54 protein-coding genes and 1 tRNA gene (1 of these 55 cut by a window edge) are annotated in these 56,245 nt (G+C 64.7%); 28 read left to right on the plus strand and 27 right to left on the minus strand.

Annotation, left to right across the window (positions count from 1 at the left end):
- Nucleotides 1–506 precede the first annotated feature (506 nt).
- The 3 genes from phaR to AOA14_RS14740 are packed head-to-tail and all read left to right on the plus strand — an operon-like array spanning nt 507 to nt 4,926.
- Nucleotides 507–1,046 (plus strand): polyhydroxyalkanoate synthesis repressor PhaR, encoded by a 540-nt coding sequence (gene phaR, locus AOA14_RS14730; RefSeq protein WP_062902340.1) that lies wholly within the window; start codon nt 507–509, stop codon nt 1,044–1,046.
- A 43-nt stretch (nt 1,047–1,089) separates the two neighbouring features.
- Nucleotides 1,090–2,616 carry an aminoacyl--tRNA ligase-related protein gene (locus AOA14_RS14735; protein WP_062902341.1) on the plus strand — a complete coding sequence of 509 codons (1,527 nt, stop codon included), beginning with the start codon at nt 1,090–1,092 and terminating at the stop codon, nt 2,614–2,616.
- On the plus strand, nt 2,617–4,926 hold the full coding sequence (locus AOA14_RS14740) for a ribonuclease R family protein (RefSeq protein WP_062902342.1): 2,310 nt from the start codon (nt 2,617–2,619) through the stop codon (nt 4,924–4,926).
- A gap of 116 nt (nt 4,927–5,042) precedes the next feature.
- Here the strand turns inward: AOA14_RS14740 and AOA14_RS14745 are convergent, their stop codons facing one another.
- A complete protein-coding gene (locus tag AOA14_RS14745; RefSeq protein ID WP_062902343.1) occupies nt 5,043–5,828 on the minus strand; it encodes a helix-turn-helix domain-containing protein in 786 nt (261 codons plus the stop codon).
- Nucleotides 5,829–5,947: 119 nt separating this feature from the next.
- Between AOA14_RS14745 and AOA14_RS14750 the strand changes: the two genes are divergently transcribed.
- Nucleotides 5,948–6,340, plus strand: coding sequence for a hypothetical protein (locus tag AOA14_RS14750; RefSeq protein ID WP_202988276.1), 393 nt, complete (start codon nt 5,948–5,950; stop codon nt 6,338–6,340).
- Here the strand turns inward: AOA14_RS14750 and AOA14_RS14755 are convergent.
- On the minus strand, nt 6,337–6,792 hold the full coding sequence (locus tag AOA14_RS14755; RefSeq protein ID WP_003051267.1) for a universal stress protein: 456 nt from the start codon (nt 6,790–6,792) through the stop codon (nt 6,337–6,339). The genes AOA14_RS14750 and AOA14_RS14755 overlap by 4 nt on opposite strands.
- A gap of 160 nt (nt 6,793–6,952) precedes the next feature.
- Here AOA14_RS14755 and AOA14_RS14760 point away from each other — a divergent pair, with 160 nt between their 5' ends.
- The 7 genes from AOA14_RS14760 (at nt 6,953) to AOA14_RS14790 (ending at nt 13,940) form a co-directional block, all read left to right on the plus strand.
- On the plus strand, nt 6,953–8,233 hold the full coding sequence (locus AOA14_RS14760; RefSeq protein WP_062902345.1) for a pyruvate dehydrogenase complex dihydrolipoamide acetyltransferase: 1,281 nt from the start codon (nt 6,953–6,955) through the stop codon (nt 8,231–8,233).
- 1 nt (nt 8,234) lies between these two features.
- Complete coding sequence (gene lpdA, locus AOA14_RS14765; RefSeq protein WP_062902346.1) at nt 8,235–9,647, plus strand: dihydrolipoyl dehydrogenase; 1,413 nt, start codon at nt 8,235–8,237, stop codon at nt 9,645–9,647.
- Nucleotides 9,648–9,877: 230 nt separating this feature from the next.
- A complete protein-coding gene (locus AOA14_RS14770) occupies nt 9,878–10,219 on the plus strand; it encodes a hypothetical protein (protein WP_062902347.1) in 342 nt (113 codons plus the stop codon).
- Nucleotides 10,180–10,857 carry a phosphatase PAP2 family protein gene (locus tag AOA14_RS14775; RefSeq protein ID WP_082819947.1) on the plus strand — a complete coding sequence of 226 codons (678 nt, stop codon included), beginning with the start codon at nt 10,180–10,182 and terminating at the stop codon, nt 10,855–10,857. Before AOA14_RS14770 ends, AOA14_RS14775 begins: the two co-directional genes overlap by 40 nt.
- Nucleotides 10,858–10,892: 35 nt before the next feature.
- Complete coding sequence (locus AOA14_RS14780) at nt 10,893–11,816, plus strand: aminotransferase class IV (RefSeq protein ID WP_202988277.1); 924 nt, start codon at nt 10,893–10,895, stop codon at nt 11,814–11,816.
- Nucleotides 11,813–12,547, plus strand: coding sequence for a sulfotransferase-like domain-containing protein (locus AOA14_RS14785; RefSeq protein ID WP_082819948.1), 735 nt, complete (start codon nt 11,813–11,815; stop codon nt 12,545–12,547). The genes AOA14_RS14780 and AOA14_RS14785 overlap by 4 nt, the downstream gene beginning before the upstream one ends.
- 73 nt (nt 12,548–12,620) lie before the next feature.
- Nucleotides 12,621–13,940, plus strand: coding sequence for a Xaa-Pro dipeptidase (locus tag AOA14_RS14790; RefSeq protein WP_082819949.1), 1,320 nt, complete (start codon nt 12,621–12,623; stop codon nt 13,938–13,940).
- 20 nt (nt 13,941–13,960) lie between these two features.
- Here the strand turns inward: AOA14_RS14790 and AOA14_RS14795 are convergent, their stop codons facing one another.
- The 8 genes from AOA14_RS14795 to AOA14_RS14830 all read right to left on the minus strand — a co-directional run bounded on the left by AOA14_RS14795 (nt 13,961) and on the right by AOA14_RS14830 (nt 22,618).
- Nucleotides 13,961–14,740 carry a tyrosine-protein phosphatase gene (locus AOA14_RS14795; RefSeq protein ID WP_062902350.1) on the minus strand — a complete coding sequence of 260 codons (780 nt, stop codon included), beginning with the start codon at nt 14,738–14,740 and terminating at the stop codon, nt 13,961–13,963.
- A 2-nt stretch (nt 14,741–14,742) separates the two neighbouring features.
- The gene (locus tag AOA14_RS14800; RefSeq protein WP_062903196.1) at nt 14,743–15,546 is read right to left on the minus strand and encodes a crotonase/enoyl-CoA hydratase family protein; all 804 of its coding nucleotides are present in this window, start codon (nt 15,544–15,546) and stop codon (nt 14,743–14,745) included.
- Between the two features lie 104 nt (nt 15,547–15,650).
- Nucleotides 15,651–16,781 (minus strand): CaiB/BaiF CoA transferase family protein, encoded by a 1,131-nt coding sequence (locus tag AOA14_RS14805; protein WP_062902351.1) that lies wholly within the window; start codon nt 16,779–16,781, stop codon nt 15,651–15,653.
- A 137-nt stretch (nt 16,782–16,918) separates the two neighbouring features.
- The gene (locus AOA14_RS14810; protein WP_062902352.1) at nt 16,919–18,169 is read right to left on the minus strand and encodes an acetyl-CoA C-acetyltransferase; all 1,251 of its coding nucleotides are present in this window, start codon (nt 18,167–18,169) and stop codon (nt 16,919–16,921) included.
- 55 nt (nt 18,170–18,224) lie between these two features.
- Nucleotides 18,225–19,007 carry an SDR family NAD(P)-dependent oxidoreductase gene (locus tag AOA14_RS14815; RefSeq protein ID WP_062902353.1) on the minus strand — a complete coding sequence of 261 codons (783 nt, stop codon included), beginning with the start codon at nt 19,005–19,007 and terminating at the stop codon, nt 18,225–18,227.
- An 11-nt stretch (nt 19,008–19,018) separates the two neighbouring features.
- A complete protein-coding gene (locus AOA14_RS14820) occupies nt 19,019–20,224 on the minus strand; it encodes an acyl-CoA dehydrogenase family protein (protein ID WP_003051302.1) in 1,206 nt (401 codons plus the stop codon).
- A complete protein-coding gene (locus tag AOA14_RS14825; protein WP_062902354.1) occupies nt 20,221–21,315 on the minus strand; it encodes an acyl-CoA dehydrogenase family protein in 1,095 nt (364 codons plus the stop codon). Before AOA14_RS14825 ends, AOA14_RS14820 begins: the two co-directional genes overlap by 4 nt.
- Before the next feature lie 118 nt (nt 21,316–21,433).
- The gene (locus AOA14_RS14830) at nt 21,434–22,618 is read right to left on the minus strand and encodes an acyl-CoA dehydrogenase family protein (protein ID WP_062902355.1); all 1,185 of its coding nucleotides are present in this window, start codon (nt 22,616–22,618) and stop codon (nt 21,434–21,436) included.
- A gap of 121 nt (nt 22,619–22,739) precedes the next feature.
- Here AOA14_RS14830 and AOA14_RS14835 point away from each other — a divergent pair, with 121 nt between their 5' ends.
- Both AOA14_RS14835 and AOA14_RS14840 read left to right on the plus strand, forming a co-directional pair.
- Nucleotides 22,740–23,720 carry an NAD(P)H-dependent flavin oxidoreductase gene (locus AOA14_RS14835; protein ID WP_062902356.1) on the plus strand — a complete coding sequence of 327 codons (981 nt, stop codon included), beginning with the start codon at nt 22,740–22,742 and terminating at the stop codon, nt 23,718–23,720.
- A gap of 232 nt (nt 23,721–23,952) precedes the next feature.
- On the plus strand, nt 23,953–25,179 hold the full coding sequence (locus AOA14_RS14840; protein ID WP_062902357.1) for an alpha/beta fold hydrolase: 1,227 nt from the start codon (nt 23,953–23,955) through the stop codon (nt 25,177–25,179).
- A 25-nt stretch (nt 25,180–25,204) separates the two neighbouring features.
- On the opposite strand, the gene AOA14_RS14845 is transcribed toward AOA14_RS14840, so the two are convergent.
- Together AOA14_RS14845 and folK are read right to left on the minus strand one after the other, a co-directional pair.
- A tRNA-Lys gene (locus AOA14_RS14845) sits at nt 25,205–25,280 on the minus strand.
- Nucleotides 25,281–25,324: 44 nt separating this feature from the next.
- Nucleotides 25,325–25,852, minus strand: a complete 528-nt coding sequence (folK, locus tag AOA14_RS14850) for a 2-amino-4-hydroxy-6-hydroxymethyldihydropteridine diphosphokinase (protein ID WP_409372270.1) — start codon at nt 25,850–25,852, stop codon at nt 25,325–25,327.
- A gap of 17 nt (nt 25,853–25,869) precedes the next feature.
- Between folK and AOA14_RS14855 the strand changes: the two genes are divergently transcribed.
- Nucleotides 25,870–26,559, plus strand: a complete 690-nt coding sequence (locus tag AOA14_RS14855; RefSeq protein ID WP_062902358.1) for a uracil-DNA glycosylase — start codon at nt 25,870–25,872, stop codon at nt 26,557–26,559.
- Here the strand turns inward: AOA14_RS14855 and AOA14_RS14860 are convergent.
- Together AOA14_RS14860 and AOA14_RS14865 are read right to left on the minus strand one after the other, a co-directional pair.
- Complete coding sequence (locus AOA14_RS14860; RefSeq protein WP_062902359.1) at nt 26,520–26,996, minus strand: RNA pyrophosphohydrolase; 477 nt, start codon at nt 26,994–26,996, stop codon at nt 26,520–26,522. The two genes, AOA14_RS14855 and AOA14_RS14860, sit on opposite strands and share 40 nt — an antisense overlap.
- Complete coding sequence (locus AOA14_RS14865; protein ID WP_062902360.1) at nt 26,993–27,934, minus strand: alpha/beta hydrolase; 942 nt, start codon at nt 27,932–27,934, stop codon at nt 26,993–26,995. Before AOA14_RS14865 ends, AOA14_RS14860 begins: the two co-directional genes overlap by 4 nt.
- Before the next feature lie 197 nt (nt 27,935–28,131).
- Here AOA14_RS14865 and AOA14_RS14870 point away from each other — a divergent pair, with 197 nt between their 5' ends.
- From AOA14_RS14870 to AOA14_RS14895, 6 genes are read left to right on the plus strand one after another with little or no spacing between them, the layout of a single operon-like run.
- Complete coding sequence (locus AOA14_RS14870; protein WP_003051329.1) at nt 28,132–29,994, plus strand: 2-oxoacid:acceptor oxidoreductase subunit alpha; 1,863 nt, start codon at nt 28,132–28,134, stop codon at nt 29,992–29,994.
- The gene (locus tag AOA14_RS14875; protein ID WP_003051331.1) at nt 29,991–31,028 is read left to right on the plus strand and encodes a 2-oxoacid:ferredoxin oxidoreductase subunit beta; all 1,038 of its coding nucleotides are present in this window, start codon (nt 29,991–29,993) and stop codon (nt 31,026–31,028) included. The genes AOA14_RS14870 and AOA14_RS14875 overlap by 4 nt, the downstream gene beginning before the upstream one ends.
- A gap of 40 nt (nt 31,029–31,068) precedes the next feature.
- Nucleotides 31,069–32,016 carry a metal-dependent hydrolase gene (locus AOA14_RS14880; RefSeq protein WP_062902361.1) on the plus strand — a complete coding sequence of 316 codons (948 nt, stop codon included), beginning with the start codon at nt 31,069–31,071 and terminating at the stop codon, nt 32,014–32,016.
- A complete protein-coding gene (locus AOA14_RS14885) occupies nt 32,016–33,404 on the plus strand; it encodes a cryptochrome/photolyase family protein (RefSeq protein WP_062902362.1) in 1,389 nt (462 codons plus the stop codon). The genes AOA14_RS14880 and AOA14_RS14885 overlap by 1 nt, the downstream gene beginning before the upstream one ends.
- A 35-nt stretch (nt 33,405–33,439) precedes the next feature.
- Nucleotides 33,440–34,723, plus strand: a complete 1,284-nt coding sequence (locus tag AOA14_RS14890; protein WP_062902363.1) for an SAM-dependent methyltransferase — start codon at nt 33,440–33,442, stop codon at nt 34,721–34,723.
- A gap of 30 nt (nt 34,724–34,753) precedes the next feature.
- Nucleotides 34,754–35,929, plus strand: a complete 1,176-nt coding sequence (locus AOA14_RS14895; RefSeq protein WP_062902364.1) for a serine hydrolase domain-containing protein — start codon at nt 34,754–34,756, stop codon at nt 35,927–35,929.
- A gap of 31 nt (nt 35,930–35,960) precedes the next feature.
- Here the strand turns inward: AOA14_RS14895 and AOA14_RS14900 are convergent, their stop codons facing one another.
- Genes AOA14_RS14900 through purF form a run of 3 tightly spaced genes read right to left on the minus strand, consistent with a single transcriptional unit; the run spans nt 35,961 to nt 38,608 of the window.
- Nucleotides 35,961–36,353: a hypothetical protein gene (locus AOA14_RS14900; RefSeq protein ID WP_062764789.1), complete on the minus strand. Its 393-nt coding sequence runs from the start codon at nt 36,351–36,353 to the stop codon at nt 35,961–35,963.
- A 58-nt stretch (nt 36,354–36,411) separates the two neighbouring features.
- The gene (locus AOA14_RS14905) at nt 36,412–37,140 is read right to left on the minus strand and encodes an SDR family NAD(P)-dependent oxidoreductase (protein WP_062765134.1); all 729 of its coding nucleotides are present in this window, start codon (nt 37,138–37,140) and stop codon (nt 36,412–36,414) included.
- Between the two features lie 10 nt (nt 37,141–37,150).
- On the minus strand, nt 37,151–38,608 hold the full coding sequence (gene purF / locus AOA14_RS14910) for an amidophosphoribosyltransferase (protein WP_062764792.1): 1,458 nt from the start codon (nt 38,606–38,608) through the stop codon (nt 37,151–37,153).
- A gap of 144 nt (nt 38,609–38,752) precedes the next feature.
- On the opposite strand from purF, the gene hisI reads away from it, so the two are divergent.
- The 5 genes from hisI to AOA14_RS14935 all read left to right on the plus strand — a co-directional run bounded on the left by hisI (nt 38,753) and on the right by AOA14_RS14935 (nt 43,574).
- Nucleotides 38,753–39,127, plus strand: a complete 375-nt coding sequence (hisI, locus tag AOA14_RS14915; protein WP_062902365.1) for a phosphoribosyl-AMP cyclohydrolase — start codon at nt 38,753–38,755, stop codon at nt 39,125–39,127.
- Nucleotides 39,120–39,668 carry a hypothetical protein gene (locus tag AOA14_RS14920; protein ID WP_062902366.1) on the plus strand — a complete coding sequence of 183 codons (549 nt, stop codon included), beginning with the start codon at nt 39,120–39,122 and terminating at the stop codon, nt 39,666–39,668. Before hisI ends, AOA14_RS14920 begins: the two co-directional genes overlap by 8 nt.
- A gap of 63 nt (nt 39,669–39,731) precedes the next feature.
- A complete protein-coding gene (locus AOA14_RS14925; protein WP_003051357.1) occupies nt 39,732–40,163 on the plus strand; it encodes a MerR family transcriptional regulator in 432 nt (143 codons plus the stop codon).
- A gap of 68 nt (nt 40,164–40,231) precedes the next feature.
- Nucleotides 40,232–42,034 carry an acyl-CoA dehydrogenase C-terminal domain-containing protein gene (locus tag AOA14_RS14930; RefSeq protein WP_062902367.1) on the plus strand — a complete coding sequence of 601 codons (1,803 nt, stop codon included), beginning with the start codon at nt 40,232–40,234 and terminating at the stop codon, nt 42,032–42,034.
- A gap of 46 nt (nt 42,035–42,080) precedes the next feature.
- Entirely contained in the window at nt 42,081–43,574 is a 1,494-nt protein-coding gene (locus AOA14_RS14935) for a phospholipase D-like domain-containing protein (protein ID WP_062902368.1), read from the plus strand.
- 10 nt (nt 43,575–43,584) lie between these two features.
- Here AOA14_RS14935 and AOA14_RS14940 read toward each other — a convergent pair whose 3' ends face one another.
- The 6 genes from AOA14_RS14940 to AOA14_RS14965 all read right to left on the minus strand — a co-directional run bounded on the left by AOA14_RS14940 (nt 43,585) and on the right by AOA14_RS14965 (nt 49,305).
- Nucleotides 43,585–44,436, minus strand: a complete 852-nt coding sequence (locus AOA14_RS14940; protein WP_062902369.1) for an HpcH/HpaI aldolase/citrate lyase family protein — start codon at nt 44,434–44,436, stop codon at nt 43,585–43,587.
- Nucleotides 44,436–44,888 (minus strand): MaoC family dehydratase, encoded by a 453-nt coding sequence (locus AOA14_RS14945; RefSeq protein WP_062902370.1) that lies wholly within the window; start codon nt 44,886–44,888, stop codon nt 44,436–44,438. Before AOA14_RS14945 ends, AOA14_RS14940 begins: the two co-directional genes overlap by 1 nt.
- Before the next feature lie 2 nt (nt 44,889–44,890).
- Entirely contained in the window at nt 44,891–45,349 is a 459-nt protein-coding gene (locus AOA14_RS14950) for a GNAT family N-acetyltransferase (protein WP_202988278.1), read from the minus strand.
- A complete protein-coding gene (locus AOA14_RS14955; protein WP_062902371.1) occupies nt 45,346–47,184 on the minus strand; it encodes an acetyl/propionyl/methylcrotonyl-CoA carboxylase subunit alpha in 1,839 nt (612 codons plus the stop codon). Before AOA14_RS14955 ends, AOA14_RS14950 begins: the two co-directional genes overlap by 4 nt.
- Nucleotides 47,181–47,627, minus strand: a complete 447-nt coding sequence (locus tag AOA14_RS14960) for an endonuclease domain-containing protein (protein ID WP_062902372.1) — start codon at nt 47,625–47,627, stop codon at nt 47,181–47,183. The genes AOA14_RS14955 and AOA14_RS14960 overlap by 4 nt, the downstream gene beginning before the upstream one ends.
- A 79-nt stretch (nt 47,628–47,706) precedes the next feature.
- Nucleotides 47,707–49,305, minus strand: coding sequence for a carboxyl transferase domain-containing protein (locus AOA14_RS14965; RefSeq protein ID WP_062902373.1), 1,599 nt, complete (start codon nt 49,303–49,305; stop codon nt 47,707–47,709).
- Nucleotides 49,306–49,450: 145 nt separating this feature from the next.
- On the opposite strand from AOA14_RS14965, the gene AOA14_RS14970 reads away from it, so the two are divergent.
- On the plus strand, nt 49,451–51,535 hold the full coding sequence (locus AOA14_RS14970; protein ID WP_062902374.1) for a M13 family metallopeptidase: 2,085 nt from the start codon (nt 49,451–49,453) through the stop codon (nt 51,533–51,535).
- A gap of 108 nt (nt 51,536–51,643) precedes the next feature.
- On the opposite strand, the gene AOA14_RS14975 is transcribed toward AOA14_RS14970, so the two are convergent.
- Genes AOA14_RS14975 through AOA14_RS14990 form a run of 4 tightly spaced genes read right to left on the minus strand, consistent with a single transcriptional unit; the run spans nt 51,644 to nt 53,851 of the window.
- Entirely contained in the window at nt 51,644–51,925 is a 282-nt protein-coding gene (locus tag AOA14_RS14975; RefSeq protein WP_062902375.1) for a hypothetical protein, read from the minus strand.
- Nucleotides 51,922–52,341, minus strand: coding sequence for a VOC family protein (locus AOA14_RS14980; RefSeq protein WP_062902376.1), 420 nt, complete (start codon nt 52,339–52,341; stop codon nt 51,922–51,924). Before AOA14_RS14980 ends, AOA14_RS14975 begins: the two co-directional genes overlap by 4 nt.
- The gene (locus AOA14_RS14985) at nt 52,338–52,685 is read right to left on the minus strand and encodes a hypothetical protein (RefSeq protein WP_062902377.1); all 348 of its coding nucleotides are present in this window, start codon (nt 52,683–52,685) and stop codon (nt 52,338–52,340) included. The genes AOA14_RS14980 and AOA14_RS14985 overlap by 4 nt, the downstream gene beginning before the upstream one ends.
- Nucleotides 52,682–53,851, minus strand: coding sequence for an isovaleryl-CoA dehydrogenase (locus AOA14_RS14990; protein ID WP_062902378.1), 1,170 nt, complete (start codon nt 53,849–53,851; stop codon nt 52,682–52,684). Before AOA14_RS14990 ends, AOA14_RS14985 begins: the two co-directional genes overlap by 4 nt.
- A 136-nt stretch (nt 53,852–53,987) precedes the next feature.
- Between AOA14_RS14990 and cysD the strand changes: the two genes are divergently transcribed.
- Nucleotides 53,988–54,893: a sulfate adenylyltransferase subunit CysD gene (gene cysD, locus AOA14_RS14995; RefSeq protein WP_062902379.1), complete on the plus strand. Its 906-nt coding sequence runs from the start codon at nt 53,988–53,990 to the stop codon at nt 54,891–54,893.
- A 117-nt stretch (nt 54,894–55,010) separates the two neighbouring features.
- Nucleotides 55,011–56,245: the 5' portion of a sulfate adenylyltransferase subunit CysN gene (gene cysN, locus AOA14_RS15000; RefSeq protein WP_062902380.1), read on the plus strand. The gene runs 667 nt beyond the window's last position; the window shows 1,235 of its 1,902 coding nt (coding positions 1–1,235); it begins with the start codon at nt 55,011–55,013; the stop codon falls past the right edge of the window.

The raw sequence follows: 56,245 nt of genomic DNA on the forward strand, positions 1-56,245 counted from the left end.
TAACTCCCCGGTTGCCCGTTCACAAAATTTCGATGAACGGCTTGCGATCAAGAAAGACGGAAAGAGCAGCATGCACAAGCCCTTGAAGGCAATTTTCTTACACCCTCGGCGGGGAACATCATTAGTTGTGTCTTTTCAGCAACAGGCGCGCACGCATACACGATCCCGTTGACACTAATTTGCTTATCCGCGAACGAAATTTATCCCGCGCTTGCGGGAGCAAATTGGCGAATGATGACGAAAAATACGTAACTTTTGAAACTAAGTTGCCAATGGCAATCACGCGATGGATATAGGCGTAGTCGCACAATGCTGCGTTCTGTATCGATTTTTCAGCTATTAGAAACGGTGATGCGGCACCCTGACCTCGCCGCGTGTGACCGAATCATCCCCACCGACTGCACTTATGTTGCGGCGCGTCATGGATTGATGCTAATGCCGGACTTTGTCACATCGGTGCCGCGGCAAGCGATCGCGCGCCGCGCCGGAAGAGGAGCCGCCGCAGCATGGCCAAGTCCAAAACGACCGCCGAGGGCGACGTCGTTACGATCAAGAAATATGCGAACCGGCGGCTCTATGACACCGAACGCAGCTGTTACATCACGCTCGACGATCTGGGCGCCATGGTGCGCGAGGGGCGCGAATTTCGGGTCGTCGATGCCAAAAGCGGCGACGATATCACGCATAATGTGCTCACCCAGATCATCATGGACACCGAAACGCGCGGCGAAACGCTGCTGCCGGTCAATTTCCTGCGCCACCTGATCGGCATGTACGGCGACAGGATGCAGTCGATGGTGCCCCAATATCTGGAAGCGTCGATGACCGCGTTCCGCAAGAACCAGCAGGATGTGCGTGCCGCGTTCGAGGGCGCGCTGGGATCGAGCCCGCTCGCCGAGCTGACGCGCCGCAACATGGAAATGTTCCAGCAGGCGGCGGGCGCCTTCATCCCGGGTGTCGGCGGCGGCAAGGCTAGGGATACCGAAATTGCCGCGCTCAAGGCCGAAATCGCCGACCTCAAGGCCGAGCTCGCCAAAAAGAAGTGACACATCGGGGCCTCTCCCGCCCCCAGCATAGAAAACAGGACAGATGATCAAGCATGCGCTCAGCGTAACCCGTCAGGCCGACTTCGCGGCCTGGTATCAGGATGTCATTGCCGAAGCCGACCTTGCCGAGGAATCGGGCGTACGCGGCTGCATGGTCATCAGGCCGTGGGGCTATGGCATCTGGGAACGGATCCAGACGGTAATGGACGCCGCGATCAAGTATGCGGGGGTTCAGAACTGCTATTTCCCGCTTTTCATTCCCTTGAGCTTCTTTGAGAAGGAAGCCGACCATGTCGATGGTTTCGCGAAGGAAATGGCGGTCGTCACGCATCACCGCCTGATCGGTGACGGCAAGGGCAAACTAGTCCCCGACCCCGAGGCGAAACTCGAGGAGCCGCTGATCGTTCGCCCGACCTCGGAAACCGTGATCGGCGCCGCGATGAGTCGCTGGGTGCAGAGCTGGCGCGATCTGCCGCTCAAGGTCAATCAGTGGGCAAATGTCGTGCGCTGGGAAATGCGCACGCGCATGTTCCTGCGCACCAGCGAATTTCTGTGGCAGGAAGGCCATACCGCGCACGCCGACGAAGGCGATGCGATAGCCGAGACGCTGCGCGCGCTCGAAATGTACCGCAGTTTTGCTGAGGACGTCCTCGCCATGCCGGTGATCGCCGGTGAAAAGCCCGAAAACGAGCGTTTTCCGGGCGCCGTCGCGACCTATTCGATCGAGGCGATGATGCAGGACGGCAAGGCGCTGCAGGCCGGCACCTCGCACTATCTCGGCACCGGCTTCGCCGAGGCGGCAAATATCCGCTACCAGGACACGGACGGCGGTCACAGCCTTTGCCACACGACGAGCTGGGGCGTGTCGACGCGCATGATCGGCGGCGTCGTCATGACGCATGGCGACGATGATGGCCTCCGCTGTCCGCCGCGCATCGCGCCGCACCAGATCGTCATCGTGCCGATGCTGCGCGACAATGAAGAGGATGCCGCGATCCTTGATTATTGCCGCGACCTCGAGATGAGGCTGAAGGCGCTCGACGCGTTCCGCGAACCGGTGCGCGTGCTGCTCGACACCGGCGCGTACAAGGCGCAGACCAAGCGCTGGGGATGGGTCAAGAAGGGCGCGCCGATCATCGTCGAGGTCGGCCCGCGCGACGTCGCGGGCGGCAATGTCGCGGTCATCCGCCGCGACCGATTGTATCAGGAGAGCGGCAAGCTCGACACCGCTTTCGTCGCGAAAGAAGCCTTTGTCGCCGAAGCCGCGGCCATGCTTCAGGCGATCCAGCAGGGGCTTTATGCCGACGCGAAGGCGCGCCTCGACGCCAATATCCGCCGGGATGTCACCGACCTTGCGACGCATTTCGGCGGCGACGACAAATTCGTCGGCTGGGCCGAAGTGCAATGGTCGCGCCCGACCGGTGCCGCGCTCGAAGGGATCGTTGAGCAGTTGAAAGCGTTGAAGCTGACGATGCGTAACACCCCCCTCGACGCCGCGCCCGCCGACGGCGCCTGCTTCTTCACCGGCGAGCCCGCGGTCGAACGCGTGCTCATCGGGCGGACCTATTAATTGGCAAAGGCGCCGAAGCGGCCGCAGCCGGCGGGTCTGCCCTCGCGCGAGCAGATATTGCGTTTCATCGAGGACAGCCCCGGTGCGGTGGGCAAGCGCGAGATTGCTAAGCATTTCGCGCTGCGCGGTGCCGACAAGATCGCACTGAAGGCGCTGCTCAAGGACATGACCGACGAAGGCGTCGTCGACATGGCGCCGGGGCGGGCATTCCACAAGCATGGCGGCCTCCCCAAAGTCACCGTGCTCCGCGTCGCCGCGGTCGAGGGCGATACGGTCTGGGCGGTGCCCGATCGCTGGGAAGGCGGCGGCCCGGCGCCGCGCCTTCGCGTGATGGAAAAGGGCCGCAAGAGTGCGCTCGGGGTGGGCGACCGTATCCTTGCCCGCACCGAGGAACGCGGCAGCGGCCATGTCGCGCAGCCCATGAAAAAGCTCCAGTCCGGCGGTGAAAGCGTGATCGGTGTGCTCGTTGCCGACACCGGCCCCGGCGGCAAGCCGATGACCTGGCTGCGCCCCGCCGACAAGCGCGCGCGCTTCGACTTCGCAGTGGCGGACATGGGAGATGCGGCAATCGGCGACCTGGTCCGGGCAGAACTGTCGGGACGCGGTCCCGGGACCAAGGCCCGCGTGATCGACCGCATCGGCGACCCTTTCGCCCCGCGCTCGCTCAGCATGATCGCGATTGCGAAGCACGATATCCCGCATGTGTTCGGCGACGAGACGCTCGCCGAGGCCGAGCGCGCCGCGACGCTGCCACTGACGCCCGAAGGGCGCGAGGATCTGCGCGATCTGCCGATCGTCGCGATCGACCCCGCCGATGCGCGCGACCATGACGACGCGGTGTGGGCGATCCCAGACGAAGATCCCGGCAACAAGGGCGGGTGGAAGGCGATCGTCGCGATCGCCGACGTCAGCTATTATGTCCGCCCCGACGGTGCTCTCGACCGCGAGGCGCGGCGCCGCGGCAACAGCGTCTATTTCCCCGATCGCGTCGTTCCGATGCTGCCCGAAACACTGTCGGCGGGCGTCTGCTCGCTGAAAGCGGGGCAGGACCGCGCGGCGATGGCGTGCCACCTGACCGTCGACAAGCATGGCAAGGTGACGTCATGGCGTTTCACCCGCGCGCTGGTGCGGCTGCGCGCCAACATCGCCTATGAACGCGCGCAGGCGGCCTATGATGCCGACGCGCCCGACGAAGGCTGGGACGCCGACGTGCTGCCGGCGCTCCGCCACCTCTGGGGCTGCTGGACCTTGCTCGCCAAGGCGCGCGCGGCGCGCTCGCCGCTCGACCTCGATCTGCCCGAACGGCAGGTGATTCTCGACGCGCAGGGCAATATCGCCGAAATCCGCGTGCGCGAACGGCTCGACGCCCACCGGTTGATCGAGGATTACATGATCGCGGCCAATGTCGCGGCGGCGAAGGCGCTCGAGGCGAAGAAGTCTCCGGTGATGTATCGCATCCACGAACCGCCGAGCCGCGAAAAGCTCGTCAGCCTGAAGGAATATCTCGAAAGCTTCGAACAAAGCTTCGCGCTGGGACAGGTCATCACGCCGGCGGTGTTCAACCGCCTGATCGACGGCTTTTCGGGCGACGACCGATTGCCCGAGATCATGGAGGCGATCCTGCGCAGCCAGACGCAGGCCTATTATGGCCCCGCCAATGCGGGCCATTTCGGCCTCGCGCTTGGCAGCTACGCGCATTTCACCTCACCGATCCGCCGTTATGCCGATCTGCTCGTCCACCGGGCGCTGGTCGACAGCTATCGTCTCGAAGTGCCCGGCAAGCTCAAGGGCCTGCCCGAGCGCAGCGGGCTCGGCGAGGCCGACCAAAAGGGCTTTTCGCGCATCGGCGAGGCGATCAGCGGGCTCGAACGCCGCGCGATGGAGGCCGAGCGCGAGACCGTCGACCGCTATGTCGCCGCTTATCTCGCCGGCAAGGTCGGCGAAATCGTCCCGGCGCGGATCACGGGGGTGCAGCCGTTCGGCTTCTTCGCGACCGTCGATGGCCTCGGCGGCGACGGGCTGGTGCCGGTCTCCATGCTCGGCAGCGAGCGGTTTTTCTACGACGAAGCCGCGCGGACGCTCGACAGCGAGCATGGCCGGGTCAGCTACAGCGTCGGCCAGCGGCTCGAGCTCAGGCTGATGGAGGCGAACCCGGTCAGCGGCGCGCTGCGTTTCGAGTTGCCCGACACGCCCGAAGGCGGCTTCCGCAATCGACCGCCGCGCCGTGACGGCGTGAAGAAGGCGGGCAAGCATATGGTCGGTAAACGCGGACGGCCGGGCAATATCCGCCATCAAGGCAAGCGCCGGTAATCGTCCCTCGTCACTGCGAGGAGCGCGGCGACGAAGCAATCTCCAGCCTGAAACCTTCCGCAACGCGGAAAGCCGGAGATTGCCTCCTTGCTTTCGGCTCCTTGCGCCGACGAAGCTTATGGCACCGTTGCCAGCCGCTGCAGCAACGCCGCGCTCTCGGCATCGGCAGGAAAAAAGGCCTCGATCGCGAGTTCGGACAGGGTGATGTCGACGGGCGTCCCAAAGATCGTCACGGTCGAGACGAAGCCGATCCGCCCGGCGGCAGTGTCGACGATCAGCGGGACCGCGATGCTGCTCGCGGGCGGGGCGGGCTGATCGCCCGGCCGCGCGGGATAGCCGGCGATTTCGTCGCGCAGCGCGGCGAGCCCGGAATCGGCGCTCGCCTCGATCTGCTGATCCAGCCGGTGCAGGATATGCGCGCGCCATTCGGCATGGTTGACGATCTGCGGCGCCAGCCCTTCCGGATGGAGCGCGATGCGCAGCACGTTGACCGGCGGCTCGAGCAGGGCAGGGGACACGGCCGCGGTCAGGATCGCAATGGCATCGTTTGCGGCGACCATGTTCCAGTGCCGGTCGACTGCAAGCGCTGGATAGGGCGCGTGCCCTTTCGACACATGGTCGACGATGGCCTTCATCCCGGCCATTTCGGGGCTGTCGAGCGGGCGCTCGCGATAGTCGGGGGCGTATCCGGCGGCGAGCAGCATCGCGTTGCGCGCTCGGTGCGGTACCTCCAGGCAATCGGCGATGCGCTGGATCATCGCGGCGCTCGGCTTCGAGCGTCCGGTTTCGATGATACTCAGGTGGCGGGTCGAAATCTCGCTGTCGAGGGCGAGGTCCATCTGACTCATCCGGCGCCGCGCGCGCCATTCGCGAAGCTGCTCGCCGAGCGGCACCATCTGCATCGCCTGTCTCCTTTTGCCTCTGGGTAGCGATGGCGGCGCGCGATTTCCATTACCTGCCGCGTAATCGACGCGATGACGTCGCGGCGCCATTCAAGACGGGTTCGAAAGGAGAATCCGTCATGTCCTATTTCAATCTCAAGAACAGCCTCGTCATCGATGCGATTACCTGCAGCATCCTGTTCCTGGCGTGCGTGTTCGCGACCGCGCCGGTCGCGGCGCTGCTCGGTCTGCCGACCGGGCTTGTCGCGGCCGCAGGCTGGATCGGGTTGCCGTCGGCGGCGCTGATGCTGTTCGTTGCCGGGCAGAAGAACCCGAGCCGCACGCTCGCCAATCTGATCGCCATCGGCAATCTCGGCTGGGTCGCGGCGAGTTTTGCGGTGCTGGCGATGTTCGCGGGCCAGATGAGCTGGACCGGTATCGCAATCCTGATCGTGCAGGCGATTGTCGTTCTCGAACTCGCGCTGTTCGAAGGGAAGGGCGCAGCAGCGCTCCCGCGCGCTGCGGCGGCCTAACTAAGCGCGTCGAGCCGGGCGAGGTCGATTGCGCCCGGAACCAGCATCACCGGGCATGGCAGCGTTCCCGCGTCGTGCCCGGTGAAATGCGCCACCAGCGGTCCCGGCGCTCCGCTCGCGGCGGTGGCAAGGACGAGCGCCGCTATCTCGTCGTTCGCGCCGATCACGTCGCGCACGATCTCGGCGGGCTTGCCCGATTTGACCATGATCTGCGGCGTCACATTCGCTTCCTGCGCGATCGCATCGGCGGCGGCGGCGACCAGTTCCTCGGCATGCTCGCGCGCTTCGGCCTCGATCGTCGCCTGGACACCGCCGAAAGCTACGAAATCCTGCGGCGGCACGATCGCCAGCACCATCACGCCGCCGCCCGTGCGCGCCGCGCGCCGCGCCGCAAAGCGTAGCGCCAGCGTCGCCTCCGGACTGTCGTCGATAACCACCAGATAGGTGCGCATGCCCCGGCCCCCGCTATGCCTTTTGCGGGCGGACAGTGCGTCACATTCGTATGAAAGGCAAGTTCCGCCCGATAGACCTTGACCCGCGATGCGCTTATGACGAGGACGAATCCGTAGCGGCAGGCCTGCGCCTGCGAGACTGACAGGGACAAAAGCGACGATGCCGATTGAACTGAAGATGCCCGCCCTTTCGCCGACGATGGAGGAAGGGACCCTCGCCAAATGGCTGGTGAAGGAGGGGGACAGCGTCCAGTCAGGTGACCTTTTGGCCGAAATCGAAACCGACAAGGCGACGATGGAATTCGAAGCGGTCGATGAAGGCACGATCGCACAAATCCTGATCCCCGAAGGCACCGACAATGTGAAGGTCGGCACCGTGATCGCCGTTATCGCCGGCGAGGACGAGGATGCGGGCAGCACCAAGGTTGCGCCTACGCCTGCACCTGCACCGGCGCCTGCCGCCAAGGCCGACCCCGCGCCTGCTCCCGCGGCTGCACCCGCTCCGGCGCCGACCGCCGCCCCGGCCCCTGCCGCGCAGGGCGAGCGGATCAAGGCGAGCCCGCTCGCCAAGCGCATCGCCGCCGACAAGGGCATCGATCTCACCGCGCTGACCGGCAGCGGACCCGGCGGCCGCATCGTCAAGGCCGACCTCGAAGGCGCTGCTGCGTCGACCGCCGCCCCGGCAAGCGCGGCCGCGCCCAGCCCCGCGCCCGCCGCTGCGCCCGCCCCCGCGCAGCCGTTCGAAACCGACATTCCGCACAGCGCGGAAAAGCTCAGCAATATGCGCAAGACGATCGCGCGCCGCCTGACCCAGTCGAAGCAGGAGGTGCCGCACATCTATCTGACGGTCGATGTCCAGCTCGACAAATTGCTCAAGCTGCGCGGCGAACTCAACGCGGCACTCGAGCCGCAGGGCGTCAAGCTCAGCGTCAACGACCTGCTGATCAAGGCGCTGGCAAAGGCGCTGATCCAGGTGCCGAAATGCAATGTCAGCTTCGCCGGCGATCAGCTCATCAGCTACGAACGCGCCGACATTTCGGTCGCGGTCAGCGTGCCGGCTGGCCTGATCACCCCGATTATCGTCGGCGCCGACGACAAGTCGGTCAGCAAGATTTCGACCGAGATGAAGGAACTTGCGGGCCGCGCCAAGGAAGGCAAGCTCCAGCCGCACGAATATCAGGGCGGCACCGCCAGCCTGTCGAACATGGGCATGTTCGGCATCAAGCAGTTCGAGGCGGTCATCAACCCGCCGCAGGGCATGATCATGGCGATCGGCGCGGGCGAGAAGCGGCCTTATGTGGTCGACGACGCGCTCGCCATCGCGACCGTGATGTCGGCCACGGGCAGCTTCGACCACCGCGCCATCGACGGCGCAGACGGCGCGCAGTTGATGCAGGCGTTCAAGCAGATCGTCGAAAACCCGCTCGGACTGGTGGCGTAACATGGCTGAAAATTACGACCTCATCGTCCTCGGCTCCGGCCCCGGTGGTTATGTCGCGGCGATCCGCGCGGCGCAGCTTGGGTTGAAGACCGCGATCGTCGAGCGCGAGAATCTGGGCGGCATCTGCCTCAACTGGGGCTGCATCCCGACCAAGGCGCTGCTGCGCTCGGCCGAGATCTTTCACTATATGAGCCACGCCAAGGATTATGGCCTCGCCGCCGCGAGCATCAGCGCCGATCTCGATGCGGTGGTCAAGCGGTCGCGCGGCGTCGCGAAGCAGCTCAATCAGGGCGTCACGCACCTGATGAAGAAGAACAAGATCGCGGTCCATATGGGCGACGGCCAGCTCGCCGGTGCGGGCAAGGTCGAGGTGAAGGGCGACAAGGGCAGCGAGACGCTGACCGCCAAGCATATCATCGTCGCGACCGGCGCCCGCGCGCGCGACCTGCCTTTCGCGCCCGCCGACGGCAAGCGCATCTGGACCTATCGCCATGCGATGACCCCGGCCGAAATGCCCAAGAAGCTGCTCGTCATCGGATCGGGCGCGATCGGGATCGAATTCGCGAGCTTCTACAACGATATGGGCGCCGAGGTGACGGTCGTCGAAATGCTCGACCGCATCGTCCCTGTCGAGGATGCCGACGTGTCGAGCTTCCTCGAAAAATCGCTCAAGAAACAGGGAATGACGATCCTGACCGGCGCCGGTGTCGAGGAGTTGAAAGCAACCGCGAGCGGCGTTTCGGCGAAGATCAAGACGAAGGACGGCAAGGTTCAGGCGGGCGACTACAGCCATGCGATCGTCGCCATCGGCATCGTTCCCAACACCGAAAATATCGGCCTCGAAGCGCTCGGCGTCAAAACGACGAAGGGGCATATCGACACCGATCCCTATTGCCGCACCAATGTGAAGGGCCTGTGGGCGATCGGCGATGTCACCGCGCCGCCGTGGCTCGCGCACAAGGCCAGCCACGAAGGCGTGATCGCGGCCGAGGCGATTGCGAAGGAACTGGGCAACAAGGACGCGCACCCGCATCCGATGGATGCGAAGAACATCCCCGGCTGCACCTATTGCCACCCGCAGATCGCGAGCGTCGGGCTGACCGAGGCGAAGGCCAGGGAAGCGGGCTATGACGTCAAGGTCGGCAATTTCCCCTTCATCGGCAACGGCAAGGCGATCGCGCTTGGCGAGGTCGAAGGGTTCGTGAAGACCGTGTTCGACGCCAAGACCGGCGAACTGCTCGGCGCGCATATGGTCGGCGCCGAAGTGACCGAGATGATCCAGGGCTATACCGTCGGCAAGACCGCCGAACTGGTCGAACAGGATTTCATGCACACCGTCTATCCGCACCCGACGATCAGCGAGACGATGCACGAAGCGGTGCTCGGCGCCTATGGGCGGGCGCTGCATATCTGATCGCGCTTGAACCCGTCGATCCTTCACTATTCGCGCGGCGGCAATAGCGGGAAGGCCTTGCTCTTCCTTGCCTTTGCGGTCGTGGCTTTCGTTGTGGCCGGGTTGATGTACGACGACGCCCACGCCCCGCCGCCGCCGCCAGTGCCTCTCGCCGGCGGCTTGTGGCCCGCGCCGGCGCCACGGCGCGATCCGCTGGCACCGTTGCATATGATCGTGCTGATCGGGGCCGGATGCGGCTGCCTCTTCTATGCGGCGTTGCGGCCAGGATCGAGAACGGGCGCCTCTATTCCGATCTGCTGCACGATGCGGGTATCGGGTCGCTCGATGCGCGCGACATCACGCAGCTTCTCGTCGACCGCGCCGATCGCCTTCCGGGCGACCTCTCCGTATCGGTTGGATTGGGGGCGCGTTTCCGGCACGGACTCTATCTCGCCTATCGCACCGATCAGGGACCGGGCGTGCTGCGGTTGATGGACAATGATGTCGACGGCGGCACCGAACAATTGCGCCGCTTCGCCACCTATCTTGAGGCATGGCGAAAGCCCGCCGACGATCGGGCGAGGCAAGCCTGATCGTGGCGCAACCACCGGCGCGTTTGCGGAACAGGGCGGTCATGGTCGTGATGCTTGCTGTCGCGGTGCTGGCGCTCGGCCTGTTGACTCGCGCCGATCATGTCACGGCCCTTGACGCCGCGATCGCGCGGCATCTTACCTGGCCCGATGGCGCCGGTCCCCCGCCGCTGATTGCCTTCATGCAGGCGATAAGCTGGATCGGCGGCGGTACGCCGCGCTGGGTGCTGGTCGGCCTGATCGCGGCGGCGGTGCGCTATTGGGGCGGGCGGCGTCCGGCGCTGGCGATCGTGGCTGCGGTGTTGTTCGCCAACATCGCATCGAGCCTGCTCAAGGCCGCCTTCGATCGCCCGCGCCCCGACCTGATCGCGCATCTCGATCATGTCAGCAGCGCCTCCTACCCCAGCGGCCACGCCACCAGCGCGGCGGCGCTCTACCTGACGCTGGCACTGCTCGTGCCGCCGCGATGGCGGCGACAAGCATGGACCCTCGCGGTGCTGATGATCGGCCTCACCGGCCTCTCGCGCATCATGCTCGGCGTGCATTGGCCGAGCGATATCGTCGGCGGCACGCTGCTCGGCGCGGCTTTCGCGCTGGCGGCCGCGTGGTGGGCGCGTTCGGAGCCCGCCGGGCCGGCATGACCGCTCGACAGCGCCGTCCAAGCGGCTAGGTTGGAATGATGGCACAAGGCACGCACGACTTCGTCCCCGATCCGCGCAACGACGCGATCCTCATCAACGTCAACGGCGCGCTCGTTCCGCGCGCCGAAGCCAGCGTGTCGGTGTTCGACAGCGGCTTCATGCTTGGCGACGGAGTGTGGGAGGGGATCCGCGTTCACCGCGGCCGCATGGCGTTTCTCGACCAGCATCTCGATCGGTTGTGGGAGGGCGCAAAGGCGATCGCGATGGACATCGGGATTTCGCGCGAAGCGCTCGAACGGCGGCTCTACGACACGATCGATGCCAACCGGATGGACGCGTGCCATATCCGCCTGATGGTGACGCGGGGGATCCGCTCGACCCCCTATCAGGATCCGCGCGTGATCGTTTCGCCCGCGACGATCGTCATCATTGCCGAACATAAGGACCCACTGCCCGCGACGGTCGAAAAGGGGCTGTCGCTCTTTACCGTCCATGTCCGCCGCGGCGATCCCGCGGTGCAGGACCCGAAGCTCAATTCGCATTCCAAGCTCAACTGCATCACCGCCTGCATCCAGGCGGCGCAGGCCGGCGCCGACGAGGGGCTGATGCTCGATCCGCACGGCTTCGTCGCGACCTGCAATTCGACCCATTTCTTCATCGTCCGCAAGGGCGAGGTGTGGACGTCGACCGGCGATTATTGCCTGGGCGGGATCACGCGCGGCAACGTCATCCGCATCTGCCGCGACAACGAAATAGCGGTCCATGAACGGAATTTTTCGCTGACCGATGTCTATGGCGCCGACGAGGCGTTCGTGACCGGCACCTTTGCGGGCGTCGTTCCCGCGCACACGATCGACGGGCGCAAGCTGACCGATGGGCGCGGGCCGATGGTCGAACGCCTGCAGGGCCTCTATCGCGCGCTGATCGAGGCCGATATCGCGGCGCGGGGACGACCGTGACCGATTGCGTCCGCATCGCCATGTGGTCGGGGCCGCGAAACCTGTCGACCGCGATGATGCGCAGTTTCGGCAGCCGAGCCGACAGCTTCGTCACCGACGAACCCTTTTACGGCGCCTATCTGCGGCAAACCGGCGACCCGCAGCCGATGATGGAGCAGGTCATGGCGTCGATGGACTGCGACTGGTACAGCGTGGCGCGCACCCTGACGGGGCCGAATCCCGCCGCCACGCCGATCTGGTATCAGAAGCATATGGCGCACCATATGGTCGGCCCGATCGCGCATCACGATCTGCCCGGGCTTCGCCACGCCTTCCTGATCCGCGACCCGGCGCGCGTCGTCGCGAGCTATGCGGCCAAGCGCGTGATGGTCCGCCCCGACCATCTCGGCACTGCGCGCCAAGTCGAGTTTTTCGACCGCGAGGCCGACCGGCTCGGCCATGCGCCGCCGGTGATCGACAGCGCCGACATATTGCGCGACCCGCCGGCGATGCTGCAGAAATTGTGCGCAGCGCTCGGCATCAGATGGGACCCCGCCATGTTGCAGTGGCAACCCGGAATCCACGCCACCGACGGCATATGGGCGTCGCACTGGTATGATGCGGTTGCGGCCAGCACGGGCTTCGGTGCGCCCGACAAGGCTGCAGTGCCGCTATCGCCCGAGGCGCAGGCCGTCGCGGATGCGTGCCGCACCGACTATGCCTATCTTGCGCACCATAAAATCGCCGCCTGACACAAATTTCGCTGTCCTACAGGGGCGCCTTTTGCCATCAAGTCTGCGGGCAGCAACAGAGGGTGGACGCGCGATGCAATCCAGTGTGAAGTTCGGCAGTTTTCTGCGAGGAATCGCGATCGGTGCGGCGGCGATTTTTGCCGTTGGGACAGCATCGGCGCAGGACGTGGCGGCGCCGCAGAAGACGGTGATCACCGCGGCACGCTATCTCGACGTGCTGACCGGCAAGACCGTCGAGCATCCCGCTATCTTCGTCGGGCCAGACGGGCGCATCACTGGCATCGCCGATGCGCGCACCGTGCGCTGGGGCTCCGACGTCCGGCAGATCGACCTCGGCGACCGCACGCTGTTGCCGGGCTTCATCGACATGCACGTCCACCTGACGTCGCTCGCCGAAGTCGGCGGCTATCAGGGGCTGCGCTACACCGACAGCTTCTGGACCGTCGTCGGCGTCGCCAATGCGAAGAAGGTACTCGACGCGGGCTTTACCACCGTGCGCAATGTCGGGTCGGCCGATTTTGAGGATGTCGGGCTGAAGCAGGCGATCGAGGGCGGTTTCATTCAGGGACCGCGCATCATTCCGGCGGGGTGGGCGATCGGCGCGACCGGCGGCCATTGCGACAGCGGCGGGCTGCCGCCGTCTATGGACCGCAAGGAGGCGTCGGTGATCGACAGCCCCGAAGAGGCGCGCGCGAAGGTACGCTGGCTGCACAAATATGGCGCGCGCGTCATCAAGATCTGCGCGACCGGCGGCGTCTTTTCGCTCGGCGACAGCGTCGGCGCGCAGCAACTGACCTTCGACGAGATGAAGGCGATTGCCGACGAGGCGCATATGCTGGGGCTGAAGGTCGCGGCGCACGCGCATGGCGACGACGGGATCAAGACGGCGATCCTTGCCGGCATCGATACGATCGAACATGCCAGCCTTGCGAGCGATGCGGCGATCAAGCTCGCCATCGAACACAAGACCTGGTTCGACATGGATATCTATAACGACGATTATATCCTCGCGACCGGGACCGCCAACGGCACCGAACAGGAAAGCCTCGACAAGGAAAAGGCGATCGGCCTTGCCCAGCGCCAGACCTTCCAGCGCGCTGTGAAGGCGGGGGTGCGGATGCTGTTCGGCACCGACGCCGGCGTCTATCCGCACGGCGATAATGGCAAGCAGTTCGCAAAGATGGTCGAGTGGGGGATGACCCCGCTCCAGGCGATCCGCGCCGCGACGGTCAGCGGCGCCGAAGCGCTCGACATGACGAACGACCTCGGCGCGATCGCGGTCGGTCGCTACGCCGACATCATCGCGGTCGATGGCGACCCGCTCACCGATGTGACTCGGCTTGAGCATGTGGCCGCGGTCGTGAAGGGCGGCGTGCTGGTGAAGGGCGAATAATCCGCCCTTGGGGAAAGGGACTATACGACCAGCTTGTCGATCAGGGCTTCGCGCATCGCGGGGGTGAAATTCAGCACCGCCTCGGCATAGCTCGGAATATCGCCATGATCGCGGCGCACCGTCGCCAGCGCGGCGTCGAGATAGGCGGGATTGACCGACATCAGCGCGCGCACCGCCTCGTCCTTGATCTCGGCGCCATAGCGGGCACGGATGTGTGCGGCACCCTGCGCGATGCGTTCCTCGATCTTACCCGCCGTGTTGGTAAGCAGATAGTCGTGCATCAGGTCATCCTCGTGCACACCGACGAGCCGGTGGACGATCGCGACTGCAAAGCCGGTGCGGTCCTTGCCGGCGACGCAGTGCACCAGGCTGGGCGCGTCATATTCGGCGAGCGCCGCCAGATAGAGGCGCAGCGTCGCGACGAGCGCCGAGCGATAGGGCATGCCGGCATAGGTGTCGATCATTCGCGCCCGTGCCGTCTCGACATCGATCGCGCCGCCCGCCGCCTGAAGATGCGGTGCCAGGCCGGCGGTGACGCCGCCCGCAAACAGGACGCGCGCCGAAAAATTGTCGGAGCGGCGACAGGGATGCATTTCGCGCTCGTCGTCGCCGCGCAGGTCGATCACGGTTTCGAGGCCCAGCGCATCGACTGCGCCCAGATCCTCGTCGGTCGCCTGTTCATGGTGCGCCGAACGCCAGAGCAGGCCCTGCCGCAGCCGCCCGCCATCCTCGACCGCATAGCCGCCATAGTCACGGAAATTATGGATGCCCGAAAGCGGCAGGACGCGGTCGGCGATCATGGCTATTCTCCGGTAAAGACGGGTGCGCGCTTTTCGACGAAGGCGTTGATCGCCTCGCGGTTGTCGGCTGTTTCGTGGACGATCGCCTGATAGGCGGCGCTGAGTTCGAGGATGTCGCTCATCCGGCTGTGTTGCGCCTCGCGGAGCAGCCGCTTGGTGAGCCGCAGCGCGCGCGGCGGGTTGCACACGATGCGCTCGGCGATCGCCACCGCACGGTCGAGCAGTTCGGCATCGGGGACGACTTCGGTGACAAGCCCATAGTCCTTCGCCGTCTGCGCGTCGAAGCGGTCGCCGGTCAGGAAGAGTTCGGCCGCGCGCGGATAGCCGAGGACGCGCTGAAGCAGCCAGGCGCCGCCGTCGCCGGGAACGATGCCGACCTTGATGAAGCTGCAGGCGAACTTGGCGCTCTCCGCCGCGATACGGATGTCGCAAGTGCAGGCAAGGTCACAGCCGAGGCCGACAGCATGGCCGTTGACCGCAGCGATCATCGGGATTTCGCAATCCATCAGCGCGCGGATCACCGCCTGCACGCCGCGGCGATAATTGGCGCGGGTCGAATCAGGCTGATCGAGCACGCCGATCCCCTTGCGATCCTGCATCGACTTGAGATTGCCGCCCGCGCTGAACGCCTTGCCGCTGCCCGTAAGGATGATCGCGCTGACGCTGCGATCCTCGCCCAGCGCGCGGAGCGTGTCGACGATATCGTCGCAGTCGGCATGGGTGCCGATGGCGTTCATGCTCTCGGGCTTGATCATCGTCAGGATGGCGATCTTTCCCCGCCGCTCGACACTCAGAAATTCGCCCATCATCACGTCTCCTGTACCGCGCACAGGCTACGCCCCGCGGTCTGTTCTGGCAAGTTGCAGATGGCGTCGCCGGGCGCGGATCGGCGCCCGGTCGCCGCATCGGTTCAGCGGACCGCGCCTCCGCTGCGCAGCGCGGCGATCCGCTCGGCATCATAGCCGAGTGCGGCAAGCACCGCGTCGCCGTCGGCGCCCACCGCCGGGGCGGGACGCGGCGTGTCGGCCTTCGTCGCCGAATAGCGCGGGGCAGGGGCGGGCTGGGTGGCGCCGCCGACCGAGAGGAAGGTTTCGCGCTCGACATTGTGCGGATGCTGCGGCGCCTCTGCGAGCGAGAGGACGGGAGCAAAGCACACGTCGGTCATTTCCATCAGCGCGCACCATTCGTCGCGCGTCTTGGTCGCGAACAGCGCTGTCAGCTTGTCCTTGAGCGGTTCCCACTGCGACGGGTCCATCTGCGCATCGAAGGCGGGATCGGCGTCGAGCCCGGTCTTTTCGCGCAGCAAGGCATAGAATTGCGGCTCGATCGAGCCGATCGAGATGAACTTGCCGTCGGCGCACGCATAGGTGTCGTAGAAATGGGCGCCGGTATCGAGCATGTTGACCCCCGGCTCGTCGCGCAGCCGGCCCATGGCATAGAAGCCCCAACTCATCCCCGCCAGCAGCGCCGACCCGTCGGTCATCGCGCAGTCGATGACCTGACCTTCGCCGCTCTTCGCGGCGTGGAGCAGCGCGCTTGCCATGCCGAAGGCCAGCATCATGCCGCCGCCGCCGAAATCGCCGACGTAGTTGACCGGCGGCACCGGCTTTTCCCCCGCGCGCCCAACGGTGTGGAGGACGCCCGACAGTGCGATATAGTTGATGTCGTGTCCCGCCGCCTGCGAATAGGGGCCATATTGGCCCCAGCCGGTCATGCGTCCGTAGACGAGCCTGGGATTGTCGGCGAGCAGCACATCGGGGCCGAGCCCCAGCCGCTCCATGACGCCGGGACGATAGCCTTCGATGATGCCGTCGGCGCTCTTGCACAGATCGCGCGCGATCGCGACCGCCTCGGGATTTTTCATGTCGAGCGCGATCGAGGTGCGGTTGCGCGACAGCGGATCGCGCGGGTCCATGAAACCGCCGGGACGATCGATGCGGATCACCTCCGCACCATGGTCGGCGAGCATCATCCCGCAATAGGGGCCGGGACCGATCCCCGCAAATTCGATGATCCTGATGCCCTTGAGGGGTCCGGCCATGTCGTGTCTCCCATGCCTGCATCGTCATTGCGAGGATCCCGGACTTGATCCGGGGGACGCTGCAATCCAGGGGGGCGTAAACTCCCTGGGTTGCTTCCCCCAGCTTTCGCTGGGGGATCGCATTGACGATGATTGTCTTAGATGCGTTCGATGATGATGGCCGGTGCCATGCCGCCCGCGGCGCACATGGTGACGAGGCCATAGCGACCGCCCGAGCGTTCGAGTTCGTCGAGGGCGGTGCCGATCAGGATCGAACCGGTCGCGCCGATCGGGTGGCCGAGCGCCATCGCGCCGCCGTTGATGTTCACCTTTTCGCGATCGAGGTCGAGGTCGCGGATGAACTTTTCGGCGACCACCGAAAAGGCTTCGTTGATTTCCCAGACGTCGATGTCGTCCTTGGTCAGCCCGGCCTTTTCCAGAACCTTCTTGGCCGCCGGAACGGGGGCGTTGAGCATCAGCGTGGGATCGTCGCCAATATTGGCATAGGCGACGACGCGGGCGCGGGGCTTCAGGCCATGCTTGTCGGCATAGTCCTTGGACGTCAGCAAGATCGCGGCGGCGCCGTCGACCACGCCCGACGAGTTGCCGGCATGATGGAAATGCTGGATTTCAAGGTCGGGATAGCGGCGGTTGATCTGCTTGCGGAAGGTGAAGCCGCCGCCCATGTCAAAATCGGCGAGCGCGGCAAAGCTGGGCTTGAGCGACGCAAGGCCCTCCGCGGTGGTTTCGGGGCGCGGGAACTCTTCATGGTCCAGCGCAACGCTGCCGTCCGGGTTCAGGACGGGCACGACCGACTTGTTGAAGCGGCCTTCCTTGATCGCCCTGTCGGCGCGCTGTTGGCTGACGAGCGCGAGCGCATCGAGCGCTTCGCGGCTGATGCCTTCGATCGTCGCGATCGCGTCGCCGCAGATGCCCTGGTGCGACTGCGGGTGGATGTCGTCGAGCGCTTCGTGGCCCGATCCCATCAGGCGCGGCGGCAGTCCCGCGTTCGCCTGCTCGGCGGCAAAGGCGGTGGTGTAGCTCATCATTTCGGTGCCGCCGGCGATGACGCAGTCTTCCATTCCGCTCATCACGCTCGCCGCGGCGAAATTGACCGAGCTGATGCCGCCGCCGCAGAAGCGGTCGAGCGTCGTTCCGCTGGCCTTGGTGTCGTATCCCGCCGACAGCGCCGCCATGCGGCCAAGGTCGCCGCCCTGCTTGCCGTTCTGCGACGAGGTCGACCAGACGATATCGTCGACCGTTGCGGTGTCGAGATGATTGCGGTCGCGGATCGCGGCGAGGACGGTCGCGGCGAGATGCTGTGGGTGAAGATGCGACAGCGCGCCCTTGCCGGGCTTGCCGATCCCGCGCGGGGTGCGGACGGCGTCGATGATATAGGCTTCGGCCATGATGATGTTCCTTCCTTGAAAGTCTTGACGCGGGGCCATGCGGCCATCCCGAGGTTTACCGGGGCGCCATGCGGATGGCGCCGTCGAGGCGGACGGCCTGGCCGTTGAAATAGGTGTTGCGGATCATTTCCATCGCCAGGCTGGCATATTCCTCGGCCTTGCCGAGCCGCTTGGGGAAGGGGACCGACGCTTCGAGGCTTTCCTTGACCTTGGGGTTCATATTGCCGAGCAACGGCGTACCGAACACGCCGGGCATGATCGAATTGACCCGGATGCCGAGGTCCATCAGATCGCGCGCCATCGGCAGGACGAGGCCGTTTACCCCGGCCTTGGCCGACCCGTAGATGACCTGACCGATCTGCGCGTCCTGCGCCGCGACCGAGGCGGTGAAGATGATTGCGCCACGTTCGCCGTCTTCCAGTTCGGGCAATGTCGCCATGCCTTCGGCCGCGATCGATCCGATCCGGTAGCTGGCGGTCAATATGCCCGCGACGCCATATTCATAATCGGCGGTCGGGGTCCGGCGAAATTTGCCCGTTTCCTTGTCATAGGCGAGCGTCTTGCCGCGGCGCGACGTCATCGCGCAGTGGACCGCGATGCGTTCCTGACCATGAGCGGCGCGCGCCTTGGCAAAGCCGTCGAGAACCGACTGTTCGTCGGTGATATCGACATGGACGAACAGGCAGCCGATCGAATGCGCCACCTCTTCGCCCAGCGCGTCGTTGATATCGAAGATCGCGACCTTCACGCCTGCGGCGGCAAGCGCTTCGGCGGTTGCGCGGCCAAGACCGGACGCGCCGCCCGTGACGACGGCCGCGGTCGAGGAATCGAGTTTCATGGGGAGGCTCCTCAGGCTGGAATCTGGTTGAAGGGGACGCCCTTGTCGGGGCGATGGTCTTGCGGCAGGCCGAGGATGCGCTCGGCGATGGTGTTGAGCAGCGTTTCGTCCGATCCGCCGGCGATGCGGCCGGTCGGCGCGTTGATCCAGCTCGATGCCCAATCGTCCTTGGGCGAGGCATGCTCGTCGAAGTGGAAGCCGCCGACGCCCTGCAGGTCGATCGCGAGTTCGGACAGCTTCTGGCGCGAGCGAACCGCAACCAGCTTGTTGAGCGAGCCTTCGGGCCCCGGCGTCATACCCGCCTGCATCATCAATCGTGCGCGGACATTGATCGAATCGAGTCCCGAACGCATCGCATAGTTGCGGGCGATCTGCTGCCGGATGCGGCCATCCTCGATCGCCGGTCGGCCATTGATCATCAGGTCTTTCGCCAGATCGACGAACAGGTCGAGGTGCGGGCCGAATCCGGCGCTGTCGGTCGCGACATAGCGTTCGATCATCAGGGTCGCGAGCGCGACCGAGAAGCCGCCGCCGACCGGAGACATGCGGTGGTCGTCGCTGATCTTCACATCATCGAAGAAGACTTCGTTGACGTGACTGTCGCCGCCGGCGAGTTTGATCGGGCGCACGGTGACGCCGGGCGCCTTCATGTCGACCCAGAAATAGGTAAGGCCCTTGTGCTTGGCGACGGTCGGGTCGGTGCGCACGACGATGACGCCATAGTCGCTATATTGCGCCCAGCTCGTCCAGACTTTCTGGCCGTTAATCTTCCATCCGTTGCCATCGGTTTCGGCGCGCGTGCGCAGGCCGGCAAGATCGGTGCCGCCCGATGGTTCGGAGAAGAGCTGGCACCAGATTTCTTCGCCCTGCAGCGCCTTGAGCACGCGCTCCTTCACGAAATCGCGGTCAGAGCCGAACTGCATCAGCACCGGCACCGGCATGCCGAGCGAGATGCCGAAATAGACGTTCGGGAAGCCGTGCTTCATCTCCTCGGCTTCGAAGGTGATCTTCTCGATATGGCCAAGGCCCTGTCCGCCGAGGTCGGTAGGCCAGTTGATGCCCGCGAAGCCCGCATCGAATTTCGCCTTTTGATAGCGGCGTCCGAGCGCGAGATCCTCTTCGACGCTCAGGCCCTTGCGGGCCGCCTTGCCGAACGTGGGCGCGACGGATTCGCACCAGGCTGCGGCCTTCGCGCGATAGGCTTCGAGATCGCTCATGCTGCTTCTCCTGCCAGGCGGTCGACCAATATATCTTCCCAGAACAGGCTGCTTCCCTGTTCAAGCGCCAGCGTGCGGGCGCGGCGCATATGAAGGTGCAGGCCGATTTCCCAGGTCACGCCGATGCCGCCGTGGATCTGCACGCAATCGCGCGCCGCGGTGTCATAGGCTTCGGTCGCCGAAAGCCGCGCCGCGGCGGCCGCCGTCACGAAGTCGCTCTGCCCCTCGCGCGAGGCCGCGTGGATGCAATTGGCGCGCGCGAGTTCGACGAGGCCGTAGAGTTCGGCGATGCGGTGCTTGATCGACTGGAAGGCGCCGATCGGTTGCCCGAACGCCTTGCGCGTCACGGCATAGTCGCGCGCGATTTCCATCAGCGCCTCGGCTCCGCCCGTCTGTTCGTGCGCGGTGATGACGGCCTGCAATGCCAGAATGTGCAGCGCCGCCGCGCGCGCGGCGCTTCCGCTGACGAGCGTCTCGGCGGGCGTATCGGCAAAATGCAGGTCGGCGAGGCAGCGGCTGTTGTCGAAGCTGTCGATCGCCGTCTTTTCGACCTTGGCAAGATCGACCAACGCGAGGACCGGCATACCCGGGCCATTGGCGAAGACAATGGCGACGTCGGCATGTAATGCGCCCGAAACGCCGTCCTTCACCCCATCGAGGCGATCATTGGTCAGCGTGACTTTGGGATGGGCGGGCAGGGCGTCAGGCCCCGATGCAATCGCGACCGCCCCGATGACGTCACCGCTTGCCAGTCCAGGTAGCCAGCGCTGTTTCTGATCATCGCTGCCGTTTAGCTCGATCGCTTTTGCCGCACCGAAATTCGAGGTCAGAAAGGGTGCGCCGCTGAGCGTGCGACCCGCCTGGTGCGCAATCAGCCCGAGTTCGACGAGGCCCAGCGCCAGGCCGCCATAGGCTTCCGGCAAGGCCAGCGCGGTCCAGCCTTGTTCTTTCGCGGTGGCCCAGAAGGCTTCGTGATAGCGCCCGCTTGTCTGGAGCAGCGGGAGCAGATCGTCCTTGTGCACGCGCGCTTCCAATATGCGGCGCGATTCGGTGGCGATCGCCTGTTGTCCTTCGTCGTGCAAAATCGACATCGGTCCGAGTCCTCTACCCTTTATGTTTTCACCCATCATCCGGACGTTAACGTAAACGTCAAGTCGTTTTGACGCTACGGCTGGAGGATCGGGCGGCAAAGCGCAACTGACAGGGGCATCAGGTGCGTCCGGCCTTCCAGTCGCGGCGGATCTTCTTGGCAAGGCTCCATTTGTGGACCTCGGTCGGACCGTCGTAGATGCGGAAGGCGCGCACCTCGCGGAACACCTGTTCGACGATCGTGCGATCGGTGACGCCGGTCCCGCCCATCACCTGAACGCAGCGGTCGGCGATCCGCATCAGCGCTTCGGAGACCGCAACCTTTGCCATCGAGCTTTCGACCGTGCCGAGCGATCCGGTGTCGAGAACGCCGGCGCACCAGTCGATCATCAGTTCGGCCTGCTTCAGATCGATCATATTCTCGGCGAGCATGAAGCCGACGCCTTCATGCTCGATCAGCGGCTTGCCAAAGGCTTCACGCCGGTTGGCATAGTCGGTCGCGATTTCGTGCGCGCGAATGCAGCAGCCGAGCCAACGCATGCAGTGTGACAGCCGGGCGGGGGACAGGCGGACCTGCGCGTAGCGAAAGCCTTCGCCGGCCTCACCCAGCATCTGGTCGGCGGGGATACGCAGATTGTCGATGGTCAGCGTCGCGTGCCCGCCAGGCATCGAACTGTCGATCGTGTTCGGAATCTCGTCGATGCGGATCGCCGGATCGGGCAGGTCGACGAGGAACATGCATGCGCCTTCTTCGGCCTTCGCCATGACGATGCCGACGCGCGCGCCCTCCGCGCCGGTGATGAAGGTCTTGCGGCCGTTCACGACCCAATGATTGCCGTCGGGGCGGCAGGTCGTTTTCATCATCGACGGATCGGACCCCGCACCGCCGTCTTCGGCGGGTTCGGTCATGAAAAAGGCCGATCGGACGCGGCCCTCGACCATCGGCTTGAGGAACCGTTCCTTGAGCTCGGGGCTGCCTTCCTTGCCGAGCAGATACATATTGCCTTCGTCGGGCGCCATCGTGTTGCAGGCGAGCGGACCGAGCGGCGACAGACCTGACTTTATGAGGACGACCGCCGTCTCGCGCTGATTGAGGTGGCTGCCGTCGGACAGGATGTGCGGCGTCAGCACGCCCGCCGCGCGGGCATGGTCGCGCATTTCCATCACCAGCTCGTCGGTCGGTGCGCCATGATGGTCGCGGCGCGGGTCTTTCTCATAGGGGACCACCGTCTCGCGGACGAAGGCCTCGACCTTGGCTGCGATCGCCAGCGCCCGATCCGATATGCCTTGGTGCGTCGCCGCCATTCCGATTCCCTTCGCTGTCTAACTATATCGTCTCTCAACCCGACGTTGACGTAAGCGTCAAGTTAATTCAAGGGAGAAGCAACGGTGCCGTAACGGCAGAGACAGAAGGGAAGGATGGACCATGGCTTTCAAGACGCGCATCACCGAAATGCTGGGTATCGAGCATCCGATCGTGCAGGGCGGCATGCAGAGCGTCGGCTATGCCGAACTGGCGAGCGCTGTGTCGAACGCCGGCGGCCTTGGTATCATAACCGCGCTGACCCAGCCGAGCCCCGATGCACTGCGTGAGGAAATCGAACGCTGCCGGTCGATGACCGCCAAACCCTTTGGCGTGAACATGACCGTGTTCCCGACGATCAACGCGCCCGATTACAAGGCCTATGCGCAGGCGATCATCGACGGCGGCGTCAAGATCGTCGAAACGGCGGGCACCCAAGCGGTGCGCGAGATTTGGGAAATGCTCAAGCCCCATGGCGTCACCATCCTGCACAAATGCACCGCCGTGCGTCATGCGCTGTCGGCCGAAAAGGCGGGCTGCGATATAATTTCGATCGACGGCTTCGAATGTGCAGGCCATCCCGGCGAGGACGATATTCCGGGGCTGATCCTGATCCCGGCCGCCGCCGACAAGGTGAAGATCCCGATGCTGGCCTCGGGCGGCTTCGGCGACGGTCGCGGGCTGGTCGCAGCGCTGTCGCTCGGTGCCGAAGGCATCAACATGGGGACGCGCTTCTGCGCGACCAAGGAAGCGCCGATCCACGACAATGTGAAGCAGGCCTATGTCGATAATGACGAGCGCGGCAGCTTCCTGATCTTCCGCAGCCTCAAGAACACCGCGCGCGTCGGCAAGAGCGCAGTGTCGGAGGAGGTGGTGCGCCGCCTTGCGCAGCCCGATGCGACCTTTGCCGACGTCGCCGAACTGGTCAACGGCAAGGCCGGCCGCGAACTCCTCGAAACGGGAGATCTGACGAAGGGGGTATTCTGGGCCGGGATGGTCCAGGGCCTTATCCATGATATTCCGAGCTGCCAGGAATTGATCGACCGCATCATAGCCGAGGCGGAGGCTGTCCTCGATCAGCGACTGGCCGGGTTTCGCGCCTGAACGGCCTTCCCAAAGAAATGCCCCGCCGGTGGGACGCCGGCAGGGCAGTTGGGGGAGGTGATCTGGGTGGCAACTGGTGCAGGGTTGCCGTGAACGCAGGTTCGATCACCGGAACCTGCCATCCGCTTTTGGCAAGGGTGCGGTTCCCCGACTTTGACTTGCATCAACAAGCGAAAATAATCATGCCCGACCGGTCGCCGCCGCGGCACCGGACGAAAGAGATTTTCACGGCATGAGCATCGTTCATTATCAGGGCTTCGCAGGAACCCGCCTCGAAGCGGACGTCATCGGATCGGATAATGACCCGGCGGTGCTGCTGCTTCACGGTGCGGGCCAGACGCGCGCGATCTGGTCGAATGTCGCCGACGCGCTCGAACAGGCCGGCCGCCGCGTCATCAGCCTCGACCTTCGGGGACATGGCGGAAGCGAGTGGCCCGAGGATGGGCGCTATGACTTCGATGCGTTGGTCGGCGATCTGCGCGCGGTGCTGGCACAGCTCGGCACGCGGCCGGTCGTCGTCGCCTCGACCCTCGGAGGATGGATCGCCGCTGCCGCGCTCGAACGCGACGCGGCGGTGCTCGCCTCGGGGCTGGTGCTCGTCGACCTGCCGGTCAGTGACGATGTAACGATGGCGCAGCGCATCGGTGACCGCCTGCGCGAAGCGGCCAACCGGGCGCCTGGTCAGGCGGCATGGGACGCCCGGCTGTTCGAAGCCTTCGACGCCGCTACCGTGACCGAGCGGCTTTCGGGGATCGCCCCCAATATAGCCTTGCCGACGCTCTATGTCCGCGGCGCGATGAGCGAACTTGTCTCGCGCGCCTCGGCGGCGGCGTTCGTCGGCCAGCTCCCCGATGGCGAACTGGTCGAGGTGGAGGACGCCGCGCTGGTCGTCACCGAAGACCGGATCGATGCGCTCGGCGCGCATCTGATCGACTTTCTCGAGCGCCGCGCACCGCGCGGCTGGCCCGAATATCGCGCTGGGTCCGATGCGCGGACCTTTCGCGACGCACTCGGCTGTTTCGCGACCGGCGTCACCGTCGTCACAGCCATCGATGCGGCGGGCCAGCCGATCGGCCTCACCGCCAACAGCTTCACCTCGGTATCGCTCGACCCGCCGCTCCTCCTCGTTTGCATCGCCAACAATGCCGGCAGCGCGGCGGTGCTGCGCGAAGCGGAGCATTTCGCGGTCAATGTGCTCCAGATCGGCCAGCAGCCGACGTCGAATCGCTTTGCGGGCAAGGGCGAGGACCGCTTCGCGGCAACCGGGTGGGAGATCGGCGAGTTCGGTACGCCGGTGCTGTCGGGATCGCTCAGCAGTTTCGAATGCGCGCGCGAGGCAGTGCATCCGGGCGGCGATCATTTCATTCTTGTCGGCCGCGTCCTGAAAGCGATCTTCGAACCGCGCCGCGATCCCTTGCTCTACTTCCGCGGCAAATATCGCAAGCTGCACTTCGCCTGAGGTAAGGCGCCAATTTCGGCGGTTATGGTGAGCCCTGCTGGGTTCGAACCAGCGACCTACTGATTAAAAGTCAGTTGCTCTACCGACTGAGCTAAGGGCCCATCGCGGACCGCGCGGGGGCGGTGTGCGAAAGCGAGCCGTCGCCCTAGTGCGCCGAAGCGCCGTGGTCAACCGGCTTTGCCCGCGAAAGACGCGCGGCGAGTTGGCGGACGCTTTGGCCGCTGAGCGGATGGCGCCAGGCGGGTGCGATCATGCGGAGCGGGCCGAGCACGAAATCGCGCACGGTCATTGCCGCGTGCGGCACGGTGAGCGCCGCATCGCTCCATGCGCCCTCCGACCACAGCAATATGTCGAGGTCGAGCGTGCGTGCGCCCCAGCGCTGGCCGCGCCGCCGTCCGAAAGCAGCTTCGATGGCTTTCAGCCGATCGAGCATCTCGGGCGGGCTGAGCGGCGAGGCGACGAGCGCGACGGCATTGGCGTAGCGGCGGCGCGAAGGGCCGATCGGCGCACTCGCGACGATCGGGCTCGCATCGACGGGTTCGATATCGTCGCTTTCGAGCGCGGCGAGTGCTGCGAGCAACACGCGCCGCGGATCACCGAAACGGACGTGGCAGCGGTTCGAACCAAGGCCGATGGCATAGAGGGGGAGGGGCGTTGCGCTGGTCATGCCCATGCGCCTATCGCAGCGGGGTGAAGATTGACAGCCCCTTGCCCGGTACCGAGCCGCCGCGCGATTGCCGACGTTGCCCGCGCCTTGTCGGGTTGCGTGCCGCCTGTCGCGTTGAGCATCCCGATTGGTGGAATGCCCCCGTCTATGCTTTCGGCGACCCCGATGCGTGGCTTGCCATCGCCGGGCTCGCGCCGGGAAAGCACGGCGCCAACCGCACCGGGCGGCCGTTTACCGGAGATTATGCGGGCGACCTGTTGTTCGAAACGCTCGCCGCCTTCGGGCTCAGCCGCGGCGTCTATGACGGGCAGATCGACGACGGGCTGCGCCTGGACGGAACGATCATCGTCAACAGCGTCAAATGCCTGCCGCCGCAGAACAAGCCGACGCCCGCCGAAATCGCCGCCTGCCGACCCTATTTCGAGGGACAGCTCGCGGCGCTGCCACAGGTCAGGGTGCTGATCGCACTCGGCCGAATTGCGCATGACGCGGCGGTTCGCGCTGCGGGCGGACGGCTCGCCGCCTATCGGTTTGCGCATGGCGCGGTGCATCGCCTGCCCGACGGGCGCCATCTGGTCGATAGCTATCACTGCTCGCGCTACAACACGAACACCGGGCGACTGACGCCGGCGATGTTCGCCGACGTCTTTCGCACCGCCGTCGCATTGCGCGATCAGACCAGTGGGCGGAATTCGTCGACGACGGCGCGGTAAAGCTGGCGCTTGAACGGGACGATCAGCCGTTCGAGCTCGTCGAGTTCGGCCCAGCGCCAGGCGCGAAATTCCTGATGCTGGGTCGCGATATCGACATCGCTATCCTCGCCCATGAAGCGCATCAGGAACCACGACTGGCGCTGACCGCGATATTTCCCGCCCCACATCTTGCCCATCAGATGGTCGGGCAGGTCGTAGAAATGCTCGGTCTTGCTGCGCGCGATGATATCGACCAGTCCGGCATGGACGCCGGTTTCCTCGCTGAGTTCGCGGATTGCGGCATCTTCGGCATCCTCGCCGGGATCGATGCCACCTTGCGGCATCTGCCACGCGTCCTCGGCCGAATCGAGTCGCTGGCCGACAAAGACACGGCCATGACGATTGGCGAGCATCACCCCGGCGCAGGGGCGATAGGGAAGGGCGCTGGCGTCGATCATGCGGTCGCTTCGGCGACCATCGCCTTGAGGACGGTCAGATTGCCGCGGATGTCGTCCTTGGCACTCGGGATGCCCTGCGCCAGACAGATATAGCCGTGGATGGTGCCCGCGGCCTCGCGGTAGGTCGTCGGCACCCCGGCGGCGATCAGCTTGCCGGCATAAGCGCGGCCCTGATCGCGCAGGGGATCGAGCCCCGCGGTCACAAGCAGGGTCGGCGGCAGGCCGGCGGCGTCGAAATCGATCGGCGATGCGCGGCGATCGGCGGGATCGGCGGCATAATGATCGCCGAACCAGGTCATGCCGCCTTCGGTGAGCAGATAGCCATCCTTGAAATCGCGATAGCTTTGCCAGTCCTGATGCGTCGTGACCGCCGGATAGATCGGATGGATCGCGACCACCGGCTTCGCGGCTGGCGTATCGCGCAGCGCGAGCGCGGTCGCGATGGTCAGATTGCCGCCCGCGCTGTCGCCCGACAGGACCAGCCCGGTGCAAGGAATATCGTCGGCGACCCAGCGCGTCGCCGCTTCGCAATCCTCGGGCGCCGCAGGGAAGGGGTGTTCGGGTGCGAGGCGATAGTCGACGGCGATCACCGGCATGTCGAGCTGACGCGCCGCTTCGGCGCAATAGGGATCGTGCGTGTCGAGATCGCCGATCACCCAGCCGCCGCCATGGTAGAAGACCATGACCGGGCCGGGCTCGCGATCGGGACGGTTGTCATAGATGCGGATCGGAATCTCACCGGCGGGTCCGGGAATGGTGCGATCCTCGACCTTCGCGATCGCGCCGCGCGGCACGTCGGCCATCTGGCCCATCACGCGCATCATCTCGCGCCCCGCCTCGGGCGGCATCTCTTCCATCTTGGGGCCTTCCTGGGCGTTGAGGAAGGCAAGAAAGGCCGCCACATCGGGGCGAACATAAGGAGTCGTGCCGTCGGTCATCCGTCATATCCCTTTGCTATGTTGTTGCCGCTGCTATTCGCCATCGGGTGGCATAATTCAATGGCAATTGGAAACTGATTGCGGCAGGCGCGCGCCGATCCGCTTTGCAGCGCACAAATTTTTCTGAATTGCGGGCGGCGTAAGACGGGCCTAGGCCCATTCCGGTAATTCGCAGGACTCTAAAGGCAGAACAGAAAATGGCGACAGTGGTCGAGGACCGGGCCGAAGATCGGCAGTCCCCCCTTTCCGACGCAGTGGTGGTTCGTTTCGCGGGCGACAGCGGCGACGGGATGCAGCTGACCGGTGGTCAGTTCACGCTTTCGACGGCGCTCGCGGGCAATGACCTGGCGACTTTCCCTGATTTTCCGGCCGAAATCCGCGCGCCGCAGGGCACGCTGTTCGGTGTTTCGGCGTTCCAGATCAATTTCGGGTCGAGCGAGATCACGACCGCGGGCGACGCCCCCGACGTGCTCGTCGCGATGAACCCCGCGGCGCTCAAGACCAATGTCGGCGTACTCAAGCTGGGCGGCCTGATCATCGCCGACGAAGGCGAATTCAACGACCGCAATCTCGCCAAGGCGAAATATGACGCCAACCCGCTCGAGGATGGCAGCCTTGCGAAATGGCAGCTTCTGAAGCTCAACATCAGTCAGGCGACGATGGATGCGGTCAAGCCGTTCGGGCTCGGCAACAAGGAAGCGCTGCGCTGCAAGAATATGTGGACGCTCGGCCTTGCGCTGTGGATGTTCGACCGCGACCGCCAGCCGCTGATCGAGTGGCTGAAGGCGAAATTCGCCAAGGATCCCAATCTTGCCGAAGCGAATATCGCGGCGCTCAATGCGGGCCATGCCTATGGCGAAACCGCCGAACTCGCGGGACCGCTCAAGCAGCATCATGTCGCGCCGGCGCCCGCCGAACCCGGCCTCTATCGTACGCTGACCGGCGCCGAGGGCATCGCGCTCGGCCTTGTCGCCGGGGCGCAGCTTGCGCATCTGCCGATGTTCTTCGGCGGCTATCCGATCACGCCCGCATCGGCAATCCTCCACCATCTGTCGCGGCTCAAGGAATATGACGTCACGACCTTTCAGGCCGAGGATGAAATCGCCGCCATCTGTTCGGCAATCGGTGCGAGCTACGCAGGGTCGCTGGGCGTCACCAGCTCGTCGGGACCGGGTATCGCGCTGAAGGGCGAGGCAATGGGCCTCGCGATCATGACCGAACTGCCGCTCGTCATCGTCAATTCGCAGCGTGGCGGCCCGTCGACGGGCCTGCCGACCAAGACCGAACAGTCGGATCTCTATCAGGCTGTCTATGGCCGCAACGGCGATGCGCCGATGCCGGTGATCGCCGCGCGCTCGCCTGGTGACGCGTTCGAATGCGCGATCGAGGCGTGCCGGATCGCGGTCCAATATATGACGCCGGTGATGTTGCTGACCGACGGCTATATCGCCAACGCGGCCGAGCCGTGGAAAGTCCCCGACCTGACCGCCTATGAAGCCTTCCCGGTCGAATTTCTGACCCAGGTACCGGAAGGCGGCTTCAAACCCTATGGCCGCGACGAAAAGCTCGCGCGCCCGTGGGTGAAGCCGGGTACGCCCGACCTGTTGCACCGGATCGGCGGGATCGAGAAAGAGATCGACACCGGTCACATCAATTATGCGCCCGAAAATCACCAGGCGATGACCGACATTCGCAAGGCGAAGATCGACGGGGTCAAGGTTCCCGACCAGATCGTCGAACTCGGCGCCGAGGGCGGCAAGCTTGCGATCGTCGGCTGGGGATCGACCTATGGCCCGATCCATCAGGCGGTGCGCCGCAAGCGCGCCGAAGGGAAGGACGTCAGCCAGATTCACCTGCGCCATATCTGGCCGCTCCCCGCCAATCTGGGCGAATTGCTCAAAAGCTATGACAAGGTGATCGTGCCCGAAATGAACACGGGCCAGCTCAAGACGGTGCTGCGCGACCAGTATCTGGTCGATGCCAAGCCGCTCAACAAGGTGTCGGGCCAGCCCTTCCGGATTGCCGAAATCGAAGCTGCCATCGAGGAGGCGCTCCAGTGAACGAGATGACGACCATCGCCCGCACGACGACGCTCAAGGATTGGGAAACCGATCAGGAAGTGCGCTGGTGCCCCGGCTGCGGCGACTATGCGATCCTGAAGGCGGTGCAGCGCACCCTGCCCGAAATTGGCGCAGTGCCCGAAAGCACCGTGTTCATCAGCGGGATCGGCTGCTCGTCGCGCTTTCCCTATTATGTCGAAAGCTACGGCTTCCATACGATCCATGGCCGTGCGCCGGCGTTCGCGACGGGGCTGAAGCTTGCCAATCCCGAACTCGACGTGTGGATCGTCACCGGCGACGGCGATGGTCTGTCGATCGGCGGCAATCACACGATGCACCTCATCCGGCGGAACCTCGATTGCCAGATCATGCTGTTCAACAACGAGATTTACGGGCTGACCAAGGGCCAATATTCGCCTACCAGCCGCGTCGGCACCAACAGCCCGTCGACCCCGTTCGGCTCGGTCGACCGCCCGGCGCAGCCCTGCGCCTTCGCACTCGGCGCGGGCGCCCGCTTCGTTGCGCGCGGCTTCGATGTGTCGAAGGAACTGCCGAATGTTCTGAAAGCGGCCCATGCGCACAAGGGCGCGGCCTTTATCGAAATCTTCCAGAACTGCATCGTCTATAACAAGGACGTGTTCCAGGATTTCGCCGCGCCGAAGGGCGCTGAAGACCGCCAGCTCTGGCTCCAGAACGGGGAACCGATGCTGTTTGCCAAGGGCGCGAAGGGCATCGCGCTCGATCAGGAGGCGCTGACGCTCAAGGTCGTCGATGTCGTCGATGGCGACTGGCAGGCAGCGGGCGTGATCGTCCACGACGTCACCAACCGCAGCGTCGCGCACATGCTCGTGGAAATGCGCTTCGGCGAATTCCCGATGGCGCTCGGTGTCCTCTACGACGATCCGCGTCCGACTTTCGAAGCCGACGTATGGCGCCAGAACAAGGCGGCGGCTGAGGGCAAGAAGGCCGATCTGCAGAGCCTGCTCAAGAAAGGGCAGACCTGGACGGTCAGCGAAGGCGGGCCCGATCTCTGATCGCTTGCGGTCGATGCGCGCGTCGGCTTTATAGGGGCGCATGGACAATCTGACCCACAGCCTCGTCGGCGCGGTTCTTGGGCAAATGGGGCTCAAGAAAAAGACCGCGCTGGCGATGCCGACGCTGATCCTCGCCGCGAACCTGCCCGACATCGATGCAAGCTGCGCCTTTTATGGCGTCGAATCGCTCGCGATGCGCCGCGGGATCACCCATGGGCCGATCGCGCTGCTTTTGCTGCCGGTCCTGCTCTGGGCGGCGATGATCGCCTTCGACCGCTGGCAGACGCGGCGGGGAACGCGGCCCGCTACAAGGCCGCCCTTGCATCGCGGCTGGTTGCTCGCGCTCGCCTATATCGGGTGCCTCAGCCACCCGGCGCTCGACTGGCTCAACAACTATGGCGTGCGGCTGCTCGAACCGTTCAGCCACCGTTGGTTCTATGGCGATACGCTGTTCATCATCGACCTGTGGATATGGCTGGCGCTCGGCCTGTCGGTCTGGCTGTCGCTGCGACGCGAACGGCGCGGGGCGCCTGACTGGCGACGTCCGGCTTGGATCGGTTTCACTGCCGTTTGCGCTTATATCTTCGCCAACGGTGTCATGACGGGGCAGGCCGAGGCGCAGGCGGCCGACCTGCTGCGCCGGAGCGGACAAGGCGGCGCGCTGGTCGTCGCGAGCCCGCCGCCGATCGCCTTCTGGCGGCGCGATATCTTTTGGCGCGGGGGCGGGCGCTATGGCAGCGGCGCCTATGCGCTGGGGCAGGGGAGCACGGTGGAGCCGGGGGTTCCGTCGGGCATGGACGACATGCGCCTCCGCGCGTGGTTGAAGTCCGATCCGCCCGCGCGCGCCTTCCTTTTCTGGGCACGGATGCCGGTCGCGACGCGCGACGGCGATGCGATCGTCCTGCACGATCAGCGCTATATGCAGCCGCTGGCGCGCGACCAGTTCACGGTGCGCGTGACCGCACCCGATACCGCCAGCTATCCCTGATGGCGCCGCCGACGATCCTGTGGTTTCGCCGCGATCTGCGGCTCGCCGATCAGGCGGCGCTTGTCGCTGCGGCGACGTCGGGTCCGGTCATTCCCGTCTATATTCTCGACGACGAAACGCCGCGGCACCGCGCGATGGGCGGCGCGTCGCGTTGGTGGCTGCATCACAGCCTCGCGCGACTCGACGAAAGCCTGCGCGCGCGCGGTTCGCGGTTGATCCTGCGGCGCGGCAAGTGCGAGGACGAACTGGCGAAGATTGCCGAGGAGAGCGGGGCCGGCGCCGTGCATTGCCTCCGTCATTACGAGCCGTGGTGGCGCAATGCCGAGCGCGCGGTCGCGAAGCGCCTCGATCTCGTTTGTCACGACGGCAATTACCTCGCGCCGCCGGGATCGGTGAAGACTGGCAGCGGCGGCCTCTATAAAATCTACACCCCCTTCTGGCGCGCGCTGCGCGATCATATGCCGCCGCCTGCGCCCGTGGATGCCCCCGAAGGCCTCGATGCGCCCGACCGCTGGCCGGCGTCGGACCGACTCGACGATTGGGAACTGCTGCCGTCACGCCCCAATTGGGCGACGGGGTTCGAAGGCGAATGGACGCCGGGCGAACCGGGCGCGCACGCGCGGCTCGGCGCGTTCGCGGGCATCGCGGCACGCTATGATGAGCAGCGGAACCTGCCCGCGATCGTAGGCAGTTCGCGCCTGTCGCCGCATCTTCACTTCGGCGAGATTTCGCCCGCCGCGATCTGGCATGCCGTTGCAGACGCAGGGGGATCGGTCGATGTGTTCTTGGCCGAGATCGGGTGGCGCGACTATGCGCAGACGGTGATCTTGCAATATCCCGATTACGGCGCCCGCAGTGCCCGCGAAGCCTTCGATACCGCGCTGTCCTGGCGGAGCGGCGAGGAGGCCGACGCCGATTTCGCCGCCTGGCAACAGGGACGCACGGGCTATCCGATCGTCGATGCCGGCATACGGCAGCTCTGGGCAACCGGCTGGATGCACAATCGCGTCCGCATGATCGCCGCGAGTTTCCTCATCAAGCATCTGCTCATCGACTGGCGGCGCGGCGAACAATGGTTTTGGGATACGCTGGTCGATGCCGATTACGCGTCCAATGCGGTGAATTGGCAGTGGGTCGCGGGGTCGGGTGTCGACTCGAACATGTTTCCGCGCATCATGGCACCGCTTACCCAGTCGGAGAAATTCGATGCCGCCGCCTATATCCGCCAATGGGTGCCCGAACTGGCCGATATCGGCGATGCCGCAATCCACGATCCCGATGAATTCGGTCGCCGTCCGCGAAGCTATCCCCCGAAAATCATTGGGCATCGCGAAGCCCGCGCGCGGGCGCTGGCGGCTTATGACGTCATGAAGGCCGACGACAACTGATTGTCATGGCGCAGGTTTTGCGGCAGGGAATGCTAATGAACACCCATGTCAGCCCCCGTCGCGGCAAAGCGCTTCTTCGCGCCGACAGGGCTTTTCGGTCGGGTGGTTTCATCGCGCGCCTCGTCGGCCGCGCCCCGTCGGCGCTGTTTCATCGCCTGCTCGACCGCATCGATGCGGGGCTGGGCAAGGGGACGCTGGAGGGACATCTGCCCGACGGCAGCGTGCGCATCCTGGGCGGACGGGGCAAGGGGCCGACCGCGATCGTTCATCTGAAAAGCTGGTCGGCGCTGGTGCGGCTCGCGATGTCGGGATCGGTCGGTTGGTACCTGGCCTGGGATCTGGGCGAATGGAGTTCGCCCGATCCGGTCCCGCTGTTCGATCTGTTCATGCGCAATGGCGAAACGCTGGGCAATGTCGCGCGCTCGCGCGGGCCGCTGCACTGGATCAATCGCGCCGCCCATATCGTCAATCGCAACAGCCGCCGCGGTTCGAAGCGCAATATTCTGGCGCATTATGATCTGGGCAATGATTTCTACCGGCTGTGGCTCGACAGCGGACTTAATTATTCGAGTGCCTTGTTCACCGACCTTAGCATGACGCTGGAAGAGGCGCAGGAGGTCAAGGTCGATGCGATCCTCGACAGGCTCGACCTGCGGTCGGGGACGCGGCTGCTCGAAATCGGCTGCGGCTGGGGCGCACTCGCCGAACGCGCGGTCGAGCGCCACGATGTTCTCTACACCGGTATCACCCTGTCGCCGTCGCAGGCGGAGGTGGCCGAGGCGCGATTGCAGGCGGTTGATCTTTCGGGGCGTTCGCGTGTCGAAATCTGCGATTATCGGGACGCCAAGGGCCCCTATGACGCGATTGCGAGCGTCGAAATGGTCGAGGCGGTGGGGCAGGCCTATTGGCCGGCCTATCTCGACGCGATCGCGCGGCTGCTCCGCCCCGGCGGCAAGGCGGCGATCCAGTATATCGCGATCAACGACGCGCTGTTCGAACGCTATGCGGCGAGCAGCGACTTCATTCAGGCCTATATTTTCCCCGGCGGTTGCCTGATTTCCGAAAGTCGCTTCCGGGCCTTGGCCGAAGCGCGCGGGCTGGCATGGGGCAATGTGCGCCACTTCGGCGGCGGCTATGCCGAGACGCTGCGCCAGTGGCGCGAACGTTTCGACGAGGCGGTGTCGGCGGGGCAACTCCCGTCGGGCTTTGACGAACGCTTCATCCGTCTGTGGCGCTATTATCTGCAATATTGCGAAGGCGGCTTTCGCGGCGGCGGGATCGACGTCGCGCAGGTCACGCTGGAAAAGATCGACGGATAGTCGACTGTAATCGAGAAGAGGGAGAGGGGAATGCGACGACGATTGGCCGCCTTGCTATTGCCCGTGGCGCTGGCCGGCCTTGCCGGAACAGCCGCGACACAGACCACCGACGCCATGCCAAAGGATCAGAATGTGCTGTTTTGGAGCCAGGATCAACGCGACGCCGCTTTCCGTACGATGGAATCGGTGCCCAAGGTCGTCGTGCACACCATTGCGGCGGGCGGCCCGGTCTATCCGCTGCCCGAAGGACAGCCGCTCGATGTCGGGGTCGACATCGACGCGCATATGGCGCGCCAGCGCAATGCGGGGCTGATCATCGTTCAGGATGGCAAGATCCGGCTCGAAAAATATGCGCTCGGCTATGGCCCTGCAGGGCGCTGGACGAGCTTTTCGGTCGCGAAGAGCTTTACCTCGACGCTCGTCGGCGCGGCGGTGAAGGACGGCTATATCAAGAGCCTCGACGACAAGGTGACGCAATATATCCCTGGACTTCGCGGTTCGGCCTATGACGACGTCAGCGTGCGCCAGCTTCTCACGATGACCTCGGGCGTGCGCTGGAATGAGGATTATACCGATCCCAAATCGGACGTGGCGCAGTTCAATCTGCAAAAGCCCATCGCGGGCGAGGATATTACCGTCAGCTATATGAAGACCTTGCCGCGCGAGGCGCCCGCGGGGTCGAAATGGGTCTACAAGACCGGCGAGACCAATTTGATCGGCGTCCTCGTGTCGAGTGCGACGGGCAAGACGCTGTCGGCCTATCTGTCCGAAAAGATATGGAAGCCGTTCGGCATGGATCAGGACGCCGTCTGGATGCTCGGCCCGACGGGGCACGAGATCAGCGGTTGCTGCGTATCGGCCAGCCTGCGCGATTATGCCCGTTTCGGTCTGTTCATTCTCGGCGGCGGCGTGGCTGGTGGGGAGAAAGTTCTGCCCGATGACTGGCTCGCCGCCGCGACGACCAAGCAGGCCGCGATCGATCAGCCGGGACGTGGCTATGGTTATCAATGGTGGACCAACGACGACGGCAGCTTCGCCGCGCAGGGCATCTTCGGGCAGGGCATCTTCATCGACCCCAAACGACGGCTGGTCATCGCATCGAACGGCAACTGGCCGACCGCGACCGACCCCGAAGGCGTGGGCGCGGCGCGCGAGGCCTTTTACAAGGCGATGCAGGCTGCGGTCGACCGGGAAAGCAGCCGCTGATTTTTTGATGCGTCTAGCGCCACAGTGCCGTTCAGACGACCGGCGTAGCGGTAGCGCGCTGAGCGAGCCAGGCGGCTACAACCGGGATCAGGACGCCCAGCGCCATCACCCACCAGGCATCAGCCAAGGTGATCGAACGATAGATGGCTGCGCCCAGAATCGCTCCGGCAACAACCCAGCCGGCGCCCGTGCCGTCCGAAATGCGCATCGCGAGCCAGCTTCCGGCGAAGGTGCCGACGAACCAGCCGACGAGCAACGCAATTGTCGCGCCGAGCGGGATCAGGATTTCGCCGGTGTCGAGGTCATAGACTTCGGGAGCGAATTCGCCGCCCGCATATTGGGCGATCCACAACAGGCCGAAGGCAACCGCAATGCCGATAACCGCCGCGACCGCGGAACGTAGAATATTGCCGCCCATTTTCATGCCCTTGCTTCTCGAAACGCTTGAGAGCGCGTGATAGCCCGGGAAAGCAAATATCGCGTTAAGCCTCTGCCATCACCTTCGGCAGCGCGTGATAGGCGGTGCTGTCGAAGCCATCGACCATCATCCGGGCGACGAATTCGCCGACGACTGCCGGATCCTTGATGCTCTGCGGGTCTTCGCCGGGATAGGCGCGTGCGCGCATCTGGGTGCGCGTGCCGCCGGGGTCGAGAATTGCGGTGCGGACGTTCGAGATATTGCGCATTTCGGCGCCATAGCTCGACACCAGCACCTCAAACGCCGCCTTCGACGCGGCGTAGGCGCCCCAATAGGCGCGCGGCGTTCGTGCAACGCCGGTCGATAGCGCGACGAGGCGCCCTGCGGGCGCGCGGCGCAGCAGCGGATCGAAATTGGCGATCAGCGCCTGCTGCGCGACAAGATTGAGCGTCAGCAGCTTGTTGAATTCCTTGCTGTCGATCGCGCCAACCGGGGTCAGCGTGCCGAGCATCGCGGCATTGAGCACGAGCATGTCGAGTTGCTGCCACCGTTCGGCGATCGCGCTCGCCAGCCGGGCGATGCTGTCGCCGTCGGTCAGGTCGAGCGGCGCAATGGTCGCGCTGCCGCCCGCATCGTGGATGCGGTCTTCCAGTTCCTCGAGCCCGCCCGCGGTGCGGGCGGTGATCACGACATGCGCGCCGCGCCGGGCGAGCGATTCGGCGATCGCAGCGCCGATGCCGCGGCTCGCGCCGGTGACGAGCGCCGTCTGTCCCGCCAGTTCTTCAGAATTCATCGTCATTTCGTCAGACAACCCGTTCGGCAAGCAGCGAAAACTGATCTTCCAGGCTGTTCTCGTCGAAATCGGTCAGCGTGGTCGGATAATCGCCCGTGAAGCAGGCGTCGCAATATTGCGGACAATCATCGGTGCGCCGCGCCTCGCCCAGCGCGCGGTACAGGCCGTCGATGGTCAGGAAGGACAGGCTGTCGGCATTAATGAAATTGGCCATCTGGCCGACCGTCATCTGCGCCGCGAGCAGCTTGGCGCGTTCGGGCGTATCGACGCCGTAGAAGCAGCTATGCGACGTCGGCGGGCTGGCGATGCGCATATGCACTTCGGCGGCCCCCGCGTCGCGCATCATCTGCACGATCTTGAGGCTGGTCGTGCCGCGCACGATCGAATCGTCGATCAGCACGATCCGCTTGCCGGCGATCAGCGCGCGATTGGCATTGTGCTTCAGCTTGACGCCGAGATGGCGAACCTTGTCGCCCGGCTGAATGAAGGTACGGCCGACATAGTGCGAACGGATGATACCGAGCTCGAAGGGAATGCCCGATTCCTGCGCATAGCCGATCGCCGCGGGGGTTCCCGAATCGGGGACCGGGATGACGAGATCGGCATCGACCGGATTTTCGCGCGCCAGTTCGGCGCCGATCGCCTTGCGCACCGAATAGACGCTGGTGCCGTCGACGATCGAATCGGGGCGCGAGAAATAGACATATTCGAAGATGCACGGCCGCGCCGCACGATCGGCGAAGGGGCGGTGCGACGAAAGCTGGCCGTCGCGGATGATGACGAGTTCGCCGGGATCGACCGAGCGGACGAATTCGGCCCCGACGACGTCGAGCGCTACAGTTTCGGACGCGAGGATGTACGCATCGCCCAGCTTGCCGATGACCAGCGGACGAATGCCGAGCGGATCGCGGCAGCCGATCATGCCTTCCGCGGTCAGGCAGATCAGCGAATAGGCGCCCTCGACCTGTTTCAGCGCGTCGATGAAGCGATCGAGCAGGGTGCGATAGTTGGACGTGGCGACGAGGTGGATGATGACCTCGGTATCGCTCGTCGACTGAAAGATCGATCCGCGGCGCACCAATATCTTGCGCAGCGCCATCGCGTTGGAAATATTGCCGTTATGCGCGACTGCAAAGCCGCCGGTGGCCAGGTCGGCGAACAGCGGCTGGACATTGCGCAGCGCCGTCTCGCCGGTGGTTGAGTAGCGGACATGGCCGATCGCCGACGCGCCCGCGAGCTGGCGGATGATGTCGTCGCGGTCGAAATTGCCCGCAACATGCCCCATCGCGCGGTGGGTATGGAAATCCTTGCCATCGAAGGCGGTGATGCCCGCGGCTTCCTGACCGCGGTGCTGCAGGGCGTGAAGCCCCAGCGCCGCGACCGCAGCGGCACTTTCGGCGCCGTGAATACCAAAGACGCCGCACTCCTCGCGGAGCTTGTCGTCGTCAAAAGGATGGGTCGTCAGCATGTCAATCCAGGGGCAGGGGGCTGGGACTGCCGCGCATATAGGAGTGCCGAACCCAAATGTCGCCCCCCATATTTGACCTTTTGATGTCAACCGGACCCGCGCGGGGGGTGACAGCCGCTCTCGACCTGCTCTAAGGCGCGGACCATGGATGCTTCGCGCGACACCACCGACCGTTTCCTGCCGCGTTTCGACGCCGCCGGGCTGGTGACCGCCATCGTGACCGACGTCGACAGCGGCGTGCTGCTGATGGTCGCGCATATGAATGCCGACGCGATCGCGCTGACGCAGGAGACGGGGCAGGCGCATTTCTGGTCGCGGTCGCGGGCCGCGCTGTGGCGCAAAGGCGAAACCTCGGGCAACGGACTGGCGGTCGTCGAAATGCGCGTCGATTGTGATCAGGATGCGCTGCTCTTGCGCGTGAAGCCCGCCGGTCCGGCCTGTCACACAGGTCGCCGATCCTGCTTTTATCGCCGGATCGAGCGGGACGGCAGCCTGACCTTCCTCGATACCGATGCCTAGCCCACGCGTCGCGGGCCTACTCGTCGCGGTTCTGCTGCTCGTCGGCGGCTGCGACCGGGCGAAGCGCGAGGGCGCCGATGCTGCGATCGATACACGCAATCCGTTGGAAATCGCCGCGCGCGAACGCGGAGTGGTACGCGCCGATGCAAGCGATCCGACCGGCCTGTTCGAACGCACGCACGAGCTTGGCCGCGATGCGATGTGCGTTGTCCCCGATGGCGCCGGGCAGTGGCGCTTTGCGGTGAGCGCGTCGTTCGGTCCCGGCCTGTCGTGCAATGCGCGCGGCACCATCGTCCGCGACGGGGATGACTGGCGGATGCGCTTCGCCGGGGTCGAGGGATGCGAGGCACTTGTCCACGAAGAGGAAGACGAACTGCGCCTGCCCGGACGCCTGCCGTCGCAATGCGACAGCCTGTGCCCGTCGCGCGCGTCGCTCTCGGGCCTGCGCCTGCCGCGCGCGAGCTGGTCGGCGGACGATGCAAAGGGCTTGCAGTTGCGCGATGGACGCGGCAATATGGTCCGGCCTTGCGGATCGCCGTAAGCGGCGCTTTTCCTTATCTCCGACGGCCTTGACGTTCACGTCAACGGAAACTAGTCTTTCGGGATGACCGAAGAATACGGCCACGCCCATATCGACACGCCCGATCATCTGGGGCGCGAGCAATATAGCATCACCGATCTGTCGACCGAATTCGGCGTCACCGCGCGCGCGCTTCGGTTCTACGAGGACGAAGGGCTGATCAGCCCCTCGCGCAAGGGGCTGTCGCGTATCTATTCGAAACGCGACCGCGCCCGGCTGGCCTGGATTCTGCGTGCCAAGCGCACCGGATTTAGCCTGGCCGACATTCGCGAGATGATCGACCTTTACGACGTCGGCGATGGCCGCAAGCTCCAGCGCCAGGTCACGGTCGAAAAATGCGAGGAGCGCATCGCGCTGCTCCAGCGTCAGCGCGATGACATCGACAGCGCCGTCGAGGAACTGACACGTTTCATCGATATGGTGAAAAAGGTCGACGCTGGCGAAAAAGTCGGCTGAGCTTCGGCAACCAGAACCTCCCCGGGCAAGTTTGATTGCCAACACCTGATTTATCGGAAAGATTTCGCATGCCTGTCTACCGCGCCCCGATCCAAGATACGCTGTTCCAGCTCAACGATGTCCTCGGCATCGATCGCTACGCCGACCTGCCGGGCTTCGCCAATGCGTCGCCCGATATGGTCGAGGCGGTGCTAACCGAGGCCGGCAAATTCTGCGAAGAGGTGCTGTTCCCGATCAACCGATCGGGCGACCTCGAAGGCTGCACGCGTCATGAAGACGGTTCGGTCACCACGCCCGAGGGGTTCAAGGAAGCGTATAAGGCCTATTGCGAGGCGGGCTGGACGCTGCTCAACCAGCCCGAAGAATTCGGCGGCCAGGGATTGCCCCATGTCCTCGGCTTTCCGGTCGAGGAATATCGCATGGCGGCGAACCAGGCCTTTGCCATGTATCCGGGGCTGACGCAGGCGGCGGTCTCGGCGTTGCTGGTCAAGGGGTCGGACGAGCAGAAGAGGCTCTATGTCCCCAAGATGGTGTCGGGCGAATGGGGCGGCACGATGAACCTGACCGAACCGCAGTGCGGCACCGATCTTGGCCTGATCCGTACCCGCGCGGTGCCGAACGGCGACGGCAGCTATTCGATCACGGGGACGAAGATTTTCATCTCGTCGGGTGAGCATGACCTCACCGACAATATTATCCATCTCGTGCTGGCAAAGACCCCTGACGCACCCGACAGCGTCAAGGGAATTTCGCTGTTCATCGTCCCCAAATATCTGGTGAACGACGACGGTTCGCTCGGTGAGCGCAACACGCTGTCGTGCGGGTCGATCGAGCACAAGATGGGCATCCACGCCAATGCGACCTGCGTCATGAACTATGACGGCGCAAAAGGCTGGATGGTTGGCGAGGAGAACAAGGGCCTTGCCGCGATGTTCGTGATGATGAACGCCGCGCGGCTCGGCGTCGGCATACAGGGGTTGGGTCAGGCCGACATAGCCTATCAGAATGCCGTCCAATATGCGCAGGACCGCCGGCAGGGCCGGGCGCTGACCGGGCCGCAGGATCCCGCCCAGAAGGCCGACCCGCTGTTCGTCCATCCAGACGTGCGCCGCATGCTGATGGATGCCAAGGCGGTGGTTGAGGGGCTGCGCGGCCTGTGTCTCTGGGGCGCGCTGCAGGTCGATCTGGCGCATGGCGCCGCGTCCGAAGAGGAGCGGCAGCAGGCCGACGATCTCGTCAGCCTGCTGACCCCGGTGATCAAGGGCTATGGCACCGACAAGGGCTATGACGTCGCGACCAACGCGCAGCAGGTGTTCGGCGGCCACGGTTACATCGAAGAGCAGGGCATGAGCCAATATGTCCGCGATGCCCGCATCACGATGATCTACGAAGGCGCCAACGGCATACAGGCGATGGACCTCGTCGGCCGCAAGCTCGCGCAGAATGGCGGCCGTGCCATCCAGGCCTTTTTCGCGATCGTCGACGCCGAATGTGCGGCGGCGAAGGACAAGCCGGCCTTCGCCGATTTTGCGGGGCAACTCGAAAAGGCCAATGGCGAACTCAAGGCCGCGACGATGTGGTTCATGGCCAATGGCATGACCAACCCCAATAATGTCGGCGCGGGCGCGCATCATTACATGCACATCATGGGTATCGTCGCGCTGGGCCTCATGTGGCTGCGCATGGCCGAAGCGGCACAGAAGGCGCTCGACGAAGGGCGCGGGAACAAGGCGTTCCTCGAAGCCAAGCTTGTTACCGCGCGTCATTTCGGCGAACGCTTCATCCCCGATGCGGGCGCGTTGCGCCGCAAGATCGAGGCCGGCAGCGAAGCGATGATGGCGCTGACGCCCGATCAATTCTTCGCCGCCTGACGTGCAGGCTCGCAACCATCGCCGCCGCCCGTGCGTGTAGGCGGCGATGAGCGAGGATGCGCTGACCCCGATCGTTGAGGAAGGCCGCAATTGCTGGCGGATCGAACGCGCCAACAAGGCGCGGATGATCGTCGATGCGGCCGACTATTACGCGCTGCTCGTCCGGCTGATGGAGCGCGCGAAAGAGCGCATCCTGCTGATCGGCTGGGATTTCGACCCGCGGATTGCCCTGACGCCCGACGATGCGGGCAAGGGCGAATCGCTGGGGCATTTTCTGCTGCGTCTGGCCCATGCGAAACCCGACCGCGATATCGACATTCTTCGCTGGAATTTCGGCGGTCTGAAACAGTTTCTCATGCCGCGCATCGTCTCGATGGTGCTGCGCTGGAAGGTGACGCGCTCGATCAGCTTCCGGCTCGACAGCGCGCACCCCACTGGATGCAGCCACCACCAGAAGGTCGCGGTGTTCGACGATCATCTGGCGGTGTGCGGCGGTATCGACGTGTCCTCGTCGCGCTGGGATACGCGGGGCCACCGCGACGGTGATCCGCGGCGCACCAATCCCGACGGCCAGCCCTATATGCCGTGGCACGATTCGACGATGATCCTGGCCGGGCCGGTGGGCGAAGCGCTTGCCGATCTGGGCAACGAACGCTGGCAGCGCGCAACGAACAAGCAATTGCGCGACGTAAAGGGCGACGGCGAAAACTGGCCCGAAAATCTCGAACCCGATTTTACGAACGTCGATGTCGCAATATCGCGCACGCGCGCCGAATATGACGGCTATCCCGAAATTCGCGAGATTGAGCAGCTCTATCTCGACATGATCGCCGCGGCGAAGCGCTTCATCTATTTCGAAAATCAATATTTTACCTCGGCCAAGATCGCAGCGGCGATTGCTGAGCGGCTGGACGAGGACGATCCGCCCGAAGTCGTCATGGTGATGCCGCGTACCGCCGACGGTTGGCTCGAACAGATGGCGATGGACGCGGCGCGCGTGAAGCTGGTGCGCGCGATCGCCAAGGCGCGGCACGGCGACCGCCTGCGCGTATATGTCCCGCACACCGCGGGCGGCGATCCGATCTATGTTCATGCAAAGACTGCGGTCGTCGACGATCGCCTGCTGCGTATCGGATCGTCGAACATGAACAATCGATCGCTGGGGCTCGACAGCGAATGCGATGTGACGATCGATGCCGCTTTGCCCGCGAACCGCGGCGTGGAGCCGACGATCCGGGCGCTGCGCGAATCGCTGATTGGCGAGCATCTGGACGTCGATCCGGCCGATGTCGGCCGCCTTTATGAAACTACGGGGTCGCTCATCGATGCCATCGAGGCGCTGCGCGGGCCGGGCCGCTCGCTCGCGTTGCTCGACCTCGTCGAGCCCGGACCGTTCGACGATTATATCGCCGAGCATGAACTGCTCGATCCCGAAAATCCCGACGCGATGTTCGAAGGGATCGCCGAGCGCGGGCTGCGCCGCAACTGGCACCGCGGCAAAGCCTGGATGAAGCGTCACCGCCCGTTCCGGCGGAGATGATAGCGCGGCGTCAGTCCGCCAGCGACAGGATATGCCGCGCCTGTTTGAGGTGCGGGGCATCGACCATTTTGCCGTCCACCTGAAGCACCCCCGAGCCCGGATTGGCGGCGAAGGCATCGACGATCGCCTGCGCACGCTGAACCTCGTCAGCCGACGGCGTGAAGGCGGCGTTGATCGGCGCGACCTGCGATGGGTGGATCGCCATCATGCCGGTAAAGCCATCGCGCCGCGCGCGCGCCGCATAGGCGGCAAGGCCCGCCTCGTCCTTGATCGCAGGAAACACCGTATCGATCGCAGCGACGCCCGCACCATGCGCGGCGAACAATGTCAGCGCGCGGGCGATCTGATAGGGTTCGGTGTAGCGCCCGTCGGCCTCGCGGCTCGTCGCCGCGCCGATGGCGGCGGGCAGATCCTCGGCGCCCCAAGTGAGGCCGACCAGCCGGGCCTTCGCCTCGCGATAGCCACCCAGCGTGAAGATCGCTGCCGGGGTTTCGGTCGCGATCGGGAGCACCGGCGGCAGCGACGCATCGGCGGCCCCCTCGCTACGAAGGATCGTATCGAGCTGAGCGATGCTCGGCGCGCCTTCGGCCTTGGGCAGCATGATCGCATCGGGGCGCCCGCCGACAATGGCAGCAACGTCGGCGGCGGTCATATGCCCGTCGAGCGGATTGACACGGACCAGCGTGAACACCTCGCGCGTTCCGGCGAGATAGGCGGCAACCGCTTCGCGCGCAGCCTCCTTGTTGGCGGGCGACACCGAATCTTCGAGGTCGAGGATGATCGCATCGGCGCCCGACGCCGCTGCTTTCGCAAAGCGTTCGGCACGGTCGCCGGGGACAAAGAGAAGGGATCGGAGGCGCATCAGACGTTCTTCCTGTTGATCAGCGCTGACCGTTCGCACTGGCAGACGATTTCGTCGCGCTGGTTGATGCAGCGATGGAGGAATGTCACGATACCCGCATTCGGTCGCGATTTCGATTCCTTGAGGCCGATCACCTCGCTCGTCGCGCGCAGCGTGTCGCCGATGAAGACCGGCTTGGGCATCACCAATTTATCATAGCCGAGGTTGGCGACGAGCGTGCCGAGCGTCGTGTCGCCGACCGACAGCCCGACCATCAGGCTGAAGGTGAAGGTGCCGTTGACGAGGATCTGCCCGAATTCCGATGCTTTTGCAGCCTCGATGTCGAGATGCAGCGGCTGCGGATTGTGCGTCATCGTCGTGAACAGCAGATTGTCCGTCTCGGTCACGGTGCGGCGGATCTCGTGCACGATCGCATCGCCGATCTGCCATTCGTCGAAAAACTTGCCTGCCATCGTCAGTCCCTCAAATGCAATTTCATGCCGACATGACTCTGCACGAAGCCGAGCCGGGCGTAGAAGCGGTGCGCGGCAGTCCGTGTCGCCGACGATGTGAGTTGGACGAGTTTGCAATCGCGCGCGCGGCACTGTTCCACCGCCCACAAGATCATCTGCTCGCCCAGCCTTTGGCCGCGCAGGTCGGCGGCAATGCGCACCGCCTCGATCAAGCCGCGCCAGCTTCCGATAAAGGAAAGCCCCGGGAGGAAACTGAGTTGCATCGTCCCGATAACGCGGCCATCGAGTTCCGCTGCAATCAGCCGCTGGTTCGGGTCGGCGTCGATTGCATCGAACGCGGCAAGGTAACGCGGGTCCGAGGGATCGGCCTCACGCGCCGGCGGAATCGTGTCCTCCGCAAGCATGCCGAGGATGGCAGGAAGATCCGCCGCCGTCGCATCGCGAAGGATCAGGCCGCTCACTCGGCGGCCTCGATCTTCGCGAGCAGTGCCTCGACCTGCACCTGCGCCCCGGCCGCAGCGTTGAGTTCGGCAACGATGCCGTCGAACGGCGCGGTCAGGCTATGCTCCATCTTCATCGCTTCGAGCGTCAGCAGCTTCTGACCCTTGGTCACCTTGTCGCCCGCGGCGACGTCGACCGCTATGATCTTGCCGGGCATCGGCGACAGGATCGCCCCGTCGCCCGCTGCGCCGCCGGCACCGCCCGCGGCGCGCCAAGGCGTAAGCTGCCACACCGCGCCGCTTTCGGCGACGAGCATGGCGGGGGCGGGCTCCTCGGCGCCGGGGCCGTGCAGCGTCACATCGACGCGCTTGCCGTCGAGCAGAAAGGGCGCGATGCGCACATCGGGCGCGTTGAGACGGAAACCCGACTGCAGCGAGCGGGGAACCATCGCCATCGCGGCATTGGTCAGCGCCTGATCCGAGGGCATCGGCTCGGCCGTCATGCTGTCGCCATCGCGGCCGATCAGCCCGGTATCGACCGTGCCTGCGACGAAATCGGAGTGATTGAGGGCGGCAATCAGGAAGGCCGAATTGGTCTTCACCGGCCAGATCGCGCTGTCCTCCAGCATTTCGGCCAGCATTTCACGGGCTTCGCTACGATCGTCGCCGTAAGCGATGACTTTGGCGATCATCGGATCGTAGAAGGGCGACACCTCCGCACCTTCGTAGACGCCGGTGTCGATGCGGCCGAGATGTTCGGGAAGCTGGAACAGTTCGAGCGTGCCGATGCTGGGCAGGAAACCCCTGGCCGGGTCTTCGGCATAGAGCCGTGCTTCCATCGCCCAACCGTTGATCGCGAGCTTGTCCTGTGCCAGCGGGATCGGTTCGCCCGACGCGACACGGAGCTGCCATTCGACCAGATCGACCCCGGTAATCTCTTCGGTTACCGGATGCTCGACCTGCAGGCGCGTGTTCATTTCCATGAACCAGATGCGGTCGGCGCGCAGGCCTTCGCTGGCGTCCGCGATGAATTCGATCGTCCCCGCACCGACGTAGTCGACGGCCTTTGCGGCGCGCACTGCGGCGGCGCACAGCTCGGCGCGCGTCGCTTCGTCCATGCCCGGGGCCGGGGCTTCCTCGATCACCTTCTGGTGGCGGCGCTGGAGCGAGCAGTCGCGCTCGAACAGATGGACGACATTGCCGTGCGTATCGCCGAACACCTGCACCTCGATATGGCGCGGGGTGAGGATATATTTCTCGATCAGCACATGATCATTGCCGAACGACGCCGCCGCCTCGCGCTGGCACGAGGCGAGCGCATCGGCGAAGTCCGCCGCAGCATCGACCTTGCGCATCCCCTTGCCGCCGCCGCCGGCGACGGCCTTGATCAGGACGGGATAGCCGATCTGCGCGGCCTGTTCGGCGAGGAAGGTCGGATCCTGATTTTCGCCCATATAGCCCGGCGTCACGGGCACGCCCGCCTCGGCCATCAGCTTCTTGGCGGCGTCTTTCAGGCCCATCGCGGTAATCGACGAAGGCTTCGGCCCTACCCAGACGAGTCCGGCATCGGCGACCGCCTGTGCGAACTCGGCGTTCTCCGAGAGGAAGCCGTAACCGGGATGGATCGCCTCGGCGCCGGTCGCTTTCGCGGCGGCGATGATCTTCTCGCCTATCAGATAGGATTCGCGCGCCGGCGACGGCCCGATATGCACGGCCTCGTCGGCCTCGCGTACATGCAAAGCCTTGGCGTCAGCGTCCGAATAGACCGCAACGGTCCGGATGCCCATTTCGCGCGCGGTGCGGATGATACGGCAGGCGATTTCGCCGCGATTGGCGATGAGGAGGGATTTGATCAAAGCCGGTCCTCCCCGAAACGGGGAGGGGGACCATCCGCGGGATGGTGGAGGGGCACAGGCGATTTGCCTTGCCGTTCTTTGATCTTCATCGCCCGTTCCTTGCAAACGTCTACTATCCGCGCCATCGCGCTCTCCAGACTCGTCATGATCACCGTTGCCGGCACGCGCAGCGTAGCGACATGCTGCGACTTCAGGAAATCCGATCGGGCGGCGTCACTCCGCGCCGCCTTCTCGCCGTCATGGGCCCGCCCATCAACCTCGATCGCCAGGCGCACCGCCGGACAATAGAAGTCCAGAATATAAATACCCGCTGGATGCTGGCGCCGAATCTTGAAGCCACCGGGTCGTTCCCGCAAAACCCGCCAGAGCATCCGTTCGGGAAGGCTCATCTCGCTGCGCAGTTTGCGGGCACGTTTCAGCGTGTCTCGGGGGCCAGTGATCACCGGGAGTGCCCCTCCACCATCCTGCGGATGGTCCCCCTCCCCGTGTCGGGGAGGATCACTATGATCCGTCGGCCCATCATCACATCCTGAACACGCCGAAGCCGCGGTCTTCAACCGGGGCGTTCAGCGTTGCAGCAAAGGCCAGCCCCAGCACATCGCGCGTCTGCGCGGGGTCGATGATGCCATCGTCCCACAGGCGCGCGGTGGCGTGATAGGGATTGCCTTCGTCCTCATATTTCTGGCGGATCGGTGCCTTGAAGGCTTCGGCCTCTTCGGGCGTCCATTTGTCGGCGTCGCGGTGGACCGTCGCCAGCACCGACGCCGCCTGTTCGCCGCCCATCACGCTGATCCGACTGTTGGGCCAGCTAAACAGGAAGCGCGGGCTATAGGCCCGCCCGCACATGCCGTAATTGCCCGCACCGAAGCTGCCGCCGATCAGCACCGTGATCTTGGGTACGGTCGCGGTCGCGACGGCCGTCACCAGCTTCGCGCCATGCTTGGCGATCCCCTCGGCCTCGTACTTCCCACCGACCATGAAGCCCGAGATATTCTGGAGGAAGAGCAGGGGGATGCGCCGCTGCTGCGCCAGCTCGATGAAATGCGCGCCCTTGACTGCGCTCTCGCTGAATAGCACGCCATTGTTGGCGAGGATCGCGACCGGAATGCCCCAGATATGCGCGAAGCCGCAGACGAGCGTGGTGCCGTAATTCGCCTTGAACTCGTGGAACTCGCTGGCATCGACGATGCGCGCAATTACCTCGTGCACATCATAGGGCGCGCGGACATCCTCGGGGATGATGCCGTAGAGCTCTTCGGCATCATATTTGGGCGGACGCGGGTCTTTCATCGCGACGTCGAAGCCATCGTCGGCCCCGAAGGTCGACACGATATCGCGCACGATGGTCAGCGCATGTTCGTCATTCTCGGCCAGATGATCGACCACGCCCGACTTCTTCGCGTGCAGGTCGCCGCCGCCCAGATCCTCGGCGCTGATCTCTTCGCCCGTCGCGGCCTTCACCAGCGGCGGGCCGGCGAGGAAGATCGTACCCTGGTTGCGCACGATCACCGTCTCGTCGGACATCGCGGGAACATAAGCACCGCCCGCGGTGCAGCTGCCCATCACGCAGGCGATCTGTGGGATGCGTTTCGCCGACATATTCGCCTGGTTGAAGAAGATGCGCCCGAAATGGTCGCGGTCGGGAAAGACCTGATCCTGATGCGGCAGGTTCGCGCCGCCGCTGTCGACAAGGTAGATGCAGGGCAGGCGGTTCGCCTCGGCAATCTCCTGCGCGCGAAGATGTTTCTTCACCGTCATCGGATAGTAGGTGCCGCCCTTCACCGTGGCGTCGTTGCACACGATCATCGTCTGCTTGCCCGACACACGGCCGATGCCGGCGATCATCCCGGCGCCCGGAACCTCGCCCTCATACATATCGCCCGCCGCGAGCTGGCCGATCTCGAGGAAGGGCGAACCCGGATCGAGCAGCCGCTCGACGCGCTCGCGCGGCAGCAGCTTGCCGCGGCTGGTATGCCGCTCGCGCGACTTTTCGTTGCCGCCGAGCGCCGCTTCGGCGACGCGGGCATAGAGCGCGTCGCGCAGGCCGCGGTTGTGCGCGGCGCGTGCCTGGGTCTGCGGATCGTCGGGATTATATTGCGTCGAAAGGACGGGGGCGCTCACGGTTCACTCTCTCCCTGAAACTGTCTGCGCCCTAGCCGGTCGCTCGTCGATTGGAAAGCACCGCAGGCCGAAAATGGTTGGTATTGAAACGGGATTGTCACAGGCGTATCGCCGTCCGACACCCCCCAGAAAGCAAGGCAACGCCATGAAAAAGACCGTCCTCGCCATCCTCCTGTCCACCGCGACGATCGTCGCCGGGCCGATCGCCTGCACCAGCGCCAACGGCGACAAGGCTGCTTACACGCTCGGCACCGACCTTGGCATCAGCAAGGAAGCGATGGACACCAGCGTCAAGCCGGGCGACGATTTTTACGCCTATGCGAACGGCAATTGGCAAAAGGCGACCCAGATCCCCGCCGACCGCTCGTCGATCGGCGCCTTCTACACCGCCTTCCTTGAAACAGAGAAGCGGACACGCGAACTCGTCGATGCGATCGTCAAGAGCGGCGGCGATGCGGGCACTGACGACGGCCGCATTGCTGCCTTCTACAACGCCTATATGAACACCAAGGCGATCGACGCCGCCGGGATGAAACCGGTCGAGGCCGATCTGGCGCGCTTCGACACCATTGCCGACAAGGCGGCGCTGTCGACCATCCTGGGCGAACAGACGCGCGCCGACGTCGATCCGCTCAACGCCACCGACTTCAACACCGAGAATCTCTTCGGCATCTTCGTTTCGCAGGGACTGGCGACGCCGGGCGAGGTTATTCCCTATATGCTGCAGGGCGGGCTCGGTCTTCCCGAGCGCGAATATTATCTGTCGGCCGACCCGAAGATGGCGAGCATCCGTGACGCCTACAAAGCCTATATCGCCAAGCTGCTGACTCAGGCGGGGATCGCCGATGCCGATGCAAAGGCGCAGCGTATCTTCGATCTCGAAACGAAGATCGCCCGCGCGCATGCGACGCGCGAGGAGAGTGAGGATTTCACCAAATCGGCCGATGTCTGGACCAAGGCCGACTTTGCCAAAAAGGCACCCGGGATCGACTGGGACGCCTATTTTGCCGCTGCCGGGCTCGACAAGGCGGCGAAGTTCGGCGCCTATCATGCGCGGGCGATCACGGGCCTGTCGGCGCTCGTCGCATCGCAGCCGCTCGAGGCGTGGAAGGACTGGCTCGTCTTCCATCAGATCAACAGTCATACCGATGTGCTGCCCACCGCGCTCGATGACGCGCATTTCGCCTTTTACGGCACCACCCTCTCGGGCACGCCGCAGCAGCGCAGCCGAGACAAGCGCGCGCTCGACGCGCTCAACACCAATCTCGGCGATGCGGTCGGCCGCGTCTATGCCGAGAAATATTTCCCGGCGTCGGCCAAGGCCGAAGTCGGTGACATGGTGAAGGGGATCAAGGCCGCCTTTGCGAAGCGCGTCAATACGATCGACTGGATGGCGCCCGAAACGAAGAAGGAAGCGATCAAGAAGGTCGAAACCATCGTCGTCGGCGTCGGCTATCCCGAAAACTGGCGCGACTATGGCAGCTACACGATCAGCGCCGACGACGCCTATGCGAACGAAGTCGCCGGCGAGAAGGCCGAATATGCGCACCAGCTCGCCAAGATCGGCAAGCCCTTCGACAAGGGCGAATGGTGGATGACCCCGCAGACGGTCAACGCCGTCAATCTGCCGGTGCAGAATGCGCTGAATTTCCCCGCCGCGATCCTGCAGCCGCCCTTCTTCGACGCCAAGGCCGATCCCGCCTATAATTATGGGGCGATCGGCGCCGTCATCGGCCACGAAATCAGCCACAGCTTCGACAATAATGGCGCCGCCTTCGATTCGACCGGCGCGCTGCGCAACTGGTGGACGGCCGAGGATCTCAAGAAGTTCGAGGCGGCGGGGGCGGCGCTGGCCGCGCAATATGACAGCTACAAGCCGTTCCCCGATCTTGCGGTCAACGGCAAGCTGACGCTGGGAGAGAATATCGCCGACGTCGCGGGCCTGCAGGCGGCTTATGACGCCTATCGCGCTTCGCTGAACGGCAAGGAAGCGCCGGTGATCGACGGCTTCACGGGCGATCAGCGTTTCTTCATCGCCTATGCGCAGACCTGGGCCACCAAGATGCGTGACGAGGCGCTGCGCGCGCGGATCGCGACCGACGGCCATGCGCCGGGTAACTACCGCGCACTCACCGTCCGCAACCTCGACGCGTGGTACAAGGCGTTCAACGTTCAGCCGACCGACAAGCTGTATCTCGCCCCCGATCAGCGCGTCCGCGTCTGGGGGTGATGTCCGCTTCTCCTCGTCGCGAGGAGCGGAGCGACGAAGCAATCTCCAGTCATCGGCCCGAGGTTAACTCGGGACGCTGGAGATTGCTTCGCTGCGCTCGCGAAGACGCTATTTTTCTGATGCCTGCGGCGCCCCCGGCTTTTCCTTGAGGATCAAGTACCGGTAAACGCCGACGCAGTTGATGCACAGCAGCGCGATATTCTGCCAGCCGATGCCTTCGCTGTCGCTTTGCAGAAAGCCCCACGCGACGAGCGCGATGCTGCTGGTCACGAAAATGACGAAGGCCCAGCCGGTCGGGCGCCGCCCGAGATTGAGCGATACGATCAGCGCCGCGAGCGTTCCGGCCCCGGCGCCATAATATTGCAGCGCGTCGAGCAGCGTATCGCTCATCCGCCGGTCGCCCCGAACACGAACTCGAGCTTCAACCCGTCAGGGTCGGCAAAGAAGAGCGCATAATAGGTCGGTCCGTAGCGCGGATAATCGGCGGGGGCATCGAGGATCGTCGCGCCTATGCTGCGCAGCAAATCATGCAGCGCATCGACGTCGGCGCGGCTTTCGGCAGTCCAGGCAAGATGATGCAGTCCGGGCGAAAAGCGGTCGTGGCTCCGTAATGCGCCGGCCCCCTGCGCTTCGACGATCCCGATCGAATGGAACGGTTCGCCGTCGCGGTCCCAATCGCTGCCATGATCATAATCGGCGGCGCGCCGGTAGCCGAGAAAGCCCAGCACCGCATCATAGAAAATCCGCGACCGCGCCGCGTCGCGAACCGTCAGGTCGATATGATGGACAAGGCCGCGCGCGCTCATAAGGCCCCGGCAATCGCGAGCAGTCCGGATGCAGTCAAAAACGGCCAGCCGATGTGTCGGCCGCGCGTATATACGGCATCGAACAGACCGGTCGCCGTCCACGAGGCCCCGATCAGCAGGATCAGACCGCGCGGCGTTCCGGGCCACAGGACCGACGCGGCGGACACCAGCATCAGGAGCGAGAGCGCATGCCATGCCAGACGAAACACCCGGCGCGCCAAGTCGATCCCCATGATTCCGCTGTCGAGCGACATCAACGGCCTGACAAGTCGTCTTTCGCCCAGCAAGCCGTGCACCAGGGCGGTCGCCACCATGAAGGTGGCCGACAGCCCCAGCCAGATCACGCGCCTGCGCCAATCAGTTCGCGGCCGATCAGCATGCGGCGGATTTCGTTGGTGCCCGCCCCGATGTCGAGCAGTTTGGCATCGCGCCAATAGCGCTCCACCGGCCAGTCCTTGGTGTAGCCCGCGCCGCCAAGCGCCTGGATCGCTTCGCCCGCGACCCTCACCGCGCTTTCGCTGGCCAGCAGGATGGCGCCCGCGGCGTCGAACCGCGTCGTCAGCCCGGCGTCGCATGCCTTGGCGACATTATAGACATAGGAGCGCGCCGACTGGAGCGCGACATACATATCGGCGACCTTGGCCTGCATAAGCTGGAACGAGCCGATCGGCTTGCCGAACTGCTTGCGCTCGCGAAGATAGGGGATGACCGTGTCGAGGCAGCCCTGCATGATGCCGAGCTGGAGCCCGGCGAGCACGACGCGCTCATAGTCGAGGCCCGACATCAGCACGCCGACGCCGCCGTTGACCGGCCCCATCACCTGGTCCTCGCTAACCTCGCAGTCGGTGAAGACGAGTTCGGCGGTCGGGGATCCGCGCATGCCGACCTTGTCGATCTTCTGACCGATGCTGAAGCCCGGCATATCCTTTTCGATCAGGAAGGCGGTGATGCCGCGTGACCCCGCTTCGGGCGTCGTCTTGGCATAGACGACCAGCGTGTCCGCACAGGTGGCGTTGGTGATCCAGAATTTGGTCCCGTTGAGGACATAGCCGCCCTGAACCGGCTCGGCCTTCAGTTTCATCGAGACGACGTCGCTCCCGGCGCCGGCTTCCGACATCGCAAGGCTGCCGACATGCTCGCCCGAGATCAGCTTCGGCAGATATTTCGCCTTCTGCTCTTCATTGCCCCAGCGGCGGATCTGGTTGACGCACAGATTCGAATGGGCGCCATAGGACAGGCCGATCGCGCCGCTCGCGCGGCTGACTTCCTCGACCGCGAGAACATGTTCGAGGTAGCCGAGACCGAGGCCGCCCCATTCCTCCTCGACCGTGATGCCGTGCAGGCCCAGCGCGCCCATCTGCGTCCACAGCTCGTCGCGAGGGAACCAATCCTCGCGGTCGGCCCTGTCGGCCAGCGGCGCAATCTGCTCGTCGGCGAAGCGGGCCGTGGTGTCGCGGATCATCTCGGCGGTCTCGCCAAGGGCAAAATCGAAATCGGGTGTGGCGCGCATATCGTCCTCTGTTTCTGGTTTCGGATGCGACTAGCAGGAAGCGGGCGCGGTTTGAAGCGCAGCGGACAAGTCTGGCTTGCAAGGCGAAAAGGCCATACAGCTTGCGTGCCGCCATGGGGGTCGGCAAGGGCGGGGCATGATCGACACGCTTACCCATCTGGACCGTCTCGAGGCCGAGAGCATCCACATCATGCGCGAAGTGATGGCCGACGCCGTCAACCCCGTGATGCTCTATTCGGTCGGCAAGGACAGCGCGGTGATGCTGCATCTCGCGCGCAAGGCTTTCTATCCCTCGCCGCCGCCCTTTCCGCTGCTCCACGTCGATACCACGTGGAAGTTCCGCGCGATGTACGAACTGCGCGACCGCATGGCCGCGGAATCGGGCATGGACCTGATCGTCCATCAGAACCCCGAGGCGAAGGCGCGCGGGATCAATCCGTTCGACCATGGGCCGCTGCATACCGACATGTGGAAGACCGAAGGGCTCAAGCAGGCGCTCGACCTTCACGGATTCGACGTGGCCTTCGGCGGTGCGCGGCGCGACGAGGAAAAGAGCCGCGCGAAGGAGCGCATCTTTTCCTTCCGCACGGCGAGTCACGGCTGGGATCCCAAGCAGCAGCGCCCCGAGCTGTGGAATCTCTACAATGCGCGCAAGGCGAAGGGGGAAAGCATCCGGGTCTTTCCGATCTCCAACTGGACCGAACTCGACATCTGGCAATATATCGCGCGCGAGAATATCCCGATCGTGCCGCTCTATTTCGCCGCGCCCCGACCGACGGTGATACGCGACGGGCTGTTGCTGATGGTCGATGACGACCGCTTCCCGCTACGCGACGGTGAAGAGCCGGTGATGCGCTCGGTGCGTTTCCGCACCCTCGGCTGCTATCCGCTCACCGGGGCGGTCGAAAGCGAGGCGACGACGCTCAGCCAAGTCATCCAGGAAATGCTGTTGGCGACGACCAGCGAACGGCAGGGACGCATCATCGACAAGGATGGCGGCGATGCGTCGATGGAGAAGAAGAAGCAGGAGGGGTATTTTTGACCCGCCGCGTCAATCTTCAGATTGACGAAGGGTCAACCCCCGCGAAGGCGGGGGCCTCTTTCTGTATCAACGGACGAAGCGGGATTCCCGCTGTCGCGGGAATGACGAAGTAAGAATATGACCGACCCCATCTATGTCACCGACGCTCTGATCGCCGAGGATATCGACGCCTATCTCGCGAGTCACGAGCGGAAGTCGCTGCTCCGCTTCATCACCTGCGGCAGCGTCGATGACGGCAAATCGACGCTGATCGGACGCCTGCTCTACGACAGCAAGATGATCTTCGAGGATCAACTCGCCGCGCTCGAGGCCGACAGCAAGCGCGTCGGTACGCAGGGCGGTGAGATCGATTTCGCGCTGCTCGTCGATGGGCTTGCCGCCGAGCGCGAGCAGGGCATCACGATCGACGTCGCCTATCGTTTTTTCACGACCGAAAAGCGCAAGTTCATCGTCGCCGACACGCCGGGGCACGAGCAATATACGCGCAACATGGTCACCGGCGCGTCGACCGCCGACCTTGCCGTGATCCTCGTCGATGCGCGCAAGGGCGTGCTGACGCAGACGCGCCGCCACAGCTTCCTCGCGCACCTGCTCGGCATCCGGCATATCGTGCTTGCGGTGAACAAGATGGACCTTGTCGGCTATGACAAGGCGGTCTTCGATCGCATCACGCTCGCCTATCGTGCCTTTGCGAGCGAGATCGGTATCACCAATTTCACCGCCATTCCCATCTCGGGCTTTAAGGGCGACAATATCACCGCGCTATCGGCGAACACGCCCTGGTTCAAGGGGCCGGCGCTGGTCGACCATCTTGAAACGGTCGAGATCGGCGGCACCGCCGACCAAGCCAAGCCTTTCCGGATGCCCGTTCAATGGGTCAACCGCCCGAATCTGGATTTCCGGGGCTTTTCGGGCCAGCTTGCAAGCGGCAAGGTCAAGCCGGGCGACGCCGTCCGTATCCTGCCGAGCGGGAAGACGACGACGATCGACCGGATCGTTACGCTTGATGGCGATCTGAATGAAGCAGTCGCGGGCCAGTCGGTGACGCTGACGCTGGCGGACGACGTCGATTGTTCGCGCGGCGATGTCATCGCGACCGCAGATGCGCCCCCCGAAACCGCCGACCAGTTCGAAGCGACGCTCGTCTGGATGGCCGACGAGGCGATGATACCCGGCCGCGCCTATTGGCTGAAGCTCGCGACGCAGAGCGTTTCGGCGACCGTCCAGGCGCCGAAGTACGAGATCAACGTCAACACGCTCGACCGGCTGGCGGCAAAGACGCTCGACTTGAACGGGATCGGGGTGGTCGAGGTGTCGACCGACAAGCCCATCACCTTCGAAGCCTATGCCGA

The sequence above is a fragment of the Sphingopyxis terrae subsp. terrae NBRC 15098 genome (genome assembly GCF_001610975.1).
In the GTDB taxonomy this organism is placed as follows: Bacteria; Pseudomonadota; Alphaproteobacteria; order Sphingomonadales; family Sphingomonadaceae; genus Sphingopyxis; species Sphingopyxis terrae_A.

Excerpts from the sequence above, each read along its gene's own strand:
- phaR (WP_062902340.1), top strand. The coding sequence starts at position 507 with ATGGCCAAGTCCAAAACGACCGCCGAGGGCGACGTCGTTACGATCAAG.
- AOA14_RS14735 (WP_062902341.1), top strand. The coding sequence starts at position 1,090 with ATGATCAAGCATGCGCTCAGCGTAACCCGTCAGGCCGACTTCGCGGCC.
- AOA14_RS14745 (WP_062902343.1), bottom strand. The coding sequence starts at position 5,828 with ATGCAGATGGTGCCGCTCGGCGAGCAGCTTCGCGAATGGCGCGCGCGG.
- AOA14_RS14750 (WP_202988276.1), top strand. The coding sequence starts at position 5,948 with ATGTCCTATTTCAATCTCAAGAACAGCCTCGTCATCGATGCGATTACC.
- AOA14_RS14755 (WP_003051267.1), bottom strand. The coding sequence starts at position 6,792 with ATGCGCACCTATCTGGTGGTTATCGACGACAGTCCGGAGGCGACGCTG.
- AOA14_RS14760 (WP_062902345.1), top strand. The coding sequence starts at position 6,953 with ATGCCGATTGAACTGAAGATGCCCGCCCTTTCGCCGACGATGGAGGAA.
- lpdA (WP_062902346.1), top strand. The coding sequence starts at position 8,235 with ATGGCTGAAAATTACGACCTCATCGTCCTCGGCTCCGGCCCCGGTGGT.
- AOA14_RS14770 (WP_062902347.1), top strand. The coding sequence starts at position 9,878 with ATGCGGCTGCCTCTTCTATGCGGCGTTGCGGCCAGGATCGAGAACGGG.
- AOA14_RS14775 (WP_082819947.1), top strand. The coding sequence starts at position 10,180 with ATGGCGAAAGCCCGCCGACGATCGGGCGAGGCAAGCCTGATCGTGGCG.
- AOA14_RS14780 (WP_202988277.1), top strand. The coding sequence starts at position 10,893 with ATGATGGCACAAGGCACGCACGACTTCGTCCCCGATCCGCGCAACGAC.
- AOA14_RS14790 (WP_082819949.1), top strand. The coding sequence starts at position 12,621 with ATGCAATCCAGTGTGAAGTTCGGCAGTTTTCTGCGAGGAATCGCGATC.
- AOA14_RS14795 (WP_062902350.1), bottom strand. The coding sequence starts at position 14,740 with ATGATCGCCGACCGCGTCCTGCCGCTTTCGGGCATCCATAATTTCCGT.
- AOA14_RS14800 (WP_062903196.1), bottom strand. The coding sequence starts at position 15,546 with ATGGGCGAATTTCTGAGTGTCGAGCGGCGGGGAAAGATCGCCATCCTG.
- AOA14_RS14805 (WP_062902351.1), bottom strand. The coding sequence starts at position 16,781 with ATGGCCGGACCCCTCAAGGGCATCAGGATCATCGAATTTGCGGGGATC.
- AOA14_RS14810 (WP_062902352.1), bottom strand. The coding sequence starts at position 18,169 with ATGGCCGAAGCCTATATCATCGACGCCGTCCGCACCCCGCGCGGGATC.
- AOA14_RS14815 (WP_062902353.1), bottom strand. The coding sequence starts at position 19,007 with ATGAAACTCGATTCCTCGACCGCGGCCGTCGTCACGGGCGGCGCGTCC.
- AOA14_RS14820 (WP_003051302.1), bottom strand. The coding sequence starts at position 20,224 with ATGAGCGATCTCGAAGCCTATCGCGCGAAGGCCGCAGCCTGGTGCGAA.
- AOA14_RS14825 (WP_062902354.1), bottom strand. The coding sequence starts at position 21,315 with ATGTCGATTTTGCACGACGAAGGACAACAGGCGATCGCCACCGAATCG.
- AOA14_RS14830 (WP_062902355.1), bottom strand. The coding sequence starts at position 22,618 with ATGGCGGCGACGCACCAAGGCATATCGGATCGGGCGCTGGCGATCGCA.
- AOA14_RS14835 (WP_062902356.1), top strand. The coding sequence starts at position 22,740 with ATGGCTTTCAAGACGCGCATCACCGAAATGCTGGGTATCGAGCATCCG.
- AOA14_RS14840 (WP_062902357.1), top strand. The coding sequence starts at position 23,953 with ATGAGCATCGTTCATTATCAGGGCTTCGCAGGAACCCGCCTCGAAGCG.
- folK (WP_409372270.1), bottom strand. The coding sequence starts at position 25,852 with ATGGGCATGACCAGCGCAACGCCCCTCCCCCTCTATGCCATCGGCCTT.
- AOA14_RS14860 (WP_062902359.1), bottom strand. The coding sequence starts at position 26,996 with ATGATCGACGCCAGCGCCCTTCCCTATCGCCCCTGCGCCGGGGTGATG.
- AOA14_RS14865 (WP_062902360.1), bottom strand. The coding sequence starts at position 27,934 with ATGACCGACGGCACGACTCCTTATGTTCGCCCCGATGTGGCGGCCTTT.
- AOA14_RS14870 (WP_003051329.1), top strand. The coding sequence starts at position 28,132 with ATGGCGACAGTGGTCGAGGACCGGGCCGAAGATCGGCAGTCCCCCCTT.
- AOA14_RS14880 (WP_062902361.1), top strand. The coding sequence starts at position 31,069 with ATGGACAATCTGACCCACAGCCTCGTCGGCGCGGTTCTTGGGCAAATG.
- AOA14_RS14885 (WP_062902362.1), top strand. The coding sequence starts at position 32,016 with ATGGCGCCGCCGACGATCCTGTGGTTTCGCCGCGATCTGCGGCTCGCC.
- AOA14_RS14890 (WP_062902363.1), top strand. The coding sequence starts at position 33,440 with ATGAACACCCATGTCAGCCCCCGTCGCGGCAAAGCGCTTCTTCGCGCC.
- AOA14_RS14895 (WP_062902364.1), top strand. The coding sequence starts at position 34,754 with ATGCGACGACGATTGGCCGCCTTGCTATTGCCCGTGGCGCTGGCCGGC.
- AOA14_RS14900 (WP_062764789.1), bottom strand. The coding sequence starts at position 36,353 with ATGAAAATGGGCGGCAATATTCTACGTTCCGCGGTCGCGGCGGTTATC.
- AOA14_RS14905 (WP_062765134.1), bottom strand. The coding sequence starts at position 37,140 with ATGAATTCTGAAGAACTGGCGGGACAGACGGCGCTCGTCACCGGCGCG.
- purF (WP_062764792.1), bottom strand. The coding sequence starts at position 38,608 with ATGCTGACGACCCATCCTTTTGACGACGACAAGCTCCGCGAGGAGTGC.
- hisI (WP_062902365.1), top strand. The coding sequence starts at position 38,753 with ATGGATGCTTCGCGCGACACCACCGACCGTTTCCTGCCGCGTTTCGAC.
- AOA14_RS14920 (WP_062902366.1), top strand. The coding sequence starts at position 39,120 with ATGCCTAGCCCACGCGTCGCGGGCCTACTCGTCGCGGTTCTGCTGCTC.
- AOA14_RS14925 (WP_003051357.1), top strand. The coding sequence starts at position 39,732 with ATGACCGAAGAATACGGCCACGCCCATATCGACACGCCCGATCATCTG.
- AOA14_RS14930 (WP_062902367.1), top strand. The coding sequence starts at position 40,232 with ATGCCTGTCTACCGCGCCCCGATCCAAGATACGCTGTTCCAGCTCAAC.
- AOA14_RS14935 (WP_062902368.1), top strand. The coding sequence starts at position 42,081 with ATGAGCGAGGATGCGCTGACCCCGATCGTTGAGGAAGGCCGCAATTGC.
- AOA14_RS14940 (WP_062902369.1), bottom strand. The coding sequence starts at position 44,436 with ATGCGCCTCCGATCCCTTCTCTTTGTCCCCGGCGACCGTGCCGAACGC.
- AOA14_RS14945 (WP_062902370.1), bottom strand. The coding sequence starts at position 44,888 with ATGGCAGGCAAGTTTTTCGACGAATGGCAGATCGGCGATGCGATCGTG.
- AOA14_RS14970 (WP_062902374.1), top strand. The coding sequence starts at position 49,451 with ATGAAAAAGACCGTCCTCGCCATCCTCCTGTCCACCGCGACGATCGTC.
- AOA14_RS14975 (WP_062902375.1), bottom strand. The coding sequence starts at position 51,925 with ATGAGCGATACGCTGCTCGACGCGCTGCAATATTATGGCGCCGGGGCC.
- AOA14_RS14980 (WP_062902376.1), bottom strand. The coding sequence starts at position 52,341 with ATGAGCGCGCGCGGCCTTGTCCATCATATCGACCTGACGGTTCGCGAC.
- AOA14_RS14990 (WP_062902378.1), bottom strand. The coding sequence starts at position 53,851 with ATGCGCGCCACACCCGATTTCGATTTTGCCCTTGGCGAGACCGCCGAG.
- cysD (WP_062902379.1), top strand. The coding sequence starts at position 53,988 with ATGATCGACACGCTTACCCATCTGGACCGTCTCGAGGCCGAGAGCATC.